Source organism: Pseudomonas sp. zfem001, from assembly GCF_032621725.1.
In the GTDB taxonomy this organism is placed as follows: domain Bacteria; phylum Pseudomonadota; class Gammaproteobacteria; order Pseudomonadales; family Pseudomonadaceae; genus Aquipseudomonas; species Aquipseudomonas sediminis.
The window spans coordinates 276915-332097 of the sequence record NZ_JAVYJI010000001.1 but is presented as its reverse complement, the minus strand read 5'-3'; the positions used below and the strand labels follow the sequence as shown (position 1 = coordinate 332097).

The following is a 55183-nucleotide window of genomic DNA, read 5'->3' as shown; positions in this document are numbered from 1 at the left end:
TGTCGGCGATCCAGGCGTTGGCGCGGTCGGCCAGCGCCATGATTTCGCGCATGGCACGGGAAAAATCACGCGCCTCGTAGGCATCGGCGATGCTCGGCGCGGCGGCCTGGAAGGCATCCCACAGTTCGGGTTCCGGGTTGGCGGCGACCAGCAGGCCGGCATTGCCCTTGTGGATGAAACCGGCGCAACGGCTGGCGATGTTGACCACCTTGCCGACCAGGTCCGAGTTGACCTTCTGCACGAAGTCCTCGAGGTTCAGGTCGAGGTCGTCCACGCCACGGCTCAGCTTGGAGGCGTAGTAGTAGCGCAGGTATTCCGGGTTCAGGTGGTCCAGGTAGGTGCGCGCCTTGATGAAGGTGCCGCGCGACTTGGACATTTTCTGGCCGTTGACCGTCAGGTAGCCGTGCACGTTGACCGCGGAGGGCTTACGGTAGCCGGCGCCTTCGAGCATGGCCGGCCAGAACAGGGCGTGGAAGTTGACGATGTCCTTGCCGATGAAGTGATACAGCTCGGCGCTCGAATCCTTGCCCCAGAACGCGTCGAAATCCAGCTCCGGGCGTTTGCTGCAGAGGTTCTTGAAGCTGGCCATGTAGCCGATCGGCGCGTCCAGCCAGACGTAGAAGTACTTGCCCGGCTCGTCCGGAATCTCGAAGCCGAAGTAGGGGGCGTCGCGGGATATGTCCCACTCCTGCAGACCGCCGTCGAGCCACTCGGCGATCTTGTTGGCCACCGCTTCCTGCAGCGCGCCGGAGCGCGTCCACTGCTTGAGCATGGCTTCGAAGTCCGGCAGCTTGAAGAAGAAGTGCTGCGACTCCTTGAGCACTGGCACCGCGCCGGAGATGGCCGAGCGCGGGTTCTTCAGCTCGGTTGGCGAGTAGGTCGCGCCGCATTTCTCGCAGTTGTCGCCGTACTGGTCCTCGGTGCCGCATTTCGGGCAGGTGCCCTTGATGAAGCGGTCGGCGAGGAACATGCCTTTCTCAGGGTCGAAATACTGGGTCACGGCGCGAGTGGCGATGTGCCCCTTGTCGCGCAGCGCCAGGTAGATGGCCGCCGACAGCTCGCGGTTCTCGTCGGAGTGGGTCGAGTGGTAATTGTCGAAGTCCACGCCGAAATCGGCGAAGTCGGCCATGTGCTCGGCACGTACACCATCGATCAACTGCTCGGGCGTGATGCCTTCCTTTTCGGCGCGCAGCATGATGGCCGAGCCGTGTGCGTCGTCCGCGCACACATAGATGGCCTGGTTGCCACGCAGCTTCTGGTAGCGCACCCACATGTCGGTCTGCACGTACTCGAGCATGTGGCCGAGGTGGATCGAACCGTTGGCGTAGGGGAGGGCGCTGGTAACGAGAATCTTGCGGGCTTCGGTCATGGTGATCGGCTGCACTGGTAAAACGAGGGAAGTCGGCAACTATAAAGCAGCGGCAGGCTGCAAGCCACCTGCTGCAGGCAAGCATGCTCGATGTGCCGCGCATGGTGCGGTGCTGCTGCTATGATGCCGGCCTGTTTTTCCGCTGCCTTCTGGAGTTCATGCATGAGTGCCGTCACCCGCGAAGCGGTCGAAGCCTGTCTGCGTCAGTTCACCGACCCCCATCTCGATCAGGACCCGGTCAGCGCCGGTTGCCTGCGTGAGATCGACATCCAGGGCGCGCGTGTTTCCGTACGTCTGGAGCTGGGCTATGCAGCTGGTTTGTTCAAGAACGGTTGGGCGCAGATGCTGCAGATGGCGCTGGAAAATCTCGATGCAGTCGAGAGCGCGCGGGTGCAGGTCGACTGCGTAATCGACTCGCACCAAGGCCAGGCGCAGGTGCCGGCCCTGGCCGGTGTGAAGAACGTGATCGCTGTGGCGTCGGGCAAGGGCGGGGTGGGCAAGTCCACCACCGCTGCCAACCTGGCGTTGGCGCTGGCGCGTGAAGGCGCGCGGGTCGGCATTCTCGATGCCGATATCTACGGCCCCAGCCAGGGCATCATGTTCGGCATCGCCGAAGGCACGCGCCCGCATGTCAAGGATCAGAAATGGTTCGTGCCGCTCGAGGCCCATGGCGTGCAGGTGATGTCCATGGCCTTTCTCACCGACGACAACACGCCGATGGTCTGGCGCGGGCCGATGGTCAGTGGCGCTTTGCTGCAGTTGATCACGCAGACCGCCTGGAACGATCTCGATTACCTGGTGGTGGACATGCCGCCGGGCACCGGCGATATCCAGTTGACCCTGGCGCAGAAGGTGCCAGTGGCTGGCAGCGTGATCGTCACCACGCCGCAGGACCTGGCGCTGCTCGATGCCAAGAAGGGCGTGGAAATGTTCCGCAAGGTGCACATCCCGGTGTTGGGCGTGGTGGAAAACATGGCCGTGCACATCTGCTCCAACTGCGGCCATGCCGAACACCTGTTTGGCGAGGGCGGCGGTGAGAAGCTGGCTGCGCAATATGGCGTCGAGCTGCTGGCCTCGCTGCCGCTATCGATGGCCATCCGCATGCAGGCCGATGACGGCAAACCGACCACGGTGGCCGATCCGGAAAGCCAGATCGCCATGATCTACCAGGACCTGGCGCGTAAGGTTGGCGCACGTATCGCCCTGGCTGGTAAGCCGGCCATGCCCAGCATCGAGATCAGTGAGGACTAGGAGCAGCCGTGCAGCGGCTTTCTGATGCCCCTCTCCCATTTATGGGAGACGACTGCATGGATGCAGGAGGTAGAGCGACGCAGGATGCCCAAGCCGAGGGTGCCCGAAGGGCGGGAGAGGGTAGGCAGGCGACTCGGTCCTGGCTTGGTGATTTCCCATTGTACTGATCCCGCTTCTGTAGGACCGGCTGGGCGGCATTCCGCTTCAGCCGCGAATCGCGGATAAATCCGCTCCTACAAGGCGTGCAACACCCATAAAAAAGCCCCGCACTAGGCGGGGCTCTTTTCAAGCAGGTCAGCTCAGGTTAGACAACCTGAACTTCCTCAGCTTGCATGCCTTTCTGACCACGGGTGGCCACGAAAGTCACTTGCTGGCCTTCTTTCAGGCTCTTGAAACCATCGCTCTGAATGGCTTTGAAGTGTACGAAGAGGTCGTCACCGGATTGCGGGGTGATGAAGCCGTAGCCTTTCTCATCGTTGAACCACTTAACGGTGCCAGTCTGACGATTGGACATGTGATGTCTCCTAACAAAAGTAATAGCAGCCCTGGAAAAGCCCAGGCCGGGACTGAGTGCAACGAGTACTAGGAGTCGGACGATGTTTGGATCGAGATCTAGGCATCAAGTAGCGATTCGCGGTGACACATGCAGCACAGTGGGGACACCATACGTGTTTTTATCGCCAAGTGCGAATAGTCGATGCAGCTTTTTTGCAAATAATCTCCGGCGCTGGAGGCTGCGCTCTTTGAAGCGTGGCGCCTGCATCGGTAAGATGCGCTCACTTTTCTTGCAATAGCCCACTCAGGACACCTCGCCATGAGCATCAAATCGGACAAGTGGATTCGCCGCATGGCCCAGGAACACGGCATGATCGAGCCCTACGTCGAGCGCCAGGTACGCGGTGCTGATGACCGCCGCGTTATCTCTTACGGCGTTTCCAGCTACGGCTACGACGTACGCTGCGCTGATGAATTCAAGGTGTTCACTAACATCCATTCGGCCATCGTCGATCCGAAGAATTTCGATGAGAAGAGCTTCGTTGACATCAAGAGCGACGTTTGCATCATTCCGCCTAACTCCTTTGCCCTGGCCCGTACCGTCGAGTACTTCCGTATTCCGCGCGACGTGCTGACCATCTGCCTGGGCAAAAGCACCTATGCGCGTTGCGGCATCATCGTCAACGTCACGCCGCTGGAGCCGGAGTGGGAGGGCCACGTGACCCTGGAGTTCTCCAATACCACCAACCTGCCGGCGAAGATCTACGCCAACGAAGGTGTGGCACAGATGCTGTTCCTGCAGTCCGACGAGGCCTGTGAGGTGTCGTACCGTGATCGCGGCGGCAAGTACCAGGGGCAGACCGGTGTGACCTTGCCCAAGGCCTGATCGCCGAAGCGTTGTCACAAAGCCGGGCTTAGCCCGGCTTTTTTGTGCGCACTAGCGTTTTGTCGGATAGCCTGAATTTCCCGCCCATGTGGCGCTCCACCTGTAACGGTCCACGTTCAGGAGAGCGGCCCATGTCTTTGTTCTATCTCAATGCGGGAGGCATTCCCGGCCAACCCGAACCCGATATTCCTGACCAGCCAGGAAGGCCTTTGCCGCCGCAGGAGCCTGGTGAGCCGACACTGCCCGATCAACCGCCGCCAGCACCAGTGGCCGAGTGCCGGCCTCGTCAGGTCTTCGCGCGCTCGCCGCGCCATTAGAGCGCATTGCCGGGTAGTGGCGTTAATTTGCAGTGCAGACAAAAAAGCCGGGCGATTGCCCGGCTTCTTTTTATGCCTGCGAATATCAGGGCACCAGCGGTAGCTCGCGCTTGTGCCGCGTGTTGTCGTAAGTGCGCACGATGGTGGCGTAGGCTTCGTCGCTGACTTTCTCGCCATGCAGGAAGGCATCGATTTCGGCGTAGGTGACGCCATGGGCTTCTTCATCCGGCTTGCCCGGGCGCAGCTCTTCCAAATCGGCGGTGGGCGTCTTCTGCACCAGGTGCTGCGGTGCGCCCAGGTGCTTGGCAATCGCGCGTACCTGGTTCTTCACCAGGCCCGATAGCGGGGCGAGGTCGCAGGCGCCGTCGCCGAATTTGGTGAAGAAGCCCATCACTGCTTCAGCGGCGTGGTCGGTGCCGATCACCAGGCCGTTGTTGGCATTGGCGATGGCGAACTGGGCGACCATGCGGATGCGTGCCTTGATATTGCCGATGACGAAATCGCGACGGGCATCGGTCAGTTTCTGCAGGTGGCTGACCTGCTCGCCGAGGCCGCTCACGCTGCTGGCGATGTTGACCGTGTCTTCTTCATCGGCACGGATGAATTTCAGCGAATCCTGGGCGTCATGCTCGTCGTGCTGGGCGTTGTGCGGCAGGCGCACGGCGATGAAGCGATAACCTGTATCGCCCGTTTCGGTGCGCAGCTCCTCGACCGACAGCTGGGCCAGGCGCCCGGCAGTCAGTGAGTCGACGCCACCGCTGATGCCCAGCACCAGTACCTTGAGGCCGGCGTTCTTCAGGGTGTGTTTGATGAAGCTCTTGCGGCGCTCGATCTCTGCGCTCAGCGCTGCCTCATCGGCGAACGGCGGCACTACATCGAGAGCGGCGGCGATTTCGGCTTGGCGGTTGCTCATGTCTGGGTCCTCACTGGGTCACGCGAAAGACGTGTTTCAGGTAACTGACGAAATTCTCGTCGCGGCATTGGGTCTTGCCAGGCGTATCGGAAATCTTCGCCACCGGCTGACCATTGCAGGCGGTCATCTTGATCACGATGTTCATCGGAGTGACGCCAGGGATGTCGCAGGTCAGGTTGGTGCCGATGCCGAAGCTTACGTGGATTCGCCCGGAAAGTGCACGGTAGAGCTGCAGCGACTTGGGTAGGTCGAGTCCGTCGGAGAACACCAGGGTCTTGCTTCTGGGGTCGATGCCGAGTTTCTCGTAGTGGGCGATGGCTTTTTCCGCCCATACCAGTGGGTCGCCGGAGTCATGGCGCAGGCCGTCGAAGAGCTTGGCGAAATACAGGTCGAAATCGGCGAGGAAGGCATCCATGGTGATGCAGTCGGTCAGGGCGATGCCGAGCAGGCCACGATACTCGCGCACCCAGCAGTCGAGTGCGGCGATCTGGCTGTCGATCAGGCGCGGGCCGAGTTGCTGGTGCGCCATCAACCATTCGTGGGCCATGGTGCCAATGGGCTTGAGGTCGAACTCGCGGGCCAGGTGCACGTTGCTGGTGCCGACGAAACGCCCGGGAAAATCGCGCTTGAGGATATGCACCGCCTGCTCCTGCACGCGGTAGGAGAAGCGCCGGCGAGTACCGAAATCAGCCAGCTGGAAACCGGCCAGTTCGCTCGGCGAGGCTTCGGCCTTGAGCCAGTCGAGCTTCTCGTACAGGCGCTCGGCGGCCTGTTCCAGCAGCACTTCGCGGTAGCGATAGCGGTTGCGCACTTCGCTGACGATGGCCAGCAGCGGTACTTCGAAGAGGATGACGTGCAGCCAGGGACCGCGCAGGCGGATGTTCAACTGGCCGTCTTCGATGCTGGTGTGCACGTAGCGCAGGTTGAAGCGGAACAAACTCAGAAAGCGGATGAAGTCGGGCTTGATGAAGGGAATGCTGTCGAGAAAGGCAAGCTGGTCGACGCTTAGGCTCAGCTCGCTGAGACGTTCGATCTGGTAGCGGATCTCGGCCAGGTAGGGCGTCAGATCCTCGCTGCTGCGGCAGCGGAACTCCCATTCCACTTCGGCGTTGGGGTAGTTGTGCAGCACCGCCTGCATCATGGTCAGCTTGTAGAAGTCTGTGTCCAGCAGATTCTGCACGGTGCGCTCGGCGAAGATGCTCTCGCTCATCGCAGGTTCTCCTTGGCGAGGGTGTCATCCAGCTGTTCCAGGCTGGTGGCAAGTGTGATGCCCTGTTCGCGCATGGCGATGCAGGCGGTTTCGGCCGTTTCGCTGGCAATGGCTCGGCAGGCCGGTAGATGCACGATCACCTCGAAGCCGGCGCGGCGTAGCTGCAGGGCGGTGGTCATGACGCAGTAGTCCAGGGCCAGGCCGCCGACCAGAACGAGGTCGACGTCATTTTGCCGGAGAAACTCGATCACGCCCGTGCTGCGCTTCTCGGCCAGGTCGTGATAGCAGGCACCGTAGGGGTGCAGGTCCGGTTCGACGCCTTTCCACACGAAGTAGTCGTAATCCAGCGGCGCGGGCAGGTCATCGAGCAGTTCGAAGCCGGGCGTACCAGGCACGCAGTGGCTGACCCAGGTCAGGTCTGCGTTGGCCAGCGGCAGGGGGCGCAACATCTCATCGTGTTTATCGACGACCCAGGCCGCTTGCGGGCTATGGGCATCCTTGCTGCCGATGCGCAGCTGGGCGCGTGCGGCCAGTTGGTTCAGCGCCGGAACGATGGTGTCGCCCTCGGGCACTGGTAGCTCGTTGGGGCACAGCGGGGTGAAGCCTTTCTGGGCGTCGACGTCGAAGCTGGCGATCTTCATGGTGCGCCTCCTTCTCTTGGGTGAGTGACTACATATTTCATCTGATGAAATATGTAGTCAAGTGTTTTCGCCAAATCCTGCGTGAAAAAATATGAGTTATTGGTCAAGATGAAATAAGTACATGAAGGAGCAAGCAACAGGATGAGTGCAGTTGAGGTGCTGGCCGGGGTGGATATCGTTGCCCTGCGTTTGAGCGAGGAGGGGACGCTACAGGTGCTTCTGTTGCGTCGCCAGCGTGAACCTTACGCTGGGCAATGGGCGCTGCCGGGCGTGCTGGTCAACGGCCGTTGTGCCGATGCCAGCCTGGACGCCGCCGCTGCCCGTGCACTGGCCGACAAGGCGCGCCTGCAACCGCAGTATCTGGAGCAGGTGGCGACAGTCGGTAATGGTGTGCGCGATCCACGCGGCTGGTCGCTGAGCACCTGCTACCTGGCGCTGTTGGCGTCTGATGCCGAGCCAGAGGATGAAAACCTGCGGTTCGTCGAGTTGGCGGGTGTCATTGCAGGGGAACAGGCATTGCCGTTCGACCACGCACAGCTGGTGCGTCTGGCGGCTGAGCGGCTGCGTGGCAAGTCGGTCTACAGCTCGCTGCCGCTGTACCTGCTGGCACCGCGATTCACCGTGACCGATGCGCTGACGGCATTTCAGGCGTGTCTGGGTGAGCCTGTGCAACACACCACCTTGCGCGGGAGGCTGGAGCGGATGAAGGCGCAAGGCTGGATCGGTGATACCGGCGAGAAGAATTACCCGAAGATGGGGCGGCCGCAGAATCTGCTGGCGCACAGCCCACACGCGGGTGAGGCCTTTATCTTCGACCGCAGCCTGCTGGCTTAGCAGGCGTGCTCTGAATTGCAGGCAAAAAAATAGGCGCCAGAGGCGCCAGGGGAGCATTTCAATCGATGCATGGTCTCTGAACCTGCTTTGTCCGAGAAGTTCCATCCGGTGATGGAAAAAAGCCATCTTTTTCTTCGGGGCAAAAGAAAAGGCGCCAAGGGCGCCTTAAAACGATGATCTATGGAGTAAGTCGATTATTCAGAGTGGGCGCTGAGGCAAAGGTTCAGCGCCGCCCGACGAACGGTCATTACTTGGCCGGCATCAGCAACAGGCGCTGGTTGCCATAGACCTTATCCAGATTCTCTGCCTTGAACGGGAAGCTCATGTAGCCGCCCTTGAGCCATGCCTCGATGCCGTCGGCGTAGTGCGGGCTGGCTGGGTTGCCCGACTGCCCTGAGCTGTTGACGCCGACCAACGGCTCGTCGGCGGCAAAATCCACCACGATACGCATGGCCGGGATGAGGAAGGTATTGAAGTCCTGGCCCCAGGCGTAGGCAGAGACGTTCAGCGTGCTGTGGTCGCCCCCGGCGGGATAGGGGCCGCGATCCAGATAACCTTTCAAGGCGTTGATGCTGCTGCGTTGACTGGCGCTCATGTAAGGCGCCATGCGCGTGGTATCGGTCACCCACTCATAGGTATGCAGCTTGCCCCATTGCCAGTTGCGACGCTCGGCGCCCAATCGACTTTCCAACAGCTCGATGCTGGCGGCCAGGCTGCGTGCGAGGATGATCGGCTTGTCTTCCTGCTCTGGCGTGCGGATGTCGTTCCAGAACGGGCTGTCGGCACGCCCAAGCAGGTGATCGGCCTGCGCCGAGTAGGAGGTGTTGGCGGTTTGCACCAGCGCCTGCCAGGCCGGGCTGTCTTCCGGGCCCAGTTCGTCGAGGAAGATATACCGCGCACTCTCATGCAGGAAGGCGCTGTAGATGGCGGCATCAGCAGAGCTGGCAGCGAGCTTGCCGTCGAACGCCAGCAGGCGTTGCAGCGCTTCTTCGGCACGTGCGCGTTGCCCAGCCGGCAGGGCGGCGATGGCTTGGCGCAATGAGTCGTGCATGGCCGGGTCGTTGAACATGGCCTGCAATTTGGCGACGAAGGGCGAGGTCTGGTCGTACTGCATGGCGATCATGCTGCGGCCATCGTGACGACCGTTGCCGGCCAGCTCGGCAATGCGCTCGGCGCGCTCCGGGTAGTACCAGGAGCTGGACAACTGCATGCCGTAACCGGGCGGCACGCTGCGCTCATTGGCGGTACCCAGCCAACCCTGTGGCGGGTCCTGATCGTAGGGGTGGAGCATCGGGTCAGCGAAACCATCCCAGGCGTAGCGTTCGTCCCAGCCAGGGGAGGGCAGCAGGCCGCGACCTTCGCGGCGATTCGGGTAGCGACCGGTGACCTGCCAGCCAATGTGCTGGGCGTCGGCGAAGACGATGTTCAGCGGCATGGCGCGGATTTCCCGCGTCGCATCGAAGGCCTGGTCCACCGACTGCGCGCGCGACAGGTCGAAGAAGGCGTCGAGGCTCTGGTCACGTTCGAACTGCGTGGTTTTCAGCGCCAGGCCGTAACCGCTCTGCAGAGTCAGGGGCTGCAGCATATGCTTGCGTTCGCCCAGCACCGAGTTGAGCAGTGGACCATTACGGGTCTCGTAAAGCGTTTCGCGAATCGGGCGTTGCCCCTTGATGAAGAAGGTCTCCTGGCGTTCGGCGACCGGCAGCCATTTGCCGTCCGCCTGGTACATCAGGCGGCTGCCTTCGCGTTTGATGCGCTCCAGATAAATGTCCTGGTTGTCGCCCATGACCATGGTCATGCCCCAGGCCAGCTTGCCGTTGTAGCCAGCAACTACTGCCGGTACGCCTGCCAGGGAGATGCCCGCGGCCTGGTACTTGGGCGAGCGGATCTGCACGAAGCTCCACAGCGAAGGCATGCTCAGCGGCAGGTGTGTGTCATTGGCCAGCAGGCTCTTGCCGCCACGGCTGCGCTGCGGGGCGATGGCCCAGTTGTTCGAGGCGGCGACGCCGAGCATGTGCTGTTCGGCGATCTGCGCTGCGGTGCGGGAAATTGCCTGCAGGCCCGGTAGCTGGCCCTTGAGGTCGAGACCGGCGAGTTTTTCTGCTTCGGCGAAGGGCAGCGGTTCGTCTGGGTAGATCGGCAGCAGCCAGGGCAGCTTGTCGGTGCCCACGCGCTGGGCCATGGTCAGCGCGGCGATCTCTTCCTGCATGTTCACCGCCAGACCGAAGTTGAGCAGGCAGAACAACAGCACGGAGTCCTCGGGCTTCCAGTACTCGGGACGGTAGCCGGATTCGGCCAGATCCATCGGTAGGCGATCGCGGTAGCGGAACAGGTAGGCGTTGACGCCGCGCGAATAGACTTCGAAGAAACGCTTCAGGCGTGGCGAGGCGTCGGCGTAGAGAATTTCCGCACTCTTTTTCAGGTTGACCGCGCGCATGAACCGGTCCATTTCCAGCACGCCCGGCCCTGCCATTTCGGCCAGGCGGCCCTGAGCCAGCAGGCGCATGCCGACCATCTGGCTGAGGCGATCACCCGCGTGCACGTAGCCCAGGGTAAACAGGGCGTCGTGGAAATTGCTCGATTCGATCAGTGGCATGCCGAGGGCATTGCGTCGCACCGATGCACTTTCTGCCACACCCTGAATGCGCTCGACGCCGCGGGTGGGTGGCACGCTGTCGGCATAACGGCTATTGAGCAGGGACTGGCAGCCGACGAGGCTGGTCAGTGAGGCGGCGAGAATCAGGCAGGCCAGCGTGCGCATGGCGAATTTCCTTGGTGTGCGGTCGGTCGAGGCCGGTCACGCAGGGACCGGCCACAAAGGCGCCAAGGTAATGAGGCTACCGCGACCTGGCAAGAGGCCTCAGGCGTTCGCCTGAGGCCTCTTTAACCCTTCATCCAGCAACCAGCGTGCAGCGACACGCGCAGCAGCCTTGTGTTGTAGCTCCAGTTCGGTGAAGCGTTTCTCGAAGCGGCGCCGTTCGGCCTTGTCCAACGCTTTCCAGCCCGCATGCGTGGGTACTTCGGCGGTCGCCTCGAAGAGCAGATGGAACACCTGGCAACGGCTGTCATTGCTCAAGGCGCTGTCATAGTTGTCGAGCAGCACCTTGATGCGGATGGCTCCTTCGATCAGCGGCAACTGCTCGTCGAGCAGGCTGCTGGCGAGAATGTGCAGATCGCCGCCGATACGTTGTTGGCGTTCTTGCTGTGCTTCGTCGCGCACGCGCTGGTTTGCCCATACGCGGCGCCACAGGTGCCAGGCATAGGTGGCCAGCGCCGCGATCAGCAGCAGGCCGGTCAGGAGTAGTGTGAGGCTCAGAGCATCCATGCGCGGTTCAGGCGCCGTGGCACTTCTTGAATTTCTTCTCGCTGCCGCACGGGCAAGGATCGTTACGGCCGACATCCTTCAACGCGTTGCGCACGGGCTCCTGATGGCCGTGGTTGCAGTGCGGGCCGTGCACATGGTCGTGATCGTGATGATCGTGGTCATGGTTGCAGTCAGGGCCGTGGACGTGGGGTTGGTTGCTCATGGTGTTACTCATGCAGGTTATTCGGGGATGAAATCGCCGGGAATTATCTCTCCATTGCGCGCCATGTGCACGCTGCGGCCGAATAACATACCGGTTTTTACCTGGCCCTTGAGGCTATAGCGAATTGGCTCGTTCGGTTTTTCCAGCGCTTTGACGATCTGTCGCACATGACGCCAGAGGTTGGTGCGCACCGGTACTTCGAAAGTGTGATGACCGTGAGCGGGCACGGTGAACCACTCGTTGGAGTAGCCCTCGGCCAGTTGGATGCCGTTTAGATGGACGTTGTAGTCCAGCCCACGCACCGGCAGGCTGACGCCGTTGGGATTGTCGATTCGAAAGCGCAGGCGGAACTCCTGTTCGAGCAGCCTGGCCTTGACCACATCAACTTTGATGAGTTGGACGTCCGGGTCCTTGAAGCCACCTGTCATCCAGGTGGAGCATCCTGTCAGGCCTGAAAGCAGGCCAAAAAACATCAATAGGCTGATAATTCTTATCATTTGCGCCTGAGAAAACATTTCATACCCCCATTGCGGCTCAGTGTAACAAGCAAGCGCTTGGCTGCAACGGGGAAGCACTCATTATTTTCAATGAGATAGTGGGGTGGTCTGGTGCTGTCGAGGTTCGGGAGAGCATGAATGAGAAGCCTGCAGTGTCGGGGCAAAGGAACCTGCGCCATACTGAGCGGCGAATAGGACAGGAGTGTGACCATGAGTCGCTACGAGATCGCCTTCTCCGGGCAACTGGTGCCGGGCGCCCAGCCGGAGCTGGTCAAAGCCAATATGGCCAAGTTGTTCCAGGCCGATGCTCAGCGCATTGCCCAGTTATTCTCTGGGCGTCGCATCGTGATCAAGAACAACCTCGATGCCGCTGCCGCGGAGAAATACCGTGCGACCCTGGAACGGGCCGGCGCTCGGGTCGAGGTCGTCGACATGGACGTGGTGATCGAGGAGGTCGAGTTGGCTCCGCCACCGCCCGTACAGTCGGAACCTGCGCCGGTAGCCAGCCCCGCTGCGGCCAGGCCGGGTCGCCTGCAGGTCGCTCCACGAGATGAGTACATGGCCGCGTTCAGTGATGTGGATGCGCCGGATTTCGATATCGCTCCGGTGGGCAGCAATCTGCAAGACGCCAGACCCGACGCTGCGCCACCACAGGTCGATCTTTCGCAGTTCAGTCTGGCTCCCGTCGGTAGCGATATGGGCCAAGCCAAGCCTGTAGCTCCCGCTCCTGCGCCGGACACCTCGCACCTGAAACTGCAGGATTGATTGTCCTGCAGGCAATGAAACGCCGTGAGCTGCCCCAGGCAGCCACGGCGTTTTTGCGTTCAGGGCCGCTAACCCGCCTTGCACTTGGCAGTGGCCTCCTCAGGTTTGAGGTTGCGCACGCTGGTGTAGAACAGCTCGCAGGTTTGCAGTTTCTCCGTCACCTGCCATTTCTCTGTGCAGGTATTGAGCGTCTGCTGCGGATCAACTGCCGGTTGCCGGCCCATGTTGGCCTGCCAGCAGGCGGCGCTCAGATCCTGCCCCATGACCTTGATTCCTGCTGCGTTGGCGGCGGCCTCGCTGCCCTTGTTGTTGGCAGGGTCGGCTGCATACCAGATATAGCTGGGATGGTTGGCGCCGAGCACGGGGACCTGCTGTCCAGGCCGCGCCTCGATCTGGCCGAGGCCCAGCACCGGCAGATTCACTCCGTATTGCTGTGTGATCCAACTGCGCACCGGCGCGCCAAAGGCGACCATCGGCAGGCTGGCATTCCCCGGGCCGACGCTGAGCTCGCTGACCATGCGCCGTTGATAGCTGGTGAAGTAGCCATAGACGCCTTCCAGAGCACTGCCGGCACTGGCTGGGGCGGCAATCGGAGCGATGTCGACGATGGTCTGATAAGCGGGTGTGTGTTCTGGTTGTACACCATTGAAACTGAGCAGAGAGGCCCAGCGGTCTGTGGTGCTGGAGCGCAGGTAGTCCTGAGCCTGGGTCAGTGAGTAGTCCGGCGGGAAGTGCAGCAACTCGACGCTCTTGCGGTTCTCCAGGGCCATGCCCAGGGGCAGGAAGAAGTACCAGTTGTACTGCCATTTGCCGTCACGATTCAGCTGGCTGGCGCCCTGATAGGCCAGGTCACCGGTGTCGAGCAGTTGCAGAAGCGGCTTGCCGTAATCCGTTGGCGCGCCGTCGAAGATGGCATGAATGCGTTCCCCGTTACGGGTTACGCGCACGTTGGCCTGGGGGTAACCATCGCGCGTCAGGCTCTGTTGCAGGTAGTGCTCGACCGTCTGTTCCAGCGTCCAGTCGCGGTAGCAGATCACGCTGCAGTTGTTCGGGTAGGCGAACAGGCGACTGACGCGCTGGCTGTCACCCAGATCCAGCGTTTCCCCTTGCAGCCCGCCGGGCTGGTTGGCGCAGCCTGCCAGCAGGCCGGCCAGGATAAGAGCGATACCACTTTTCTTGTGCATGGCTTTCTCCTTGTTGAGTGTCCTCGCGGGACGTTTCAACTGAAGCAGAAAGCAGGATTAACGCCAATCAGGCACTCAGGTAGGGCGCACAGCACTTCTTGAACTTCTGCCCGCCTTGGCAGGGACACGGGTCATTGCGTCCGGCTTTCAGTGGCGCCGTGGGGTCGAGAAAGAACCAGCGTCCGTCCACCTGAACGAAAGCGGAGCATTCGCGGTGACGATGTTCGCCGTTGTCATCGTGCCAGCGGGCAACGAAGGTGACCTGGGCGTGCTCCGGTTTGCCGCCGAATATCTCGCTGCCCTCGACTTCCAGTCCCAGCCACGTGCTCTGCGCACTCCAGGCAGCCATGGCGTCGTGGTCGAGCGCCTGTTGCTGGGCAGGCAAAGTGGTGGCGACCAGATAGTCCACCAGGCCCAGTACATAAGCGGTGTAGCGCGAGCGCATCAAAAGTTCCGCGCTGGGAGCGTTGGCCCCCGCATGATAGCGACCGCAGCACTGGCTCAGCAGGTTGCCGCTGCCGCAGGGGCAATTGGGATCGAGTGGGTTCATCGCTCTACCACCAGTATTTGCCGAAGTTTTGTGGATTAGCCCAGAATTTTGCGTTCAACCAGTCGGGAACTTGCTTGTAATCAAGCAGATCATAGGTGAACAGATGCAGGGTCTGTCCCTCGCGCTGGAACTGTTCACTGGCTTGCAAAGCCAGGGCGAAAAGATCGGTTTCCTGCCAACCACATGCCTTCAGGTCGAGCAATACGGCGACCCGACTGGCATTGAGATTGCGGATGCCGCCCAGTAGTTGCAGTCCATCGCGTTTGGGTAAGTGCTCCAGACAATCGACCAGAATTGCCAGGTCGAAGCGCTGTGCGGCCAGTTCAGGCGCCAGGGGGGCAGCAGGTGCGGTGGTGACCTGACACTGCGGGTGGGCGCTGTGAAAGGCGCTGACTGCGGGTAGTTCGCTTGCCCCGAGCAACAGCAGTTTCTCGGGGGTATAGCGGGCAAGCAGTGCCGCAATGGCTTGCTGTGGAGTACGGGTGCTAAGGCTGGCGGTCATCGAACTTCCTCGAAAAGTCTGCAAAGACTAACTTGGTGTCGGTATCAGGCCTAGAGTGAGAGAAAATTATCCGCAGAAGCTGCTATAGCTGGCGGATTGTACAACTCCTGTCTTTACTACTATTGAGTCGGTTATGGGCCGATGAACATTGGAGACCTAAAGTATGAGTATCACAAGGAACGCAGTACCCCTGATTCTGGCTAGTACCCTGCTGACCGGCTGTGCCGGCTTGCAGAAAACCGACTGGCCCACCTGCGCAGCTGTAGGCGGTGTGGGTGGTGCGGCGTTAGGGGCAATCGAAAGTTCTACCTGGGCAGGTGGTGGTGCGCTGGTGGGTGCCGGTATGGCCGCAGCCTATTGCTGGGTACACGGTGCCGAAGCGCAGCAGGTTGCCGTTGTCGAAGAAGTCGTTGTCGAGGAGGTTGCCGTTGCCGAGCCGGCCGAAGCCGTTCGTGTCGAGCTTGACGTCAAGTTCGACTTCGACAAGGCCCAGGTCAAGCAGGAAAGCTACGGCGATATCAAAGCCCTGGCCGACTTCATGAAACAGTATCCGCAGACCAGCACTGTGGTTGAAGGTCACACCGACTCCGTGGGCAGCGATGCTTACAACCAGGGTCTGTCCGAGCGCCGTGCCAGTGCCGTTCGCGACGTTCTGGTCAACCAGTACGGTGTCGAGTCCGGTCGTGTGCAGGCGGTGGGCTATGGCGAGAGCCGCCCGGTTGCCGACAACGCCACTGCTGATGGCCGTGCCATCAACCGTCGCGTAGAAGCCGAGGTCGAAGCTCAGCCGTAAGGCGCTTCGCTCAACCGGATAAGGCGTCACCCGAAAAGGCCCGACCGATTTTCATCGGTCGGGCCTTTTCTTGTGTGGAATCTGCCGCTGACCGCGGCTTGCGCGCAATCTTCCTTGTACCTGCACCTCCTCGCTGATAGTGGGCCGCGCCCATGACGGATGCAGCGGGGCACTCTGGCGTTCGCGGGTGATAAACAAAGTCGTTAAAAAATATTCGTCGCTCTGGTGGTCATTGTTGCGAGGGGGTAACGTGCAGCGCTAATTAGAAAATAGCTGCGCAAGAGGGCGGGGATGAAAACATTGTTGACGATGGGCAAGGTACTGGCCTTGGCCTTCTGGCTGGTATTCGGGGCGGCGCTGGCCAAGCGTTTCGGTACCCCGTTCGAACAACTCGTCTATGTGCTCGCGGCCTTTCTTGCGTTGCTGCATGGCGTGCAACTGTGGCTGTTTTCAGACCTCCTGTCCGGTCGCGCTAGCCCCTGGCTGGATCGTCTACAGGTCCTGCTGTTCGGCGTTTTCCACCTCTACCCGCTGAAGGTAGAGCACAAGTCCGAATGCATGGCAGCAGCGTTTGAGGAGGCTACTCATGCGTAGTTTCACGCTGTTGCTCTGCCTGTTTGCGGGTACTTCACTTGCTGCTACGCAGGTCAAGGTACCTTCCAATACCTTGATGCGCTTACCGGTCGCCAGCAGCAGTCTGCAGCTTGAGCGACTGGAAGTGGCGGATCAGGCGACCCTGATGATTCCGGCAACGGTGACCGAGTTGCATATCGGTGAGCTGCTGATGGGCCGCGACGCGCGTATTGGCGTTGCGCCCAGCGATCAGCCACTGCGACTGGTGGTAGAGGACGCCGATATCGGCCCGGGCGCCTGGATCAGCGCCAAAGGTGCCGCTGGCACCTATACCCGGCCAGCCACGCCTGGGCGGGAGATCAAGCTCAAGCTGCACAAGCTGACATTCGAATCCTTGACCCTCGATGTGCGCGGTGGTCAGGGCAGACCGGGTTATGCCGGGCTCGATGGTGCGCATGGGCAGCCGGGTGGTTGCACCTGGGGTCAGGCCAGTGCTGGCCACGATGGTCAGGACGGCACCGATGGGCATGAAGGTGCTGCAGGCGGCAGCGTGGTGCTGGAGGTACCTCACCACGTCGAGGTCGAGCGCATGCAGGTGTTGCTCGATGGCGGCGCGGGTGGTGCAGCTGGTTCGGCGGGGCGCCCCGGCCGTGGGGGCGCTGCCAAGGGCTGCCTGCTCTACGGTGTAGATGGTGCGGCCGATGGCAAACCTGGCCAGCCTGGGCGCGAAGGTGCGGCGGGCCGCAGTGGTGCCGTGCAGGTGTTTCGGTTCTGAATAATTGCTGCTGCCTTGGTTCGCAAGGCAGCAGCGCCAGTCAGAATACCGGGCGCATGGCCGCCAGCGTCATCAGTGCCAGGCCGATCAGCAGGTTGCTGCCGACCACCTTGCGAATCCGCCCCAGCGCCTCGCCGCCTGCAGGCCAGTTCTCGCTCTCCACGGCGCGCCGCAGCTGCGGCAGCTGCAGCGCCTGAATACGCAGGAACAGGGCGAGCATCACCAGATACAGCCCCATCATGATATGCACGTAGCGCGGCGCGGCGTCGAAACCGCTGTAGCTCATGTGCAGCATGCCGACTCCAGTCAAGGGCAGGACTGCTACCGCTATCCAGACCCAGACGAAGAAGCGTTTGAACACACTCAGCCACAGGCGCAGGCGTGCTGGCGGCTCCAGTATGTCCACCGCCGCCGGGCGCAGGATCATCCAGGCGAAGAACATCCCGCCGACCCATACGACGGCGGCCAGCAGGTGTAGCGCATAGAGTGGTGCGTAAGGTGTCATGCGGTATCTCCAGAGGGGCCGTTTGGCAGGTCGGTTCATTCGATTGGCACGCGAGTCAGCGCCAGATCGATTGCCGCGCTATGATAGCGACCGCTCCGCGAATACTGAAAATTTATCCAGCCTTTTTCGTTTCAGAATCCATGCTCAGTACCGAACTCAAGTCCCAGATCCAGGGCGCCTATTCGCGCTTTCTCGAGGCCAAGTCGCTCAAGCCGCGCTATGGCCAGCGCTTGATGATCGCCGAGATCGCCAAGGTGCTCGGCACCATCAAGACCGATGACGAGGGCAAGCGTCTGGGTGATCCTGCCGTGGTGGCGGTCGAGGCGGGCACCGGTACCGGCAAGACGGTGGCCTACAGTCTGGCCACCATCCCCACCGCCAAGGCTGCTGGCAAGCGCCTGGTGATCGCCACCGCCACCGTGGCCCTGCAGGAACAGATCGTGCACAAGGATCTGCCTGATCTGTTGCGCAACAGCGGCCTGAACTTCAGCTTCGCCCTGGCCAAGGGGCGTGGCCGCTACCTGTGCCTGTCCAAGCTCGACCACCTGCTGCAGGACGGCGCCGCGCAGAGCGCTACCGCGCAGTTGTTCGAGGAAGAAGGCTTTCGCATCGACGTCGACGAGCAGGGTCAGAAGCTGTTCACCGCGATGATCGAGAAGCTCGCCGGCAACAAATGGGATGGCGACCGCGACAGCTGGCCGGAGGAGCTGGAAGACGTGCGCTGGGCGCAACTGACCACCGACCACAGCCAGTGCACCAATCGTCACTGCCCGAATTTCCAGCAGTGCGCTTTCTATAAAGCGCGCGAGGGCATGGGCAAGGTCGACGTGATCGTCACCAACCACGATATGGTGCTAGCCGACCTGGCGCTTGGCGGTGGCGCGGTACTGCCCGACCCGCGCGAAACCATCTATGTGTTCGACGAGGGCCATCACCTGCCGGACAAGGCCATCGGCCACTTCGCCCACTTTACCCGCCTGCGCTCGACTGCCGACTGGCTTACGCAGATCGACAAGAACCTGACCAAGCTGCTGGCGCAGAACCCGTTGCCGGGCGATCTCGGCCGTCTGATCGAACAGGTGCCGGAGCTGGCGCGTGAGCTGAAGACTCAGCAGCAGTTCATGTTCGCTGCCTGCGAGCAGATCGCCGACTTCAAGGCCGGCGAGGACATGGAAGGACGCGAGCGCCCGCGTCATCGCTTCGTCGGCGGCGTGGTGCCGGAGCATCTGACCGAGTTGGGTCTGGAACTGAAGAAGGGCTTCTCCAAGCTCAATGACCTGTTCACCGGCGTTACCGAGCTGCTCAAGGAGGCCATGGACGGCGAGGGCGCCGTGGGCATCGCCAGCCACCAGGCCGAGGAGTGGTATCCGCTGTTCGGCAGCCTGATGGCGCGCGCCAAGGGCAACTGGGAATTGTGGCTGGCCTTCACCGCTGAAGACCCCGAGGAAAGCCCACCCATGGCGCGCTGGCTGACCCTGGCCGAGAGCGGTGCGCTGTTCGATATCGAGGTCAACGCCAGCCCGATCCTCGCCGCCGAGACCTTGCGCCGCAACCTGTGGAACGTTGCCCATGGCTGCTTGGTGACGTCTGCGACCCTGACCGCGCTGGGCACCTTCGACCGCTATCGCATGCGTGCCGGCCTGCCCAAGGCGGCGGTCGCGGCGATAGTGCCAAGCCCCTTCCATCATGCCGATGCCGGCCTGCTGCGCGTGCCGGATCTCAAGGCCGACCCGCGTGAGGCTGCTGCGCATACGGCGGCTATCACCCGCGAGCTGCCGGGCCTGGTGGCAGGCAGTCGCGGGACGCTGGTGTTGTTCTCCTCGCGCAAGCAGATGCAGGACGTGTTCGACGGCCTGGATCGCGACTGGCGCAAACGCGTGTTCATTCAGGGCAACCTGTCCAAGCAGGAGACCCTGAACAAGCACAAGGCGCGTGTCGATTCAGGCGAGGAAAGCGTGCTGTTCGGCCTGGCCAGTTTCGCCGAGGGCGTCGACCTTCCTGGCGCCTACTGCGAGCATGTGGTGATCGCCAAGATTCCCTTCGCCGTGCCGGATGACCCGGTGGAGGCGGCGCTGGCCGAGTGGATCGAGGCGCGTGGCGGCAATCCCTTCATGGAAATCGCCGTGCCGGACGCTTCGCTGCGTCTGGTGCAGGCTTGCGGTCGCCTGCTGCGTACCGAGGCTGATCGCGGCACTATCACCCTGCTGGATCGGCGTGTGGTTACCCAGCGCTACGGCAAGGCCATTCTCAATGCCTTGCCGCCGTTTCGTCGGCAGATCGACTGAGAGGGTGTCTACAAAATGGCTGCACTTGGCAATACTGCGTTGAAAACGATCTCGAAATGCTCATTTACAGCACGTAAACTCCGCTTTCTCGATCGTTTTCGCCTTGTCTTGCCTTCGTTCGCCTATCTTGTAAACACCCTCTGACAGGCTGTTGAAAAACTACCTCGGCTGCTCCACCTGCAGTCGTCGCCTAGGTTTTTCAACGGCCTGCTGACGTTATTCACCACCCCTGTTGCGCTGTTCCAGCTCATCACCCAAGCGCCCCAGCGTCGGTCGAATGCCGGCGCGGTGCGCGGCGCGGGCGATGGCGTGAGCGGCCAGCGGTGCGCTGGCCAGCAGAATCAGCAGGCCGATAAAGGCCTCCAGTGCCAGCTCGCCACTGCTGGCCAAGGCCACTGCGCCAAGTAACAGGACCGCGCCGAGAACCCCGGCCTTGCTCGCCGCATGCATGCGGCTGTAGCTATCGGGCAGGCGCAGCACTCCAATCGCGCCAAGCAGAGAGATCACTGCGCCGCTCAGTACCAGCAGCGAGGCCAGCCAGGCTTGTACTTCGTTCATGGGCGTTCCTCGCTCTTCTCCGGCATCTGGCTGTGGGCGTCATCGAACAGGAAGGCAAAAGCCGCCGTGCCGAGAAACGACACCAGTGCCAGCAGCACGGCAACATCGATGAACAGCGCCTCGCCGCGCATCAGACACAGCAGGGCCATGGCGGCGACCGCCAGCAGGGTGAGGGCGTCGATGGCCACCGCACGATCCGGGCGGCTTGGGCCGCGCAACAGGCGATAGAGGCTGATCAAACCGCTCAGCGCGAGCAAGGCTGCAGCCAGGGGCAATACCCAGGCAGCACCGGCCAGGTGCAGGGTCATGGCGTTACTCCTTCGGCTTTGCCGGCATCGAGCCAGGCCAGCAGGCGGCGTTCCAACTCGATGAGAATGTCGGTCACGTCCTCGCGGCGCCGCGCATCGAGGGCGTGGATATAGAGCAGGCCTTGCTCCTCGTCATAGTCCAGGGCCAGGGTGCCGGGGGTCAGGGTCAGCAGGGTGCCGAGCAGGGTGACCTTGTCCACCTCGCGGCGAGTCACCGGGTAGGCCAGCACGGCCGGTTCCACATCGACCCGACGCGCCAGCACCAGCGTGGCGACTTGGTAAGTCGCGAGGAACACCTGGGCGATGAACCACAGGCAGAAGCTCACACCATGCTCCAGGCTGCGGGCGTAACGACGCAGGCGCCCGATTGCCAGGCCCAGCAGGCGAGCGATCAGGTAGAGCAGGGCGAAGGCCAGCAGGCCTCCACCGAGATGGCCGGCGCCGAGGCCCCAGGCCAGGCCGGCGCTGGCCAGCAAATGGATGACAAACAGCATCAGGTACCTCCTGCGCCAGTGAAGGGTTGCAGATAGGCTTGCGGGGCGGCGAGTTGCGCGGCTGCCGCCACGGCATAGTCGATCAGCGGGCCGGCGCCCAGGCCGATCAACACGGTCAGTAGCGCCAGGGCGCTCATGCCCAACCAGGCCGCGCGTATACCGGTAACCGTTTGCAGCGCTTCTTCACCTGCCGGATGGGGCTTGAGAAATGCTTCGTTCCAGATCTTGTTCATCGATAGCAGGGTGAACACGCCGGTCAGCAGGGCGATGCCCGCCGCCCACCACGCAGCGGCATCCAGGCTGGCCTTGACCAGCAGGAACTTGGCCCAGAAACCGGACAGCGGCGGAATGCCTGCCAGCGACAGCGCCGGAATGGCGAACAGCAGCGCCAGCCAGGGCATGCGCTTGTACAGTCCACCCATGTCGGCCAGGCGCTCGGAGCCGCAGATGCGCGCCGCCAGGCCGCCGATGAAGAACAGGTTGGCCTTCACCACGATATGGTGGATCAGGTAGAACACTGCGCCGGCCAGCGCCAGCGGGGTGGCCAGGGCGAGGCCGAGGATCATGTAGCCAACCTGGCTGACGATGTGGAACGACAGGATACGGCGCACCTCGGTCTGCGCCGCCGCACCCAGCACGCCCACCAGCATGGTGGCGCAGGCGACCCACAGCAGCAGTTGATGCGGCAGGCCATGCTCCGGCCAGAGCAGGGTCACCAGGCGAATCAGCGCGTATACGCCGACCTTGGTCAGCAGGCCTGCGAACATCGCCGAAACCGCCGTCAGGGCGACGTGATAGGTGGCCGGCAGCCAGCCGAATACCGGGAACAGCGCAGCCTTGATGGCAAACGACAGCAGCATCAGCAACAGCGCCGGCGTCACGCCAGGTGGTGCCTCACCGCTGCGCATGATCACCGCCAGCTCGCCCATGTTCAGCGTGCCGCTGGCGCCGTAGACCAGGCCGGCGGAGAGCAGGAAGATCAGCGTGGCGAACAGGTTAAGGGCCACGTAGGTCATGCTGCCGGCCAGCCGGCGGCTGCCGCCGCCAAGCGCCATCAGGGCGAAGGAGGCGATCAGCAGCACCTCGAACCAGACATAGAGGTTGAAGATGTCGGCGGTGATGAAGGCGCCGCAGATGCCGGTCAGCAGACCCTGGATGAACAGGTGAAAGTCGCGACCGATCTTGCTGTCGTTGTCCTTGGCCACGCCATAGAGCAGGGTGACCAGCGCGACCAGGGCACTGATGGCGATCATTACCGCCGACAGGCGATCGATCACCAGGCTGATGCCGAACGGCGCCTGCCAGTTGCCCACCTGACCACTGAGCACCACGCCTTGTGCGGCCTGCCAGACCAGCACCAGGCCGACGGCCAGCAGCAGTGCGGTGCCAGTCAGGCTGAGCACGCGTACGGCCAGCAGGTGGCGGCGCAGGATGATCGCCAGCAGCAGGCTGCACAGGGGAACGAGGATTGGCGCAACGAGTAACGCGTGATTCATCGGCGAGCCTCCGCACCATTGGCGTCATGTTCATGCTCGCTGTCGTGCCAGTCCGGTGCCGGTTGCTCGGTGATCGAGCTGACTGAGTCGGTGGTCTTGTCGCCATGCAGTTCGCGGGTGCGCTTGAGCAGCGCCAGGGCGAAGATGAACAGGCTGAAACCGATGACGATGGCGGTCAGTACCAGCGCCTGCGGCAACGGGTTGGCCGTGCTGGCAGCGTTGCCAGCCTCGACGAAGGCCGGGCGTTCGCCGAAGAAGCGCCCGGCGGTGAGAACCCCCAGGTTGATTGCGTTACCCAGGAGCACGACGCCCAGCACGACGCGCTTGAGGTTGCGATCCAGGAGCATCCACAGGCCCAGACCTGCCAGGCCTCCGGTAGTGATTGTGGCTAGCCATTCCATTACTGGCGAACTCCCGTCAGCTTGTCGATCATGTGCAGGGCAGAGCCGAACACGGTGAGGAAAACGCCGATATCGAAGAGCAAGGGCGTACCCAGCGGCAGCCCGCCAGGGAAGATCCAGAGACCGGTAAGAAAGGCACTGCCCGCGATCAGGCCAAGAATGCCGGCACCCGCAGCACAACCCAGGCCGATACCGATCAGCTGCGCAGGCGCAACGGGTAGCACCCGGCGAATCTGCCCGTGGCCGTAGGTCAGCACCAGCAGGATCAGGCCGCAGGCCGCCACCAAGCCGCCAATGAAACCGCCGCCGGGCAGGTTGTGACCGCGCCACAGCACCAGCAGCGAGGCGGCCATCATCAACCAGGCCAGCGGGCGCAGGCCTTGGCGCAGCAGCGGCGAGGTGAAGGCATCTTCCCCGCTATGCTCGTTGCCGAAGCGCCGGCCGGTGCTCAGCAGGCTGGCCGCCGCCAGGGCAGAGAGAGCGACCACGAGGATCTCGCCCAGGGTATCGAAGGCGCGGAAGTCCACCAGGATCACGTTGACCACGTTGTGCCCGTGGCCACCCGGCAAGCTGTTGGCCTGATACCACTGGGCGATTTCGCCCGGCAGTGGCAGGCTCACCGCCAGCAGCAGGGCACCGGTCACGCTGAGGCCGAAGAGGATCGCTACGCTGGCGTGCAGGCGTCGCTTCCACGGCGCGCGTGCACCGCTGGTGGGAACCGTGGGCATCTTGCGAAACACCAGGGCGAGGAAGATCAGACTGAGGGTTTCCACCATCAGCTGGGTCATCGCCACGTCCGGGGCATTGACCGAGACGAACACCAGTGCCAGGCCCAGGCCGCAGGCGCCCAGTGCCGCCAGCAAGGTCAGGCGGCCAGGCAGGAACGCCGCTGCCACACCGCCGGCCAGTGCCAACAGGCAGCCGGCCAGGCCCAGCGGCGAGATCGGGCTGTAGCTGCCCTGCAGCAGTTGCGGCAGCGCCGGCAATAAGCCGACCGCCAAGAGGCCACCGACCGCCAGGGCCAGCAGCACCAGATGCTGACGCAAGGAGCCGTGCTGGAAACGGGCGGCAAGCAGACCGGCGAAGTGGAAAACGCGTTTGAGCAAACGATCCCAGAGCAGGTCGCCACTGACGTTCCAGGCCGTGTTGGCACGATCAAGCGCCTGCCGTACGCGGTCGCGCATCACGTAGAACAGCACGCCCAGCGATACGGTCAGCAAGCTGGCCACAAGCGCTGGGGTGATGCCGCCCCACAGATACAGGTGCACATCCACCGGGCCGCGCGCCACAGCTTGCACCGCGTTGTTCACCAGCCAGGTCTCCGGCCAGGCATTCCAGGCGCCGAGCAGGAAACCGCCGATGGCCAGCAGCATCGGCCCCAGCCACATCGGCAAGCCGACTTCGTGCGGGGTGCGCGGATAGTCGCCGCGCTTGCCGAGGAAGGTCTGCAGGAATACCAGGCCGGCAGCGGCGAACAGCAGGGCGTTGGTAAGGATCATCACCAGCGTTACCGCCCAACCGATATGACCCATCTCGATCAGGCCGGTGTACTTGAACTCCTTGGCGATGAAGCCGAAAAACGGCGGCAGGCCGGCATTGGAGAATGCCGCCAGGGCTACTGCCGCGCCAGTCAACGGCATGAAGCGGATCAAACCGCCCAGGCGTGCCAGCTCGCGGGTGCCTGTGGCGTGGTCGATGGCGCCGACTGCCATGAACAGCGCACCTTTATAGAGAGAATGCGCCACCAGATAGAGCACGAACGCCTGCAGGCCATAGCTGGTGTTGGTGCCGATCAGCATGGTCAGCTGGCCCAGCACGGTCACCGTGGTGTACGCCAGCAGGCGCTTGAGGTCGGTCTGGCGGAAGGCGAGGAAGGCGCCGAGCACCGCAGTGGCTGCGCCGAAGGTAATCAGCAGGGTGCCCCAGCCGACGGAGCCGCCAAGCACCGGGTTGAGACGGGCCAGCAGGTAGATACCGGCTTTTACCATGGTCGCCGAATGCAGATAGGCCGACACCGGAGTCGGTGCGTTCATCGCATTGGGCAGCCACAGATGGAAAGGCACCTGCGCCGATTTGGTGAAGCAGCCCAGCAGCACCAGGGCAATGATCGCCGGCAGCAGCACATGGCCTTCGATCTGCTCGGCGCTGAGATCGGAGAACTGCCAGTTGCCCGTCGCGCCACCGAGCAGGATCAGTCCCGCCAGCAGCGCCAGGCCACCGCCGCCGGTGATCAGCAGCGCCTGCAGCGCCGCACGGCGCGATACCGCTTTGTCGTGTTGAAAACTGATCAGCAGGAAGGAGGCGATACTGGTCAGCTCCCAGAACACGAACATCGCTACCAGGTCGTCGGCCAGCACCAGGCCGAGCATCGCCAACATGAACACCAGCAAGTAAGCGTGAAAGCGACCCAGGTGGGCGTGGCTGGACAGATAACTGCCGGCGTACAGCACGATCAGGCTGCCGATGCCGCTGATCAGCAGGGCAAAAACCAGCGAGAGACCGTCCAGGCGCAGGCTCAGGTTGATACCCAGTGCCGGAATCCAGCTCAGGCTTTGCATCACGGCGCCGCCGCCGGCGATCAGCGGAATCTGTTGGACGAACCAGACGAAGGCCGCCAGCGGCGCCAACATCAGCAGCCAACCTGTGCGAGCACCCAACAGGCGCGTCAGGCCGGGTGCCATGATGGCAGCCAGGGCGATCAGGGACAGTAGGTAGAGCACTCGTTTCTCCTGTGCCGAGCGTCGAATCCAAGGCGGCCTGACGACTGCGTACGCACCGCAGCTGCGCTGTTCAGGGCGTATTGGTCATATCAGGCCGCATTTGTTTCATCATAGGAAAAACCAATCGAAGATCGCTATTTTATGAAGTTTCAGAACATTGCATGATAGGCGGCTGCCATCATCGGCAGTATTGAGATAAGCAGTGAAACGGGAGAACAGTGTGCAGATTCAGGGCTATTTCGACTTGCGCTTCGAAGCGGTGAGGGACGCATTCGCCGCACAGTTCGATGATGCGCAGGAGCGGGGCGCGGCCCTGTGCGTGAAGGTGGGTGGGGAAACCGTGGTCGACCTGTGGGCCGGTGTGATGGACAAGGACGGCCAGCAGGCCTGGCACAGCGACACCATCGCCAACCTGTTCTCCTGTACCAAACCTTTCGCCGCTGTGGTGGCCCTGCAACTGGTGGGCGAGGGCAAGCTCTACCTGGATGCGCCGGTTGCGCGCTACTGGCCTGAGTTCGCCGCCGCTGGCAAACAACGTATCAGTGTGCGTCACCTGCTCTGCCATCAGGCCGGCTTGCCGGCGTTGCGTCAGGCGCTGCCCGCCGAGGCGCTGTATGACTGGCAGACCATGACCAACGCGTTGGCAGCTGAAGAGCCCTGGTGGCCGCTGGGTGAAGGTCATGGCTACGCGCCCATTACCTATGGTTGGCTGATTGGCGAGCTGATTCGCCGTGTCGAAGGTCGTGGTCCCGGCGAGAGCATCGCTGCGCGCATCGCCAAGCCGTTGGGCCTGGATTTCCACGTCGGCCTGGCTGACAGCGAGTTCGATCGCGTCGCCCATATCGCTCGCGGCAAGGGCAATCTTGGCGACGCTGCCGCGCAACGCCTGCTCAAGGTGATGATGAGTGACGCCCAAGCCATGAGCACGCGCTCGTTCACCAACCCGCCGTCGATCATGACCAGTACCAACAAGCCTGAGTGGCGGCGCATGCAGCAGCCGGCCGCCAATGGCCACGGCAACGCGCGCAGCCTGGCGGGTTTCTATGCCGGTCTTCTCGACGGCAGCCTGCTCGATGCCGAGCTGCTGGGTGAAATGACCCGTGAGCACAGTGTCGGTGACGACAAGACCTTGCTGACCCGCACGCGTTTCGGCCTGGGTTGCATGCTCGATCAGGCCGATGTGGCCAACGCCACTTATGGCATGGGGGCAAAAGCCTTCGGCCATCCCGGCGCCGGTGGCTCCAGCGGTTTTGCCGACCCGGAACGAGACCTGGCATTCGGTTTCGTTACCAACAATCTAGGACCGTTCGTCTTGATGGACCCCCGCGCGCAGAAACTTGCGCGACAGATTGCGGACTGTATCTGATTGAAACGGCTAAACTTGCGCCAACCGTTCAGTACCAACCATAGCAGGCCGTTGAAAACGTAGGCGAGGCAGCCAGTGCAAGGCAAAAACAGGCGAAAAAGCGCAGTTTACGAGCTGTAAATGAGCATTTTGATCGGACTCGCGCACGAGCCTGTTTTTAACGCAGCAATGGCAACGCAGGTAGTTTTTCAACAGCCTGACAACGAATCGACCATTAGATCTGTTTGACCCCGGGGGCTACATGCGTGCCAACAAGATTTTTGCCTTTACCTGCTGCCTGCTGATCGCGGGCTGCGCCGGCTCGGAAAAGAAGGAAGTCGCCAAGCCGGCAGTGATGCCACCGCCTCAAGTTACCCGCGCTTGGCTCGACGAGTACGAGCCGAAACTGCGTGAAGCGGTCAAGGGCAGCCACTTCGAGTTCGAGCGCCGCGAAAACCTGCTGGTGGTCACCGCCCCGGTGCAGGGCTCGTTCAATCCGGATCGCCCGCAGATGCTGCTGCCGGTCAGCTTGGGCCCGATCACTCGCGTGGCCAAACTGTTGGAAGCCGACGACGATGTCGCCGTGGTCGTGCTCGGCCATGCCGACACCAGCGGTGACGACGCGAAGAACCGCGAACTCAGTCAGCAGCGCGCGCGTGCCGTTACTTCGATTTTTCGTCTCAGCGGCCTCAAGCAGAACCGCCTGCAGGTCATGGGCCTGGGCTCCGACGCACCCCGTGCGGCAAACGACAGCGCGGCCGGCCGTGCGCTCAACCGCCGCGTGGAAATCCTCCTGACCTCGCGTGACACCATGCAGGGCCTGATCGCCAAGTACAGCCAACCGGCCAAGGCAGAGCTCAAGGATGCACCCAAGGTAGCTGCTGCAGATCAAGGAAAAGTGGGCAAGTCGGAGTAAGCTTGCGGGCATTTCCACCCTGAGCGGGCAGGCACTCGAATCCAGCGGATTGGTTTCTGGCCCTGCCCTGAGGAATTGCCATGACCCAAACCCTGGCCGATATGCGCCGCGACTATACCCGCGATGGCCTGAGCGAAGCCCAGGCCCCGTTGGAGCCCTTTGCCCTGTTTCGTCAGTGGTTCGATGACGCGGTCAAGACCGAGCAATTGCCGGTCGAACCCAACGCCATGACCCTGGCCACCGTCGACGAAGATGGCCGTCCGCACTGCCGGGTGCTACTGCTCAAGGGGCTCGACGAACGCGGCTTCACCTTCTTCAGCAACTACGACAGCGCCAAGGGCCGCCAGCTCGCGGCACGCCCGTTCGCCGCCATGACCTTCTTCTGGCCCAGCCTGGAGCGCCAGGTGCGCATCGAAGGTCGCGTCGAGCAGGTCACCCCGGCCGAATCCGACGGCTACTTCCAGGTACGCCCGCTGGGCAGCCGCATCGGCGCCTGGGCCTCGCCGCAGAGCAAAGTGATTCGCGATCGCGCCGAGCTGGAAAACCTGCTGGCGGAAACCGAAAGACGCTTCCTCAACCAGACGCCACACTGCCCACCGCACTGGGGCGGCTACCGTCTGCTGCCCGAGCGCATCGAATTCTGGCAGGGCAGGCCAAGTCGGCTGCATGACCGCCTCAACTATCGGTTCAAGGGTGAAGCCTGGATTCGTGAGCGGCTGGCGCCCTGACCATCAGCTACCGCCGAGCATGCTGTTCGCCAATAAGGCTGTACGAAACGAGCACATAAGATACCCTTGCGCCACGAACCAACCAGGACGCTGCGAACCGAACGATGGGTTTTGAACAATTAGCCGAGCTACGTGACCGCCTGCGCGCCGAGAAGCAGCAGGTACAGCAGGTAAAGACCGAAAGCGCGAAGCCGCAAAAACGCAAGCAGCCGCCTAAAGGCAAGCCGCGTGAGCAGGATCCTACCGTCGAGGCGATCTGGCGCTTGCAGAAGCACTTCCCATTGGCCTTCCCGGTCAACCCGGCGCCTAAGGTGCCGTTGAAGGAAGGCATTCTCAAGGACGCCGAGCAACATCTGCAGTTGCTCGGTATCACCGTTGAGCAGCTCAAAGCGGGTATTGCCGCCTGGTGCCGCGGTGGTCGTTACTGGGCTGCAATGACCGAAAATGCACCGCGTCTGGATCTGCAAGGCCAGCCCGTTGGTATGGTGACGGCGGCGCAGGCGCTGCATGCCAAGCAGCAGGCCAGACGGCACCGGGCCGAAGCTCGGCGCAATCAGGCCAAGGCTAAAGCGCCAGCGGACGGCAAGGTCGTGGAGAACGCTGCAGCACCTGCTGCGGAGTAAATCCTGGCTAGCTGAAGGTTTTGCCGGCGCTGCGAGGGATACCTCGTGAAGCGTCGCTGGCGCGCCTACAATGACGGCCTCATTCGCGAGGCCGTTTTTCATGCTCGAACTCGACTCTACCCTGGCGCAGCACATTGTTGACCGCGCCATGGCCATCCTGCCGCACAACATCAATGTGATGGATGCCCAGGGCATGATCATCGGCAGCGGTGACCCCAGCCGACTGCACACCCGTCATGAAGGTGCGCAATTGGTGCTGGCCAATTGTCGCGTGGTGGAGATCGACGCTCAGGCGGCGGCGTGCCTGCGAGGCGTCAAGCCCGGTGTCAACCTGCCGTTGCTGCATGCCGAGCGTCTGATTGGCGTGCTCGGTATCACGGGCGACCCCGAGACCGTGCGGCCCTATGCCGAACTGGTGCGCATGGCAGCGGAAATGTTGGTCGAGCATCGTGTGCTACAGGCCGAGCGACACTGGCAGCGACATCAGCAGGAGGCCTGGTTGCGACAGCTGCTCGATCCCATGCTGCGTCTGTCCAGTCTTGAGGTCGATGCCGAACGCCTGGGCCTGCAACTGACCTGGCCACGACAGATGTGTCTGCTGCAACTCGATGGTGAGGGCGATCCGCTGCCGCGTCAGGCGCGTCTGCTCGCCGCATTGGGGGGCAAGAGTGAGCATCTGGTGGCGCCGCTCGGGCGCCATGAACTGCTGTGGTGCCGGCCCTACAGCGCCACGCGTGATGATCGCGCCTGGCTCCAGCAGGCCGACGAGCGCGAGTGGGGCGTAGGGTCGCTGGCGCTCAGCGATCCGCTGCATGATCTGACCGAGCTGCGTCAGGCCAGCCTGGTCTTGCGCGACCTTCAGGCCTATGGCCAGGCGCGCTTTCCTGATCGTCGCCTGCTGCGTCTGGACGAATTGCGCCTGCCGACGCTGCTCTATGCCCAGCGCCACAGCTGGTTACTGCAGGGCTGGCTGGCGCCGTTGCGGCAGGTACTGATGCAGGACCCGCAAGGCACGCTAAGGGCTACGCTGGAAGCCTGGTGCGCGCATGACGGCCAGGTGCAAACCTGTGCGCAGGAATTGGGCATTCATCGCAATACGTTGCGCTATCGCCTGGAGCGCATTGCCGAACTCAGTGGCCTGGATCTCAATCGGCTGGATCAGCGCCTGCAGCTATCTTTGGGGCTGGGCTTGCTGGAACCCGCCGCGGTAGCGCCGGTGAGCGTTAGGTAATTCACCTCGGTTGGTGAACACGGGGTGCTGGCTTTGTGCGATTGCACAGCCAATTGCACTCAGCTCTTGTTGTTTTGGTGCTGGCGCACAGGGCGATGCTGGTGCAGGCTGAGCCACAATGTGGCGCCTGTCGGCATTCCCATCCGGGCCCTGCGCCCGCCATAACAACAATGAGGAGACTGGTCATGGGCCTGGTCCTGATCCTGGTGGCACTGATTGCATTCATCGTGCTGTCCACTACCCGTTTGAAATTGCACCCCTTCCTGGCACTGCTGGCTGCTGCGCTGATCGCCGGCTTTGCCTACCAGCTGCCTAGCGGCGAAATCATCAAGACCATGACTGCCGGCTTCGGCGGCATTCTCGGTTACATCGGTATCGTGATCGTTCTCGGTACCATCATTGGCGTGATCCTTGAGCGTAGCGGCGCCGCCATTACCATGGCCGAGACGGTGATTCGTCTGCTGGGCCAGCGTTTCCCCACCCTGACCATGTCGATCATCGGTTACCTGGTATCGATTCCGGTGTTCTGCGACTCCGGCTACGTCATTCTCAACTCGCTGAAGAATGCCCTGGCTGCACGCATGAAGGTGTCCGTGGTGGCCATGAGCGTGGCCCTTGCTACCGGCCTGTATGCCACCCATACCTTCGTGCCGCCAACCCCCGGTCCGATCGCTGCGGCCGGCAACTTGGGCCTGGAAACCTCACTGGGTCTGGTGATCCTGGTCGGTCTATTGGTCGCTGCGGTCACCGCCGTGGCCGGCATGCTGTGGGCCAACCGTTTCCTCAAGCAGAACGACCACGACTTGCTGGAAGAAGCGCCAAGCGAGCTGCTCGCCGATAACGTCGATTTCGATGCACTGCGCGCTCGCTACGGCAAGCTGCCCAGTGCCTGGCAGGCGTTCTCGCCGATCTTCGTGCCGATCATCCTGATCTGCCTGGGCTCGGTGGCTGCTTTCCCGAGCAAGCCCTTCGGCACTGGCGCTTTCTTCGATGTGCTGAGCTTCCTCGGTCAGCCGGTTGCTGCGCTGCTGGTCGGTCTGGTGTTGGCGTGCTCGCTGCTCAAGGGCGAAGGCAAGCGTCAGCAGTTCCATGACTACGTCGCTCATGGCCTGAAAGAGGCGGCGCCGATTCTGCTGATCACCGGTGCCGGTGGCGCCTTCGGTGCCATCCTCAAGGCCACCGCGCTGACCGGTTATCTGGGCGACACCCTGTCGGCGCTGGGCATCGGTCTGTTCATGCCGTTCCTGGTGGCTGCTGCGCTGAAGAGTGCCCAAGGCTCCTCCACCGTCGCGCTGGTTACCACTTCGGCCATGGTTGCGCCTCTGCTGGGCAACCTGGGCCTCGACAGCGAGATGGGCCGCGTGCTGACGGTGATGGCAATTGGTGCAGGTGCGATGACCGTTTCCCACGCCAACGACAGCTTCTTCTGGGTCGTGACCCAGTTCAGCCGCATGAAAGTGGCGACCGCTTACCGTGCTCAGACCATGGCGACCCTGATCCAGGGTATTGCCGGTATGGCCGCTGTCTGGCTGCTGAGTCTGGTTCTGCTGTAATCCGCTATACCGGCAGGCGACCAGAAGGTCGCCTGCCTCCTTTCGAGGTACCTATCATGAAAATCGTCATTGCTCCTGACTCCTTCAAGGAGAGCCTCAGCGCGCCCGACGTGGCCGCCGCCATCGCCCGCGGTTGGCAGCAGGTGTTTCCCGAGGCCGAATGTTTGCTGAGGCCAATGGCCGATGGCGGCGAAGGCACGGTCGATGCGCTGCTCGCTGCCGTCGGCGGCGAGCGCCGCGAGTGTGAGGTGCGTGGCCCGCTGGGTGAGCCGGTCAAGGCGCATTGGGGTTGGCTGGGGCAGGGCACGGCGGTCATCGAGATGGCCGCTGCCAGTGGCTTGCACTGGGTGCCACGTGAACAGCGTGATGCTCGTCTGGCCTGCAGCTTCGGCACTGGCGAGCTGATCCGCGAGGCGCTGGATGCCGGTGCTACGCGCATCATCCTGGGGCTGGGCGGCAGTGCCACCAATGACGCCGGTGCTGGCCTGTTACAGGCGCTGGGGATGCGCTTTCTCGATGTCCATGGGCGCGAGCTGGCGCCGGGCGGCGCGGCTTTGGCTGGTCTCGACCAGCTTGATTTGAGTGGGCTCGACGCGCGCCTGCTCAAGGTGCAGATCGAGGTCGCTGCTGATGTCGACAATCCCTTGTGCGGGCCACGCGGCGCATCTGCGGTGTTCGGTCCGCAGAAGGGGGCGACGCCGGAGCATGTCGCGGAGCTGGATACGGCACTCGGCCTCTTCGCCCGTATCGTGGCGGCGACGCTGGGCGAGGACCACGCCGAGTTCCCTGGTGTGGGTGCGGCAGGCGGTCTCGGCTTCGCTGTGCGTGCATTCCTCAAGGCAAGCTTCCGCCCCGGTATCGCTTTGGTGGCCGAGCTGTCCGGTCTCGCTGCAGCAGTAGAGAACGCGGATCTGGTGATTACCGGGGAAGGGCGTATGGATGCCCAGACCCTGCATGGCAAAACCCCGGTCGGGGTAGCGCGCGTGGCGCGTGCGGCCGGGGTACCGGTCATCGCCTTGTCCGGTAGTCTGGGCGATAACTATCAGGCGCTGTACGACGCTGGTATCGAAGCTGCATTCAGCCTGGCGCCGGGGCCATTGTCCCTGGAGCAGGCGATGGCCGGTGCGGCGGCTGAGTTGCAGGCTCGCACCACGGATATCGCCCGTCTCTGGCGCCTCGCTCGATCCTGATAGGGCGAACCTCGCTGAACCTGATCTGTCTGAAATAACTATTGTTCAGGCTCCGTCGTGACAGTTACGCTCGCCCGGCGTCTAATGGATTGAGATACCTCTGGAGGAATTGCTATGCGTAAACCCACTCTGCTCATTACCTCGCTGGCCGCGGTGTTGGCCCTCGGGGGCTGTCAGTCCAGCCTGACTGGCGATACCTACAGCCGCGATGAGGCCCGAGCGGTGCAAACAGTACGCATGGGAACCATCGAATCGCTGCGCCCGGTCAAGATCGAAGGGACCAAGACGCCGATCGGTGCTGGTGCCGGTGCTGTGGTTGGCGGTATCGGTGGTAGTGGCCTCGGTGGTGGGCGCGGCAGCGCGGTTCTGGCTGTGGTCGGTGCCGTCGCTGGCGGTCTGTTGGGCGCCGCCGCTGAAGAAGGCATAACCCGTACTCAGGGTGTTGAGATCACCGTGCGTGAGGACGATGGCACCATGCGCGCCTACGTTCAGGAAGTCGAGCCGAACCAGGTGTTCCGTGTCGGCGAGCGTGTGCGCATCATGACGGTCAACGGTACCAGCCGCGTCACCCACTGATCGTGACAAGCAAGCCGGAGCAACTTTGGTTGCTCCGGCTTTTTGTTGTCTGCCATCTCGGGCGACAACTCCTCAAGCTCGGACAAAAACGCTCGCGGCAATTTTTTGTGGCCTCGCTATAGTGGTGGTCGGCTGCCATCTGCGGTTGCAGCAGCCTGCATGTTACCAAGTGTGTTTAACGATAATTCAATGCATGACGTTGCGTTGATAGTTATGGATAATCGGCCGTTATGCTTGTGCCGACAACAACTTAGCTGAGCCGTTGTGGTGCATGAACTATCACCGTCAGGGAGTTGCGACTCCAATTCTCGGCGTTGGGTCAGCTGACCTGGCGTGCCTGTTTAAGGGGTTTTCCGATGGCGCTTGCGCTGATTGTCGCCTTGCCATTTCTTGGGTTGTTTCTGCCGGTGCTGGCCGACCGGCTCGGACGCTCGGCCTGCGCCGCAGCTGCGGCTTTGGCACCCATCGTGGCGCTGGTGCTGCTGTTCAACTATCAGTCGGCGGTCTTCGCCGGTGAGGTGCTGCGGGTCAAGCTGGAGTGGCTGCCGCACCTGGGCCTGAACCTCAGCCTGCGGCTCGATGGCCTGGGCTTTCTGTTCGCCCTGCTGATTCTCGGCATCGGCCTGCTGGTCATCCTCTACGCGCGCTATTACCTGGCCAAGACCGAGCCCATGGGGCGCTTCTTCGCCTTCCTGCTGCTGTTCATGGGCGCCATGCTCGGTGTGGTGCTATCGGAAAACCTGCTGCTGATGTTGATGTTCTGGGAGTTGACCAGCCTGTCGTCGTTCCTGCTGATTGGTTTCTGGGGCTCGCGCTCCGATGCCCGCAAGGGCGCGCGCATGGCGTTGGCAATCACCGGTGGCGGTGGTCTGGCGCTGCTCGCCGGTATCTTGCTGATCGGTCACATCGCCGGCAGTTTCGAGCTGTCTCAGGTGCTGGCCGCCGGCTACGCGATCCGTGCGCACGAGCTGTATCCGCTGGCGCTGGTACTGGTACTGCTGGGCGTGTTCACCAAGTCGGCGCAATTCCCTTTCCACTTCTGGCTGCCGCATGCGATGGCGGCGCCTACGCCGGTATCGGCGTATCTGCACTCGGCGACCATGGTCAAGGCCGGGGTGTTCCTGCTGGCACGCCTGTACCCGGCGCTGGCTGGCTCCGAGTGGTGGTTCTACATGGTCAGCCTGACCGGCCTGGCCACGTTGCTGGTGGGAGCGCTCATGGCGCTGTTCCAGCATGACCTCAAAGGCCTGCTGGCTTATTCGACCATCAGCCACCTGGGCCTGATCACGCTGTTGTTCGGCCTGGATACCCAACTGGCGGCCGTGGCGGCGGTGTTCCACATCATCAACCATGCGACCTTCAAGGCCTCGCTGTTCATGGCCGCCGGCATCATTGACCACGAGACCGGCAGCCGCGATATGCGGCGAATAAACGGTTTGTGGAAGTACATGCCGCATACGGCGGTGCTGGCGATGGTGGCGGCCTCGGCCATGGCTGGCGTGCCGCTGCTCAATGGCTTTTTGAGCAAGGAAATGTTCTTCACCGAAACCCTGCACCAGCACCTGCTGGGCGGTTTCAACTGGGTGATTCCGGCAGCTGCGACCCTGGCCGGGGTGTTCTCGGTGGCCTACTCGCTGCGTTTCATTCACGACGTGTTCTTCAACGGCGAGCCGATCGACCTGCCCAAATACCCGCCGCACGAGCCGCCGCGCTATATGAAGGTGCCGGTCGAGGTGCTGGTGTTCCTCTGCCTGCTGGTGGGTATCGTGCCGGCCTATACGGTCGCGCCGCTGCTGGCCGCCGCCGCGTCCTCTACCCTGGGTGGCACGCTGCCTGAGTACAGCCTGGCGGTCTGGCACGGCCTCAATCTGCCGCTGCTGATGAGCTTCGTCGCGCTGTTCGGCGGGATCATCGTCTACACCTGTCGCAAGCCGCTGTTCCGCTGGTATGAAGGCCTGCCTAGCCTCGATGCCAAGGACGCCTTCGACCAGGTGGTGCGCTACATGACACGTCTGTCCGTCCGTATCACCGCGTTGCTGGAAAGCGGTTCGCTGCAGCGCTACCTGGCCTGGATGCTGGGCAGTGCCCTGACCCTGGTGGTAATCGCGCTGTCGCCGCTCGAGCAGTTGACCGGTAGCGTGCCAATGACGCCAATCGATCCGCTGACTACCATTGGCATGCTGATTCTGATGGTGACTGCGGTGCTCACCGTGTTTTTCCACCGCCGCCGCCTCGTGGCACTGATGATCCTCAGCGCTGCTGGTCTGATGGTGGCGCTGGCCTTCGCCCGCTTCTCCGCCCCGGATCTGGCGTTGACCCAGTTGTCGGTGGAGGTGGTGACCATCATCCTGCTGATGCTCACCCTGTACTTCATGACCGACCGCACACCTGCCGAGTCCAGCAGCCTGCGTGGCCTGCGTGATCTAGTCCTGGCGCTGGGCAGCGGCACCATGGTGGCGATGCTGACCTACGCCGTGCTGACCCGTCCTTACCAGAGCATTTCTTCGTTCTTCCTCGAGAACAGCGTCTCCGGGGGCGGCGGTACCAACGTGGTCAACGTGATCCTGGTGGACTTCCGCGGCTTCGATACCCTGGGTGAGATCACCGTGCTGGCGATTGCTGCCATCGGTATCTACGCGCTGCTGCATGGCCTACACCTGCCGCATCCGACTCACGACAAGAACGGTCGTCCGTGGTCGACCGATGCGCACCCGATGATCCTCGACAACCTGGCGCGGGCGATGCTGCCGATGGCGCTGCTGATTTCGGCGTTCATCTTCCTGCGCGGGCACAACCTGCCGGGCGGCGGCTTCATCGCCGGCCTGATCACCTCGGTGGCGTTGATTCTGCAGTACATCTCCCATGGTGTGACCTGGACTCAGGAGCGCCTGAAATTCAGCTATCACGCTACCGCCGGCTGGGGTGTGCTGATCGCCGGGTTGACTGGTCTGGGTAGTTGGCTCTTCGGCTCGCCGTTCCTGACTTCTGCATTTGGCCATTTCCATATTCCGCTGATTGGCGAAATCGAACTGGCCACCGCGATCCTCTTCGATCTTGGGGTGTATCTGGCCGTTGTCGGCGCCACCCTGCTGATCCTTTCCAATATCGGCCATGTCAGTCAGGACGAGTCGTGCAAGGAGGTCATCTGATATGGAGGCAGTATTCGCAATTACTCTCGGGGTGTTGGCTGCCAGCGGCGTCTACCTGCTGCTGCGGGCGCGCATTTTTCCGGTGGTGATGGGGCTGACTCTGATCTCTTATGCGGTCAACCTGTTCATCTTCGCCATGGGCCGGCTCGGCACGGGCGTGCCGGCGGTGATCGGCAAGAGCGCCGAGTATGGTGATCCGTTGCCACAGGCGCTGGTACTGACCGCCATCGTCATTGGCTTCGCCATGACTGCGTTCGTCGTGGTGCTGGCCCTGCGTGGCATGGGTGAGCTGAAAACCGATCACGTCGATGGCGAGGAGCCGCGCGCATGAGTCACGCCATCATCCTCCCCATTCTGCTGCCGATGTTCATCGGTGCGTTGTTGTTGGTTGGCCACGGCTGGTCGCGCGAGGTAAAACGCGGTATTTCCCTGTTTGGCTGCCTGGCGTTGCTGCCGCTGTGCGCCTACCTGGTGGTGCTGGCCGGGGCAGGGCAGTTGCAGGTGTATGCGCTGGGTAACTGGGCTGCGCCGTTCGGCATCATGCTGCTGCTCGACCGCTTCAACGCTGCGCTGCTGTTGCTTACCTCACTGCTCGCCTGCTTCGCCATGATCTACGCCTGCCGTGGCGATGATGAGCGTGGGCCGAACTTCCATGCGCTGTTCCAGTTCCAGTTGCTGGGCATCAATGGTGCGTTCCTGACCGCCGACCTGTTCAACCTGTTCGTGTTCTTCGAGATTCTGCTGATCTCGTCTTATGCACTGTTGCTGCATGGCAACCGTGCCAATCAGGTCAAGGCTGGCGTGCATTACGTGGTGCTCAACCTGCTGGGCTCGTCGTTCTTCCTGATCGGCGTCAGCCTGTTGTACGGCCTGACCGGCACCCTGAACATGCCGGACCTGGCAGCGCGCGTAGCCAGCGCCGATGTCGCCGATGCACCGTTGATCAAGGCCGCGGCCTACCTGCTGCTGATCGTCTTCGGCCTCAAGGCTGCCGTGCTGCCGCTGTGTTTCTGGTTGCCACGCGCCTATGCCGCGGCGCCCGCTTCAGTGGCGGCGTTGTTCGCGATCATGACCAAGGTTGGCTTCTACGCCATCGTTCGCGTGTTCACCCTGGTGTTCGGCGAAGAGGCTGGGCCGCTGGCTAACCTCGGCCATGAGCTGCTCTGGTGGATGGCGCTGCCGACCATTGCCTTCGGTGTGATTGGTGCTTTGGGCGCGCGACAATTGCAGGCGCTACTGGCGTATCTGGTGGTGGTCTCGGTGGGCACGCTGATGGCTGGCTTCGCCATGGGTAATGTAGCGGCATTGAGTGCTGCGCTTTATTACATGGTGCATAGCACGCTGATCAGCGGTGCGTTGTTCCTGCTGGCCGGCCTGGTGGTCGCCCAGCGTGATAGCGCTGGTGGCGATCTGCAGCAGGAGCGTGTGCTGCGTCAGCCGTTGGTGCTGGGCTGCATGTTCTTCTTCGCCTCCATCTCCGTGGCCGGGTTGCCGCCGTTCTCTGGTTTCCTCGGCAAGATGCTGCTGCTGCGCGCGGCAGAGCCAGGCTGGCAGGCCTGGAGCCTGTGGCCGGTGATTCTGATTGGCGGTCTGTTGACCCTGGTGGCGCTGAGCCGCGCCGGTACCAGCCTGTTCTGGCTGGGCCATGGCGCGGACGCGCCGGCGTCGAAAGCCGAGCCGGCGGATCGCATCAGCCTGGCGGCTGCGCTGGGCCTGTTATTGGCCAGCCCGCTACTGCTGATCGCTGCTGCCCCGATAATGGCGTATCTGGAGGCTGCCGCCGCGCAGTTGCTCGATCTGCAACCCTACCTGTCGATCATCGCTGGAGGTGCGGCATGAGGCGTTTGTTCCCCCATCCGCGCATGATGCTGGTGCTGGCAGTGCTCTGGCTGTTGCTGGTCAATACCCTCAACCTGGGGCATATCCTGCTCGGGCTGTTTCTGGGCTGGTCGATCGTGCACCTGTGCGGCGACTTCCTACTGACCGTGCCGAGGGTGCGCAAGCCCCTGGGCCTGCTGCTGTTCATTGGCAAGGTGTTCTACGACATCGTGGTGGCCAACCTGCAGGTGGTTAAGCTGGTGCTGGGCCCGAAGTCGCGTCTTGAACCGGCATTCGTCGAGGTGCCGGTGGAGATAGAGGACGAGTTCGTCCTTTCGACCCTGGCCTGCATCATCTCGCTGACGCCTGGCACCGTCTCTGCCGGTCTCAGCTCTGACCACAAGACACTGCTGCTGCACGGGCTCAACGTGCCGGATCGCGACGAACTGATCGCCGAGGTCAAGAGTCGCTACGAAAAGCCGCTGCTGGAGATTTTCGAATGCTCGAGAACGTAGTCTTTCTGTGCATGGGCATCCTCACGCTGGCCATGCTGCTCAATGTCGCGCGTCTGGTCGAAGGGCCGAGCGTGGTCGACCGCGTTCTGGCCCTGGATACCCTGTATATCAACGCGCTGGCGCTGATCGTGCTGTTCGGCATCTGGTTGGCGTCGGACCTGTTCTTCGAAGCCGCACTGCTGATCGCAGTGATGGGCTTCGTCGGTACGGTTGCGGTGGGCAAACACCTGCTGCACGGCGACATCATCGATTAAGGGAGAATGACCATGCCGTTCTGGCTGGAACTGTTGATTTGCGCTTGCCTGATCCTGGGCAGCCTGTTCGCCCTGGTCGGTGCTATCGGGCTGTATCGCCTGCCGGATTTCTTTACCCGTCTGCATGGTCCGACCAAGGCCACCACGCTGGGGGTCGGCGGTACGCTGATCGCCTCGATGCTGTTCTTCGCTCACCACACCGGCAGCCTCAGCATGCATGAGTTGCTGATCACGCTGTTCCTGTTCCTCACTGCGCCGGTTAGTGCGCACATCCTGTCCAAGGCGGCTATGCAGCAGAAGGTCGAGCTGTCCGAGCAGACCCGTGGTCAGCCGTGGGACGATGATCACTGATTCACTGTCAGGCACTTCTCGTGCCTGGCTGTCACTGTCGCCAGGCAATTCCCCGGCCTAGACTGCGCCCTGAAATCAAGTTCAGGGGGCGTTGGGAGCATGAGCGAGCTGATCATTCGTCAGGCCGTTGCCGAGGATATCGAAGCGCTCTGCGCGCTGATTCTCGAGCACGGGCCCAATCCCTGGAATCATTTACCTGAAGTCGAAGTTCGCCAACATCTGCAGGATATTGAGACGAACGCGACGCTGGCGGTGTTGGCCGAGGAGCAGGGGCAACTGCTGGGTTTCGTCAGCTATCGTCTGACGCAGGATTTCGCGGCTCATCAACCTGCGGCGCGTGCCGGGCAGTTGCATGGCTATATCTGTGAGGCGGTGGTGCACCGCGACTGCGCGGGTCGTGGACTTGGTGCTCATCTGCTAACGGAGGCGGTGCAGGACTTGTGGCGTCGGGACGTGTGCGACGTCTATATCGATCGCCACGAAGAGAATGTCGCATCGGCGGGAATGATGCGCAAGGCCGGTTTCAGTGAGCTGCTTACCTATGCTGACCCAGCCCGGCGCCCCAATGGTTCGCAGCGTTCGACCCTGTGCTGCCAGCGTCGCGGGGACCTTTGACGCTTCTGCGGCTGCGCGCTATCGCGACTGACGGATATCCGTAGGGTGGGTTAGGCGCCTGTCACCTATCTTGATGAGCCTGCAAAGTCCGTTGCGCCATAACCCACCATTGGCGCAGCGCAGGACCATCGCTTGGTGGGTTACGCGGCGCACTACGATGGCGGTGATCAGACATTCGCAGGCTTGGCGCCGCTAACCCACCCTACGTGGTGTGTGACACGAAGTGGCTTAGCGATTCAACCCAAGCATGCTCTTGGCCACGGCCTCGGCCACACGGATGCCGTCGACCCCGGCCGAAAGAATGCCGCCGGCATAACCGGCGCCTTCACCAGCTGGGTACAGACCCTTGAGATTCAGGCTCTGCAGATTCTCGCCACGGGTGATGCGCACCGGCGATGAAGTGCGCGTTTCGATGCCGGTGAGCACCGCGTCAGCCAGGTCGAAGCCCTTGATCTGCTTGCCGAAGGCCGGCAGCGCCTCACGGATGGCTTCGATGGCGAAGTCTGGTAGCGAGGGTGCCAGGTCACCCAGTTTCACGCCCGGCTTGTAGGACGGCTGCACCTCGCCGAGTGCGGTGGACGGCGTGCCCTTGATGAAGTCGCCGACCAGTTGCCCCGGTGCTTCGTAATTGCGCCCGCCGAGTACATAGGCGTGCGACTCCAGGCGCTCCTGCAGTTCCACACCGGCCAGAGGGCCGTCCGGGTAGTCCTGCTCGGGGGTGATGCCGACGACGATGCCGGCGTTGGCGTTGCGCTCGTTGCGCGAGTATTGGCTCATGCCGTTGGTGACCACGCGCTCCGGCTCGGAGGTGGCGGCGACCACAGTACCGCCCGGGCACATGCAGAAGCTGTAGACCGAGCGACCGTTGCTGGCGTGGTGCACCAGCTTGTAATCGGCAGCGCCAAGTTTCGGGTGGCCGGCGTACTTGCCCAGGCGAGCGCGGTCGATCAGCGACTGCGGGTGTTCGATGCGGAAGCCGACCGAGAAGGGCTTGGCTTCCAGGTACACGCCGCGGGCATGCAGCATGCGGAAGGTGTCGCGCGAGCTGTGACCGAGGGCGAGTACCACATGGCGGCTGAGCAACTGCTCGCCACTTTCCAGCACCACACCGGTAAGCTGGTCGTCTTCGATGAGCAGGTCGCTGACACGCTCCTGGAAGCGCACTTCGCCGCCGAGAGCCTTGATCTCTTCACGCATGGTGGCGACCACGCCGGTCAGGCGGAAGGTGCCGATATGCGGTTTGCTGACGTAAAGGATCTCGTCCGGCGCGCCAGCCTTGACGAACTCTTGCAGCACCTTGCGCCCGTGGTGATGCGGGTCCTTGATCTGGCTGTACAGCTTGCCGTCGGAGAAGGTGCCGGCGCCGCCTTCGCCGAACTGCACGTTGGATTCCGGGTTGAGCTGGTTCTTGCGCCACAGGCCCCAGGTGTCCTTGGTGCGTTGGCGTACTTCCTTGCCGCGCTCGAGCACGATCGGGCGCAGGCCGGCCTGGGCCAGGATCAGCGCGGCGAAGATACCGCAGGGGCCGAAACCGACCACGATCGGGCGTTCGTCCAGCGGTGTTTCAGCTTTGCCCACAGGCTTGTAGGTGATGTCCGGTGCCGGACCGACATGCTTGTCACCACTCAGGCGAGCGAGCAGGTCGGCTTCGTCTTTCACTTCGCAGTCGATGGTGTAGATGAACGGCATGTCGCCGTACTTCTTGCGCGCATCGTAGCTGCGCTTGAACACGCTGAAGCCCAGCAGGTCATTGTCGGCGATACCCAGGCGCTGGACGATGGCCGGGCGCAGGGCATCATCGGCATGGTCGAGGGGTAGTTTCAGTTCGGTCAGGCGAAGCATGGGCGGTGTCCTGGTTGGCCGGTGGTGATCCGGCAAGGTGAAGAAGGGGCGCGATTGTACGGGATTCGCTGCCCGGATGGAGGAGGCCGGCAATCTCGAACGACTGACGGCTTTGCTCCGTTGAGCGTAGGTGAATGATGTTTTGAACGCTGCGCCAGTACGGGCTCAGCTACGCTGGCGTTCGATCGCGCGCCCCCGAATGAACATCAGGGCTGCGCCCGCGAAGGCTGCTGTCGCGGCATAGACGATCACGGCTTGCGAGTCGAGGCTGTCGATGATCAGCCCTCCTAGAACCGCACCTGCGGCAATGGCGACCTGGAAGGTCGATGACAGCAGGGCGCCAGCGCTTTCCGCGTGATCGGCGGCGGCGCGCGCGTTCCAGATCGAGATCGATACCGGAAAGGCGCCGAAGGCGAAGCCCCACAGCGCAATCGCGACGAAGGCAACGTCGGCCTGTGTGCCGAACAGGATCAGCGTGAGTGCAACGGCAGCGATCAGGAACGAGCAACTGCTGACAGCCCAGGCCGGACTGCGCGCGGCGACGGCGCCGCCGGCAAGGTTGCCGAAAAAGCCGCTGACACCGAAGGCCAGCAAGGCAAGCGAAACGGTCGCGACATCCAGGCGGGGAACCTCCTCGAGGAAGGGGCGGATGAAGGTCAGCGCGGCGAAGTGCCCGGAAATGACCAGCAGCCCGGTGCCGATGCCGACGACGACCGCACGCCGCGTCAGCGCTGCCTTGAAGGACGCCAGGCCCGGAGCTGCCGCGGCCGGCAGTTTGGGCAGGGTCAGCATCTGAATCACCAGCGCCACCACGCCAATACCGGACGCGGCCAGGAAGGTTGCCTGCCAGCCCCACAATTCTCCCAGGTAGGCACCCAGCGGGGCAGCGAAGATGGTGGCGAGCGAGATGCCCATCATGATGATCGAGATGGCACGCGGCACCTTGTCCGGGGGCACCAGACGTAGGGCAAGCGCAGCCATCATGGCCCAGAAACTGCCGAGGGCGAAGCCCAGCAGCCCACGCGCGATCAACAGCACCGTGATATTCGAGGCATAGGCCGAAAGGATGCAGGAGAACACCAGCATGCCCATCAGCCCCCAGACGATCTTTTGTCGATCCAGGCGGCCCGAGAACAGCACCACCAGTGGTCCGGCGAATGCGGCGACCACGGCGGTGGCGGTGATGGCCTGGCCCACCGCACCGTTGGATACGCCCAGGTCCGCGGCCATCGGCGTCAGCAGGCTGATCGGCAGGAATTCCGCCGTGACCAGGCCGAAGGCGCCCAGGGCAAGAGAAATGACGGCCCACCACGCAGCAGACATGGATCGGGTGTCAGCAGCAGATGAATCGGTATGGGGCATGATGGAATCCTTCATTTTCGTCTCCCGGTAGCTCAGCCGAACTGCACCAGTTCGAGCGAGGGCAACGGCCCACCGGGGAATTGCGTCAGGCGCCCACGTTCGGCTAGCTCGCCAAGGTCGATAGCGGCGAAGCCCAGCTCATCGATCAGTGCGATGACCTGGGTTTTTGCGTGATTGTCGTCACCGGCCAGGAACAGCACACGCCGGCCGCCGCGCTCGGCGGGATCGGCGATGAGCAGTCTGGGGTTCAAGTGGTTGAACGCCTTCACTACATGGGCGCCCGGCACCAGGTCGGCAAACACCTCGCTTGAGGTGCGGCCATGCAGATCGATGGGATTGAACAGCGGCGCTTCGATCGGGTTGTTGCTGTCGATGACGACACGCCCGGCGAAGTCGGCAAGCCCGGACAGTGCGGCTGGCAGCTTCGACCAGTTCACCGCGACCAGCACGATGGACTGTGCTGCCGCCTGCTCACGGGTGCCGGCACGGATGCTCGGGCCGATGGATTGTACCAGGCCTTGCAAGCTCTCTGGCCCACGGCTGTTGGCGAGGATTGCCGGGATGTTCCGACGCGCCAGGGCGCGAGCGAAGGCCGCGCCGATACGACCGGCACCGATGATGCCGATGGATGGGGACGTGCTCATGAGCAGGTTCCTTATTGAAATTGGTCGTGGCGTCTGCGGGGCAGGCCTGTGGCCGGCCCCACAGCGCTTCAGGAGGTAAAGCCACCGTCGGCGTGAATGTCTGCGCCAGTGATGAGCGAAGCCTGCGGACTGGCGAGGAAGGCCACGAGGCTGGCGATCTCGGTCGACTCTCCGTAACGACCCAATGCGATGCGCGGGGTGAGCAGCTTGGCGATCTCACCATCGGCCGGATTCATGTCGGTGCTCACCGGGCCGGGGTGGACGCTGTTGACCGTGATCCCGCGTGGCCCCAGGTCATGCGCCAGGCTGCGGTTGAAACCGGCTACGGCGCCTTTGGTCAGGCCGTATGCAGCGAGCCCGGGAACGCCCGCGTATTTGGTTACGGAGCTGCCGATATGAATGATGCGGCCGCCCTCCTGCATGTGCCGTACGGCTTCCTGAGTGGCGACGAAAACGCCGGTGACGTTGATGTCCAGCATTGCCTGGTAGTCTTCGAAGCGGGTGTCTTCGATGGCACTGGCCGAGGCGATACCGGCGTTATTCACCAGAATGTCGAGGCTACCGAACGCTTCTACCGTCTTCGCGACGGCGGCGCGCACGGCCTCGGGGTCGGCTGCGTTAGCCTGGATCGCCAGCGCTCGACCGCCCGCCGATTCGATTTCGACCGCGACTTCTTCAGCCAGTTTGGGCGAACCATTGTAGGTGAATGCAACCTGGGCACCGTCAGCGGCCAGGCGTTTGGCGATAGCTGCGCCGATAGAGCGAGAGCCGCCTGTTACGAGAGCCGTCTTGCCGGCCAGCGGAAGGGGTTGGGAAGAAATTACGTTGCTCATGGTTCACTCCGTTTGATTGCCGAGACATTCGGTGGAGTGACTATCGCGTTTTCATTCATCTTTGATTAGTAGCTAATCATTTGGATTATCTTCAAGTATCTGTTTAAGATCGGTCTATGGAGACATTAGCCAACCTGGAATCATTCGTACGCAGTGCCGAGAGCGGTAGCTTCTCGGCGGCTGCACGTCGTCTTGCTCTGACGCCTGCAGCGGTGAGCCGCAATGTCGCCATGCTGGAGCGCAACCTGGGTGTACGGTTGTTCCAGCGCTCGACACGCAAGCTGACGCTGACCGAGGCGGGCGAGTCGTTCTTGGCCGCGGTTAGCGGCAATCTGGAGTCCTTGCAGAACGCCATTGCAGCGGTATCAGCCGATGATGGTCAGCCGGCCGGTGTGCTCAAGATCAGCGTGGCGCCATCCTTCGGGATCGGTTACCTGTTGCCGTTGTTACCCGAATTCCTGCAGCGCTATCCCCGCGTTCGCCCTGAATGGCATTTCGAGAACCGTACGGTCGACCTGATTTCCGAGGGCTACGACGCCGCCATTGGCGGTGGCTTCGAGCTGGCCAGCGGCGTGGTCGCCCGCACACTGGCGCCGCTGCACGTCGTTGCCTTTGCCTCTCCCGCTTACCTGGCTCGGCACAGGTTGCCAGCCGATCCATCAGGCCTGATCGAACTGGACTGCATCGTCATGCGCTCGTTGTCGTCGGGTCGTATTCGGACCTGGAACATGCGCAACGCACAGGGCGATGAAGTGATCGCGACGATGCGTGAGACTGTGGTGGTCAACGATCCAACTGCTGTGCGCGAGGCTGCGCGGTTGGGCCTGGGGGTAGCGATGCTTGCTGTCCCCGATGTGTTGCCCTGGCTGGAGTCGGGCGAGCTGGTGCGGGTGCTGCCGCGCTGGTGGGCGGATGCCGGCGCGTTGTCGCTGTATTACCCCAGCCGTCAGTTGCTGCCGGGCAAGACACGTAGCTTCATCGACTTCGTGGTCGAGGTCTTCGAGCGGGAAGATTACGCGCGGCGTTTCGCCGGAAGTTTGGGCTAGCACCCCGTTGAGCGATCCATGCCGGTGACGCTTGGCGGGGGCACCGGCATTGGCGCGGCTCAGTTACGCATGGCGCCGAAATGTGCGCAGCCACGCAGCACCTGGCCGTCGAGGCGCAGTTCGGCGCGGAGGTGGTTGACCGCGCCGCTCATGCCGTCGACGCAGCGCTGCGGTGCAACCCACAGATCCAGACGCTGACCGTTGGCTTCGCTGCTGAAACTCAGACGACCGTCCGGCAGCTGTTCCTCCAGATAAGGCAGGGCCAACGGCTCTTGATCAGGGCGGTTCAGCACCAGGCCCTTGCTGCCGACTTCCACTTGCCAGAGCGGCTCGTTACCGCTGGCGCGCAGGGCCAGGCGCTTGAAGTTGAGGTCGTCGCAGCCGTGTCCTTCACCTTGCAGGCGATAGATCTGGCTGACTTCGAAGCGACCATCGCTGCCCTTGCCCTGGCTGCCGCCCAGGCGCCCGGCCAGATCGGCGAACAGGCTGGCCTGGCTATCACTGCCAAGTTGCATGACTTCGCGCTCGATACCGGTGGTGTCGCCATCGACCAGCACGAAGCGACGCTGTTCCTGGCAGGGAGTGAACACCAGTTGACCATTTTCGACCTGGACTTGACCTTGCAAGCGAGTCGCCGGCGGTGGGCCTTCCGGCTTGCCGGTGTAGACCTGGCAGGCGGCCAGGAGCGGGAGAAGGGCGACGCTGGTAAGTAGGGAGCGGGTGATGGACATGAGTCTCTCCAGATACGAGCGGCCACCATAGCCACAGCGCGACCCTGGCTCAAGCCGTTTGCTTTGACTGAGCCGCACGAGTACGGCCTAATTCGCCCCTTCATAAGCCGTCGAGCAGCTTCTGCAATGCCCAACCCCGCCATGCGCCCCAGCACGCTTCATTTGCCCCAGGGCCACTGGGCGACGGTGCTCGATTGCCTGTGCGATCACTTTCCCGCCATCGACCGCGCCACCTGGCTGCAACGTATGGCGCGCGGTCGGGTGCTGGATGCGGCCGGTGCGCCTATCGATGCCACGCACCCTTATCGCGTCGGGCTCAAGGTGCGCTATTTCCGTGAGGTGCCGAACGAGACGCCGATTCCCTTCGACGAGCAGGTGCTGTGGCAGGACGAGCACCTGCTGGTCGCCGACAAACCGCATTTTCTGCCGGTGATGCCGGCCGGTGAATACGTCGAGCAGACCCTGCTGGCACGTCTGATCAAGCGCACCGGCAACCCAGATCTGGTGCCGATCCACCGCATCGACCGACTGACGGCCGGCCTGGTGCTGTTCTCGGTCAACCCGGCCAGCCGCGGCCAGTACCAGGCGCTGTTTCGCCAGCGCGCGGTGGAGAAGTGTTACGAGGCCATCGCCCCTGCATTACCGCAGCTGCAGTTTCCCTACCTGCACCGTTCACGGATGGTTGATGGCGAGCCGTTCTTTCGTATGCAGGAAGTCGCTGGCGAGGCCAACAGCGAAACGCGAATCGAGGTGCTGGAACGACGCGGCGAACTGTGGCGTTATGGCTTGTCGCCGGTAACCGGGCGTAAGCATCAACTGCGCGTGCATCTGGCCGGGCTCAGTGCGCCCATCGTCGGCGACGATTTCTATCCGCATTTGTTGGAGTCACGTAATCAGCCGGATGACTACAGCAAACCACTCAAACTGCTGGCGCGCGGTCTGCGCTTCGTCGACCCGGTCAATGGTCAAGTGCGTGAGTTCCAGAGCGAATTGCAGCTGCAGTGGTAGCTTCCGCTCGTGGGAGGGGCTTCAGCCGCGAGCTTTTCGCCGCTACGACTGCATGGATGCAGGAGGTAGAGCGAAGCAGGATGCCAGAGCCGAAAGCGTCTTCCACCGTGTGTTGCCGGAGGCATAAAAAAAGCCCGCACAAGGCGGGCTAAACGTGGCTCTTGCACCAGAGCTTGAATAAGGGTTCGGCGAGGAACATCACCAGAAACAGCCGTAGCACCTGCAGAGCAGTGACCAGCGCTACCGATAGCTGCAAGGCTTCGGCGGTCAGACACAGCTCCGTGATACCGCCCGGCATCATGCCCAGCATCAACGACAGATGGTCTTCGCCGGCCAGCCAGCCAAGGGCTTCGCCGAGTGCGGCAGCGGCGAGCATCGCCAGCAGGGTGAAGGCCAGCACGCGGGCGAGAAAACCTGGCGCGCTGCGGAAGAAGGCGCGGTCGAAGTGACAGCCCAGGGCGCAACCGATCAGCCATTGGCCAAGCTGGCCCATGCCTTGCGGCAGGCCCAGATGCAGGTCGAAACTGGCACTGGCCACGGCGCAGGCGACCAGTGGACCAAGCATCCAGGGGTTGGGTTGTTTCAGACGTCCCCAGAGCACTGCCAGCACAGCACCAGCGGCGAGCAGACCGGCTAACCAGGTCCAGTCCACCAGTGCGCGAGGTGGCGCGCTGACATCGGGCAGGCCCCAGGTGAACAGCGCCGGAATCAGCAGCACCACCAGCAGCAGGCGCAGACTATGCGCCGCAGCGACACGTGCGGGTTGCGCGTCGTGACGCAGGGCCAGATTGACCATCTCGCTGGCGCCGCCAGGCATGCTGGCGAAGAAGGCGGTAGCACGGTCTACGCCGGCACGGCGAAGGATGGCGATGCCGATCAGGCTGAGCAGAAGCGTGCCGAAAGCACCCATGACGATGACCGGCAGATGGCTGAGCACCTGTTCCAGCACGTCGCTGGTGAAATGCAGGCCGATACCGCTGGCCACCAACCATTGGCCGGCCTTGCGCCCGCCCGGCAGTTCACTGAAGGGGCGGTCGGCCAGGCAGCGCACGGCGATGACCGCCAGCAAGGAACCGACCATCCACGGCAAAGGCCAGCCGGCGAGGCTGGCCAGATAACCGCCGACCACTCCGGCCAGCGGCGTTACCCAAAGATCACGAGGCAGTGGCATCAGCCCCAGCCTTGATCTGCTTGCGTCGACGCATCCAGCGGATGCCCGGCAGGGCCAGCATCAGCGCTACCAGCGCCCACAGTACCAGAGTGATCGGGCTGCCCCAGAGGATGCCCAGATCACCAGCGGAGATCGACAGCGCGCGACGCAGGTTGTCCTCCATCATCTCACCCAGTACGAAGCCGAGAATCACGGCCGAGAGTGGGAAATCCAGCTTGCGCAGGATGTAGCCAAACACGCCAAGCGCGATCATCAATACCAGGTCGAAGGTGGTGCTGTGTACTGCGTAGACACCGACCATGCTGATCACGGTGATGGCGGGCACCAGCACCCAGTTCGGCACGCTGAGCATGCGCGAGAACAGGCCGACCAGCGGAATGTTCATCACCAGCAGGATGATGTTGCCGATGAACAGCGAGGCGATCAGACCCCAGACCACGTCGGGCTGCTGTTCGAACAGCAGCGGGCCGGGTGTGATGTTGTACAGGGTCAGCGCACCGATCATCACTGCGGTGGTGCCCGAACCCGGCACGCCAAGGGTCAGCATCGGGATCAGCGAGCCGCAGGCCGAAGCGTTGTTGGCCGACTCAGGCGCCGCAACGCCGCGCAGGTCACCGTCGCCGAACTTGCCGCTGTCACCCGCCAGGCGCTTCTCGGTCATGTAGGTCATGGCGCTGGCGATGGTCGCACCGGCGCCCGGCAGTACGCCAATGACGAAGCCGGCGACCGAGCTGCGAATCATGGTCCAGAAGGTGAAGCAGTATTCCTTGAAGTTGAACAGCACGCGGCCGCTGGCTTTCACGGCCTTCTGGCCGTTGTGGGTGTTTTCCAGCATCAGCAGAATTTCGCTGACACTGAAGAAGCCGATCACCACGATGACGAACTGGATACCGTCGGACAGGCTGACGCTGTCGAAGGTGAAGCGGTAGACCCCGGTAGTGGAGTCGACCCCGACCGTGGCCAGTGCCAGGCCGATCAGGGCCGAGAGCAAGGTCTTGACCGGCTTGTCGCCGACCATGCCGCCGAGGCAGGCAATCGCGAAGATCATCAGTACGAAGTACTCGGCCGGGCCGAAGGCCACTGCCCATTTCGCCAGGATCGGTGCGAACAGCACCACACCGCAAGTGGCGATCATGCTGCCGGTGAAGGAGCTCACTGCCGACAGCGACAGGGCGATACCTGCCTTGCCCTGACGTGCCAGCGGGTAGCCGTCGAGGGTGGTCATCACCGCGGCAGCATCGCCGGGTACGTTGAGCAGAATGGCGGAAATACGGCCGCCATACTCGCAGCCCAGATAGACGGCGGCGAGCAGAATCAGTGCGGTTTCCGGCGGCAGGCCAAGGGCGAAGGCCAAGGGCAGCAGCAGGGCGACACCGTTGATCGGGCCCAGGCCCGGCAGCAGACCGACGATGGTGCCAACGAAGGCACCGAACAGGGCAACCAGCAGGTTGGTCGGCCGGGTGGCGACGTCAAAGCCCTGCATCAGAAAATGTAATGTTTCCATCTCAGCTCTCCACCAACGCTTCGAACACGCCCAGTGGCAGCGGAACGTCTAGCGCATAATCGAACAATGCATACAGCAGCACACCCATCAGGGCGCCGCTAATCAGGCACGGCAGCACACGACCCGTGAACAGCAAGCCCAGAACGAAGGTTGCCAGTGCGGTACTCAGGACGAAGCCCAGGGGCTCGAAGAGCAGGGCGTAGGCCAGCAGGGTCAGGATGCACAGGCCTGCACGCTGCAGCGCCTGGCGGCTGAGCGCCTCGGTCTGCGGACCCGGCTTGAATATCAGCCAGGCGGCACCAGCAGCCATCAATGCCAGCAGCAGCAGCGGATAGGCCCTCGGGCCGACAGGGTCGTAGGCGAAGGGTGCCTGGAAACCCCAGGCGATGACTGCGAGAAAGGCGCACAACAGCAGCCAGATCGCAGCGAACAGGCGAACGTACATAGCAGTGGTCTCTTGCGTTGGGACAGGATCGAGCGGCGAGGCGCTCAACTACAGGTTCGGCGTCGGGCGACGCCGAACCTGTCGATGCACTTATTCCTGCATCAGGCCGAATTCACTGGCCAGGGTCTTGTACTCGGCAACCTGCTTGTGCACCAGGGTATCGAGGTCATCACCGGTAACCGACAATGGCAGCAGGTCGCGTTGTTCACGCAGCTTGGCGAACTCTTCGCTGGCCAGCAGGGTGTCGAACTGCTGTTTCCACCAGTTGAACTGCTCGTCGCTGACTTCCGGGCCCATGTAAAAACCGCGGATCACCGGCCAGGTGATGTCGTAGCCCTGCTCCTTGGCTGTCGGGATCTCGGCCAGCTTGCCCGGCAGGCGCTCATCGGAGAGCACGGCGAGGATGCGTACTTTCTTCGCTTCCAGTTGCGGGGTGACTTCACCCAGGCCGCTGCTGGTGACCTGTACATGGCCACCGAGCATGGCGGTGAGGGTTTCACCGCCGCCTTCGAAGGCAACATAGCGCAGGTTCTTCGGTTCGATCCCGGCCAGGCGGGCGATCAGCGCGGTCTGCATCCAGTCCTGGCCGCCGATGGTGGCGCCGGCGCCGAAGACGATGCTGGACGGATCTTTCTTCAGGGCCTGAACCAGGTCGTCGAGGTTCTTGTACGGAGAGTCGGCGCGCACGGTGATTGCGCCGTAGTCGGTACCGACTGCGGCCAGCCAGCGTACGGCGTTCTCGTCATAACGACCGAACTTGCCCTGTGCCAGGTTCAGCAGCGAGCCCGAGGAGAAGGCGGTAATGGTGCCTGGGTCCTTGGCGCGCTGGGCGACCACGGCGTTGTAGGCCACGGCACCGACACCGCCCGGCATGTAGGTGACGCGCATTGGCGCCTTGAGCAGGCCTTCGTCTTTCAGGCCACTTTGGGCCAGTTTGCAGGTCAGGTCGAAACCACCACCGGGCTTGGCCGGGGCGATGCATTCGGGGCGCTTTGGTTCGGCGGCCAGCAGTTGGCTGGCGAAGGCCAGGCAGGCAGTCGCCAGTGCGGCGCGGGTCAGTACGGATTTCATGATGAATGATTCCTCGTGAGTCTTGTTGTTGTTTACCAAATCGGCAGGGTGTAGCCGACGATGACACGGTTCTCGTCCGCGTCGCGGGCGAAGTCGGAGCGGAAGCTGGCGTTGCGCACGCGTACGTAGAGGTCCTTGAGCGGGCCGGTTTGCACTACGTACTTGAACTCGATATCGCGTTCCCATTCGCCCCCACGGTCGTCGGAGCCGGCGATGCGGGCATCGTCACCACGGATGTAGCGGGTCATAAACGTCAGGCCGGGAACCCCGATGCTGGCGAAGTTGTAATCGTAGCGGGCCTGCCAGGAACGCTCGTCGGCGTTGGCGAAGTCGTTGATCTGCACGAAGTTGACCAGAAACGGATCGCTGCCATCGATGTAGGCAAAGCCGGTATCGCCGCTCATGTCCTGGAAGCCCAGGCCAAATTTGTGTGCGCCCAGGCCGTAGCTGACCATGCCGTTGATGGCGCGGTTATCGACCTTGCCGGCCTTGGCCGCGCCGCTGTCGCTGCTGTAGATCAGGCGCAGATCGCTGCTCAGGGTGCCAGGACCGATCTTGTGGCTGGTGAGCAAGCCGAGGAAGTGCTGGCGATAGATGTCGTCCAGATCGGCGAAGTAGTAGCGGCCGGTGACGCCCGGGGTGAATTTGTAGTCGACGCCGGCCAGGTCCAGATGGTCTGCGCTGATGCCACCAGCAAAGCGACGGTTCTTGCTGTTGAGCACCATGTCCTCTTCGTCGGTGGATGCGCGGTCGATGACCTTGTCCAGGCGACCACCGGTGAAGGTCAGGCCCTCGAGTTCTGAAGAGGTCAGCAAGCCACCTTCGAATACCTGCGGCAGCAGACGGCTGTCGCTGGCCTTGACCACGGGCAGCTCCGGAACGTGCGAGCCATAACGGAATTCGGTAGCAGAGACCTTGACCTTGGCAGTCAGCCCCAGGCGGCTGAATTCGTCAGCGGAGCGGCCATCGTCGTGAACGGGCAGCAGGTCGGTGCCGGTGCGGCCTCGACCGGAGTCGAGCTTGAGGCCGAGCAGGCCCATGGCGTCGACACCGAAACCGACGGTGCCTTCGGTGAAGCCGGACTGCAGGTCGAGACGAAAGCCCTGACCCCATTCTTCACGTTTGTTCTGGCCGGAACCTTCGCGGAAATCGCGATTGAAATAGATGTTGGTAGCGGTGAGGCTGGCACTGCTGTCTTCGATGAAGGCGGCGTTGGCGAGGGGGGCAGCGCCGGTAGCGGCGATGGCCAGGCAGAGCAGGCGGACAGGCGGCAGTGCCTGGCGTGAGGCTGCGAGCATCATGTGGTCTCCGTTATTGTTCTTGTCGCCACCTGGCACCACTGCCAGGTCGCTTGAGCAGGTGGATCGAGCCACCTTGTAACGATGCTATGAGGGCAAGCTTTCACTAGGCTTTCATGAAAGAAAGATTTTTATGGCGTTGCGATGGTGCGTTCCGGCAGGTCACGTGAGCGGGCAAACAGATGCTGCTTTGGCATTTGAGCAATTCACAGCAGCCGTGGCGGCGCTACACTGCGCGCCTTTAACGATGCTGCAGTTGGAGGTGGCGGTGCGGATTCTGCTGGTCGAAGACCATCCGCAATTGGCGGAAAGCGTGGCTCAGGCGCTCAAGGGCGCCGGCTGGACTGTGGATGTTCTGCATGATGGCGTTGCCGCTGACCTTGCGCTGTGCAGCGAAGAGTACGCCTTGGCAATCCTCGATATCGGCCTGCCACGCCTGGACGGATTCGCGGTGCTGGCGCGCCTGCGTGACCGCGGCCAGACCCTGCCGGTACTGATGCTGACTGCACGTGGCGAAGTGAAAGACCGCGTGCATGGCCTCAATCTAGGTGCCGATGACTACCTGGCCAAACCCTTCGAGCTGACCGAGCTGGAGGCTCGGGTCAAAGCCCTGCTGCGGCGCAGTGTGCTGGGCGGCGAGCAGTTGCAGCGCTGCGGCGACCTGGTCTACGACCTTGGCGCACGTCGTTTCAGTCTCAAAGGCGAAGCGCTCAGCCTGACTGCCCGTGAACAGGCAGTGCTGGAGGCGATGATCGCCAGACCGGGCAGGGTGATGAGCAAGGAGCAACTGGCGGCGCAGGTGTTCGGTCTGGACGAGGATGCCAGTCCGGATGCCATCGAAATCTACATTCACCGCTTGCGCAAGAAGCTCGAGGGCAGTGCCGTGCGCATCGTCACCTTCCGTGGTCTCGGCTACCTGTTGGAAGCGGTCGAGGCATGAGTCGTGGTGTCAGTCTGCGTGGGCGTCTGCTGCGGCGTCTGGCGGTGCTGTTGTCGCTGATCCTGCTGCTGAGCAGCTTCAGTGCCTATTGGAGTGCGCGCCGCGCAGCTGACACCGCCTATGACCGAACGCTATTGGCATCGGCGCGTGCGGTGGCCGATGGTCTCTATGCCGACGACGGTCGGCTGCTCGCCAATATTCCTTATGTGGCACTGGATACCTTTGCCTACGACAGCGCCGGACGCATCTACTACCAAGTGCTCGACCTGCAGGGCAATCAGGTTTCCGGCTATGAGGACCTGCCGCCAGCGCCAGCGGGCACGCCACGTACTGACGATTATCCGGCGCTGGCCCACTTCTACGACGCCGAATACCGCAATCAGGGCGTACGCGTGGTCAGCTTTCTGCAACCAGTCAGCGAGCCGCAGCTAAACGGTATCGCCGAAATCCGCGTGGCGGAAACCCAGGGTGCACGCGAGCGCATGGCCCGCGAACTGTTGATCGGTACCTTGTGGCGCATGGGGTTGTTGTCGGTCAGCGCGCTGCTGCTGGTTTGGTTGGCGGTGAATCTGGCC

At 62.7% G+C, this 55183-nt stretch carries 55 protein-coding genes and 1 pseudogene (2 of these 56 only partly in view); 27 read left to right on the top strand and 29 right to left on the bottom strand.

Annotated features, from left to right (window positions below; genetic code table 11):
• On the bottom strand, positions 1 to 1369 hold the 5' portion of the coding sequence (metG, locus tag RTH74_RS01665) for a methionine--tRNA ligase (RefSeq protein ID WP_316913549.1). Its footprint begins 668 nt before the window's first position; the window shows 1369 of its 2037 coding nt (coding positions 1-1369); its start codon is at positions 1367 to 1369; its stop codon lies off the left edge, out of view.
• Positions 1370 to 1531: 162 nt separating this feature from the next.
• Here metG and apbC point away from each other — a divergent pair, with 162 nt between their 5' ends.
• Positions 1532 to 2620 carry an iron-sulfur cluster carrier protein ApbC gene (gene apbC, locus RTH74_RS01660; protein ID WP_316913548.1) on the top strand — a complete coding sequence of 363 codons (1089 nt, stop codon included), beginning with the start codon at positions 1532 to 1534 and terminating at the stop codon, positions 2618 to 2620.
• A gap of 304 nt (positions 2621 to 2924) precedes the next feature.
• Here apbC and RTH74_RS01655 read toward each other — a convergent pair whose 3' ends face one another.
• Positions 2925 to 3134 carry a cold-shock protein gene (locus tag RTH74_RS01655; RefSeq protein WP_004423761.1) on the bottom strand — a complete coding sequence of 70 codons (210 nt, stop codon included), beginning with the start codon at positions 3132 to 3134 and terminating at the stop codon, positions 2925 to 2927.
• Between the two features lie 300 nt (positions 3135 to 3434).
• On the opposite strand from RTH74_RS01655, the gene dcd reads away from it, so the two are divergent.
• Positions 3435 to 4001 (top strand): dCTP deaminase, encoded by a 567-nt coding sequence (dcd, locus tag RTH74_RS01650; protein ID WP_316913547.1) that lies wholly within the window; start codon positions 3435 to 3437, stop codon positions 3999 to 4001.
• Between the two features lie 402 nt (positions 4002 to 4403).
• Here the strand turns inward: dcd and nadE are convergent, their stop codons facing one another.
• Genes nadE through RTH74_RS01635 form a run of 3 tightly spaced genes read right to left on the bottom strand, consistent with a single transcriptional unit; the run spans position 4404 to position 7082 of the window.
• Positions 4404 to 5231: an ammonia-dependent NAD(+) synthetase gene (gene nadE / locus RTH74_RS01645; RefSeq protein WP_316913546.1), complete on the bottom strand. Its 828-nt coding sequence runs from the start codon at positions 5229 to 5231 to the stop codon at positions 4404 to 4406.
• A 10-nt stretch (positions 5232 to 5241) separates the two neighbouring features.
• Positions 5242 to 6441 carry a nicotinate phosphoribosyltransferase gene (gene pncB / locus RTH74_RS01640; protein ID WP_128579694.1) on the bottom strand — a complete coding sequence of 400 codons (1200 nt, stop codon included), beginning with the start codon at positions 6439 to 6441 and terminating at the stop codon, positions 5242 to 5244.
• A complete protein-coding gene (locus RTH74_RS01635; RefSeq protein ID WP_179545426.1) occupies positions 6438 to 7082 on the bottom strand; it encodes a nicotinamidase in 645 nt (214 codons plus the stop codon). Before RTH74_RS01635 ends, pncB begins: the two co-directional genes overlap by 4 nt.
• A gap of 141 nt (positions 7083 to 7223) precedes the next feature.
• Here RTH74_RS01635 and RTH74_RS01630 point away from each other — a divergent pair, with 141 nt between their 5' ends.
• Entirely contained in the window at positions 7224 to 7916 is a 693-nt protein-coding gene (locus RTH74_RS01630) for an NUDIX domain-containing protein (RefSeq protein WP_316913545.1), read from the top strand.
• A gap of 247 nt (positions 7917 to 8163) precedes the next feature.
• Here RTH74_RS01630 and RTH74_RS01625 read toward each other — a convergent pair whose 3' ends face one another.
• The 4 genes from RTH74_RS01625 to RTH74_RS01610 all read right to left on the bottom strand — a co-directional run bounded on the left by RTH74_RS01625 (position 8164) and on the right by RTH74_RS01610 (position 11958).
• On the bottom strand, positions 8164 to 10677 hold the full coding sequence (locus RTH74_RS01625; RefSeq protein WP_316913544.1) for a penicillin acylase family protein: 2514 nt from the start codon (positions 10675 to 10677) through the stop codon (positions 8164 to 8166).
• Between the two features lie 99 nt (positions 10678 to 10776).
• Entirely contained in the window at positions 10777 to 11241 is a 465-nt protein-coding gene (locus tag RTH74_RS01620; protein WP_316913543.1) for a DUF2489 domain-containing protein, read from the bottom strand.
• 7 nt (positions 11242 to 11248) lie between these two features.
• Entirely contained in the window at positions 11249 to 11443 is a 195-nt protein-coding gene (locus RTH74_RS01615) for an SEC-C metal-binding domain-containing protein (protein ID WP_039964455.1), read from the bottom strand.
• Between the two features lie 17 nt (positions 11444 to 11460).
• A complete protein-coding gene (locus tag RTH74_RS01610) occupies positions 11461 to 11958 on the bottom strand; it encodes an LEA type 2 family protein (protein WP_099522091.1) in 498 nt (165 codons plus the stop codon).
• Between the two features lie 192 nt (positions 11959 to 12150).
• Between RTH74_RS01610 and RTH74_RS01605 the strand changes: the two genes are divergently transcribed.
• Complete coding sequence (locus tag RTH74_RS01605) at positions 12151 to 12705, top strand: hypothetical protein (RefSeq protein ID WP_316913542.1); 555 nt, start codon at positions 12151 to 12153, stop codon at positions 12703 to 12705.
• A gap of 68 nt (positions 12706 to 12773) precedes the next feature.
• On the opposite strand, the gene RTH74_RS01600 is transcribed toward RTH74_RS01605, so the two are convergent.
• The 3 genes from RTH74_RS01600 to RTH74_RS01590 all read right to left on the bottom strand — a co-directional run bounded on the left by RTH74_RS01600 (position 12774) and on the right by RTH74_RS01590 (position 14941).
• The gene (locus RTH74_RS01600) at positions 12774 to 13889 is read right to left on the bottom strand and encodes a hypothetical protein (protein WP_316913541.1); all 1116 of its coding nucleotides are present in this window, start codon (positions 13887 to 13889) and stop codon (positions 12774 to 12776) included.
• Between the two features lie 67 nt (positions 13890 to 13956).
• Positions 13957 to 14439 (bottom strand): YchJ family protein, encoded by a 483-nt coding sequence (locus tag RTH74_RS01595; RefSeq protein ID WP_316913540.1) that lies wholly within the window; start codon positions 14437 to 14439, stop codon positions 13957 to 13959.
• Positions 14440 to 14443: 4 nt separating this feature from the next.
• Positions 14444 to 14941, bottom strand: coding sequence for a DUF6231 family protein (locus RTH74_RS01590; protein WP_125835619.1), 498 nt, complete (start codon positions 14939 to 14941; stop codon positions 14444 to 14446).
• A gap of 439 nt (positions 14942 to 15380) precedes the next feature.
• Here RTH74_RS01590 and RTH74_RS01585 point away from each other — a divergent pair.
• The 3 genes and pseudogenes from RTH74_RS01585 to RTH74_RS01575 all read left to right on the top strand — a co-directional run.
• Positions 15381 to 15734, top strand: a pseudogene (locus tag RTH74_RS01585) (OmpA family protein); the annotation flags it as partial.
• A 291-nt stretch (positions 15735 to 16025) separates the two neighbouring features.
• Positions 16026 to 16328, top strand: a complete 303-nt coding sequence (locus tag RTH74_RS01580; RefSeq protein ID WP_316913539.1) for a DUF1145 domain-containing protein — start codon at positions 16026 to 16028, stop codon at positions 16326 to 16328.
• Positions 16321 to 17082 carry a collagen-like protein gene (locus RTH74_RS01575; protein WP_316913538.1) on the top strand — a complete coding sequence of 254 codons (762 nt, stop codon included), beginning with the start codon at positions 16321 to 16323 and terminating at the stop codon, positions 17080 to 17082. The genes RTH74_RS01580 and RTH74_RS01575 overlap by 8 nt, the downstream gene beginning before the upstream one ends.
• Before the next feature lie 40 nt (positions 17083 to 17122).
• Here the strand turns inward: RTH74_RS01575 and RTH74_RS01570 are convergent, their stop codons facing one another.
• The gene (locus RTH74_RS01570) at positions 17123 to 17587 is read right to left on the bottom strand and encodes a CopD family protein (protein WP_004423810.1); all 465 of its coding nucleotides are present in this window, start codon (positions 17585 to 17587) and stop codon (positions 17123 to 17125) included.
• A 140-nt stretch (positions 17588 to 17727) separates the two neighbouring features.
• Here RTH74_RS01570 and dinG point away from each other — a divergent pair, with 140 nt between their 5' ends.
• On the top strand, positions 17728 to 19872 hold the full coding sequence (gene dinG, locus RTH74_RS01565) for an ATP-dependent DNA helicase DinG (RefSeq protein WP_017677812.1): 2145 nt from the start codon (positions 17728 to 17730) through the stop codon (positions 19870 to 19872).
• 216 nt (positions 19873 to 20088) lie between these two features.
• On the opposite strand, the gene mnhG is transcribed toward dinG, so the two are convergent.
• The 6 genes from mnhG to mbhE are packed head-to-tail and all read right to left on the bottom strand — an operon-like array spanning position 20089 to position 25849.
• Positions 20089 to 20430, bottom strand: coding sequence for a monovalent cation/H(+) antiporter subunit G (mnhG, locus tag RTH74_RS01560; protein WP_004423812.1), 342 nt, complete (start codon positions 20428 to 20430; stop codon positions 20089 to 20091).
• The gene (locus RTH74_RS01555; protein WP_045734460.1) at positions 20427 to 20738 is read right to left on the bottom strand and encodes a monovalent cation/H+ antiporter complex subunit F; all 312 of its coding nucleotides are present in this window, start codon (positions 20736 to 20738) and stop codon (positions 20427 to 20429) included. The genes mnhG and RTH74_RS01555 overlap by 4 nt, the downstream gene beginning before the upstream one ends.
• Positions 20735 to 21232, bottom strand: a complete 498-nt coding sequence (locus tag RTH74_RS01550) for a Na+/H+ antiporter subunit E (RefSeq protein WP_196447016.1) — start codon at positions 21230 to 21232, stop codon at positions 20735 to 20737. The genes RTH74_RS01555 and RTH74_RS01550 overlap by 4 nt, the downstream gene beginning before the upstream one ends.
• Positions 21232 to 22728 (bottom strand): proton-conducting transporter membrane subunit, encoded by a 1497-nt coding sequence (locus tag RTH74_RS01545; RefSeq protein ID WP_316913537.1) that lies wholly within the window; start codon positions 22726 to 22728, stop codon positions 21232 to 21234. Before RTH74_RS01545 ends, RTH74_RS01550 begins: the two co-directional genes overlap by 1 nt.
• Complete coding sequence (locus tag RTH74_RS01540) at positions 22725 to 23129, bottom strand: NADH-quinone oxidoreductase subunit K (RefSeq protein WP_316913536.1); 405 nt, start codon at positions 23127 to 23129, stop codon at positions 22725 to 22727. The genes RTH74_RS01545 and RTH74_RS01540 overlap by 4 nt, the downstream gene beginning before the upstream one ends.
• Positions 23129 to 25849: a hydrogen gas-evolving membrane-bound hydrogenase subunit E gene (gene mbhE, locus RTH74_RS01535; RefSeq protein ID WP_316913535.1), complete on the bottom strand. Its 2721-nt coding sequence runs from the start codon at positions 25847 to 25849 to the stop codon at positions 23129 to 23131. The genes RTH74_RS01540 and mbhE overlap by 1 nt, the downstream gene beginning before the upstream one ends.
• A gap of 220 nt (positions 25850 to 26069) precedes the next feature.
• Between mbhE and RTH74_RS01530 the strand changes: the two genes are divergently transcribed.
• The 15 genes from RTH74_RS01530 to RTH74_RS01460 all read left to right on the top strand — a co-directional run bounded on the left by RTH74_RS01530 (position 26070) and on the right by RTH74_RS01460 (position 40713).
• Positions 26070 to 27215 (top strand): serine hydrolase domain-containing protein, encoded by a 1146-nt coding sequence (locus RTH74_RS01530; protein WP_316914303.1) that lies wholly within the window; start codon positions 26070 to 26072, stop codon positions 27213 to 27215.
• Positions 27216 to 27456: 241 nt separating this feature from the next.
• Positions 27457 to 28110, top strand: a complete 654-nt coding sequence (locus tag RTH74_RS01525) for an OmpA family protein (RefSeq protein ID WP_143506740.1) — start codon at positions 27457 to 27459, stop codon at positions 28108 to 28110.
• 80 nt (positions 28111 to 28190) lie between these two features.
• Positions 28191 to 28838, top strand: coding sequence for a pyridoxamine 5'-phosphate oxidase (gene pdxH / locus RTH74_RS01520; protein WP_099522075.1), 648 nt, complete (start codon positions 28191 to 28193; stop codon positions 28836 to 28838).
• 104 nt (positions 28839 to 28942) lie between these two features.
• Entirely contained in the window at positions 28943 to 29461 is a 519-nt protein-coding gene (locus tag RTH74_RS01515) for a ProQ/FINO family protein (RefSeq protein ID WP_316913534.1), read from the top strand.
• Positions 29462 to 29561: 100 nt separating this feature from the next.
• The gene (locus RTH74_RS01510) at positions 29562 to 30692 is read left to right on the top strand and encodes a sugar diacid recognition domain-containing protein (protein ID WP_099522073.1); all 1131 of its coding nucleotides are present in this window, start codon (positions 29562 to 29564) and stop codon (positions 30690 to 30692) included.
• Between the two features lie 185 nt (positions 30693 to 30877).
• Complete coding sequence (locus tag RTH74_RS01505; protein ID WP_316913533.1) at positions 30878 to 32245, top strand: GntP family permease; 1368 nt, start codon at positions 30878 to 30880, stop codon at positions 32243 to 32245.
• 56 nt (positions 32246 to 32301) lie between these two features.
• On the top strand, positions 32302 to 33435 hold the full coding sequence (locus RTH74_RS01500; protein WP_316913532.1) for a glycerate kinase: 1134 nt from the start codon (positions 32302 to 32304) through the stop codon (positions 33433 to 33435).
• A gap of 114 nt (positions 33436 to 33549) precedes the next feature.
• Positions 33550 to 34011, top strand: a complete 462-nt coding sequence (locus RTH74_RS01495; RefSeq protein WP_099522070.1) for a hypothetical protein — start codon at positions 33550 to 33552, stop codon at positions 34009 to 34011.
• Positions 34012 to 34367: 356 nt separating this feature from the next.
• Positions 34368 to 37160, top strand: coding sequence for a monovalent cation/H+ antiporter subunit A (locus RTH74_RS01490; protein ID WP_316913531.1), 2793 nt, complete (start codon positions 34368 to 34370; stop codon positions 37158 to 37160).
• A 1-nt stretch (position 37161) separates the two neighbouring features.
• The gene (locus RTH74_RS01485; RefSeq protein WP_099522068.1) at positions 37162 to 37491 is read left to right on the top strand and encodes a Na+/H+ antiporter subunit C; all 330 of its coding nucleotides are present in this window, start codon (positions 37162 to 37164) and stop codon (positions 37489 to 37491) included.
• Entirely contained in the window at positions 37488 to 38999 is a 1512-nt protein-coding gene (locus RTH74_RS01480) for a monovalent cation/H+ antiporter subunit D (protein ID WP_316913530.1), read from the top strand. Before RTH74_RS01485 ends, RTH74_RS01480 begins: the two co-directional genes overlap by 4 nt.
• Entirely contained in the window at positions 38996 to 39493 is a 498-nt protein-coding gene (locus RTH74_RS01475) for a Na+/H+ antiporter subunit E (RefSeq protein WP_316913529.1), read from the top strand. The genes RTH74_RS01480 and RTH74_RS01475 overlap by 4 nt, the downstream gene beginning before the upstream one ends.
• On the top strand, positions 39478 to 39747 hold the full coding sequence (locus RTH74_RS01470) for a K+/H+ antiporter subunit F (RefSeq protein WP_013714638.1): 270 nt from the start codon (positions 39478 to 39480) through the stop codon (positions 39745 to 39747). Before RTH74_RS01475 ends, RTH74_RS01470 begins: the two co-directional genes overlap by 16 nt.
• Positions 39748 to 39759: 12 nt before the next feature.
• Entirely contained in the window at positions 39760 to 40098 is a 339-nt protein-coding gene (locus tag RTH74_RS01465) for a Na+/H+ antiporter subunit G (protein WP_316913528.1), read from the top strand.
• A gap of 99 nt (positions 40099 to 40197) precedes the next feature.
• Positions 40198 to 40713, top strand: a complete 516-nt coding sequence (locus RTH74_RS01460) for a GNAT family N-acetyltransferase (protein WP_316913527.1) — start codon at positions 40198 to 40200, stop codon at positions 40711 to 40713.
• 228 nt (positions 40714 to 40941) lie between these two features.
• On the opposite strand, the gene RTH74_RS01455 is transcribed toward RTH74_RS01460, so the two are convergent.
• The 4 genes from RTH74_RS01455 to RTH74_RS01440 form a co-directional block, all read right to left on the bottom strand.
• Positions 40942 to 42555: an NAD(P)/FAD-dependent oxidoreductase gene (locus RTH74_RS01455; protein WP_316913526.1), complete on the bottom strand. Its 1614-nt coding sequence runs from the start codon at positions 42553 to 42555 to the stop codon at positions 40942 to 40944.
• A 165-nt stretch (positions 42556 to 42720) separates the two neighbouring features.
• Complete coding sequence (locus RTH74_RS01450) at positions 42721 to 43932, bottom strand: MFS transporter (RefSeq protein WP_316913525.1); 1212 nt, start codon at positions 43930 to 43932, stop codon at positions 42721 to 42723.
• Between the two features lie 17 nt (positions 43933 to 43949).
• Positions 43950 to 44561, bottom strand: a complete 612-nt coding sequence (locus RTH74_RS01445) for an NAD(P)-binding domain-containing protein (protein ID WP_316913524.1) — start codon at positions 44559 to 44561, stop codon at positions 43950 to 43952.
• A gap of 68 nt (positions 44562 to 44629) precedes the next feature.
• Entirely contained in the window at positions 44630 to 45394 is a 765-nt protein-coding gene (locus RTH74_RS01440; protein WP_420713103.1) for a 3-oxoacyl-ACP reductase family protein, read from the bottom strand.
• A gap of 116 nt (positions 45395 to 45510) precedes the next feature.
• Between RTH74_RS01440 and RTH74_RS01435 the strand changes: the two genes are divergently transcribed.
• The gene (locus tag RTH74_RS01435) at positions 45511 to 46440 is read left to right on the top strand and encodes a LysR family transcriptional regulator (protein WP_099522060.1); all 930 of its coding nucleotides are present in this window, start codon (positions 45511 to 45513) and stop codon (positions 46438 to 46440) included.
• A 59-nt stretch (positions 46441 to 46499) separates the two neighbouring features.
• Here the strand turns inward: RTH74_RS01435 and RTH74_RS01430 are convergent, their stop codons facing one another.
• Entirely contained in the window at positions 46500 to 47171 is a 672-nt protein-coding gene (locus RTH74_RS01430; protein ID WP_316913523.1) for a hypothetical protein, read from the bottom strand.
• 126 nt (positions 47172 to 47297) lie between these two features.
• On the opposite strand from RTH74_RS01430, the gene RTH74_RS01425 reads away from it, so the two are divergent.
• A complete protein-coding gene (locus tag RTH74_RS01425; RefSeq protein ID WP_316913522.1) occupies positions 47298 to 48179 on the top strand; it encodes an RluA family pseudouridine synthase in 882 nt (293 codons plus the stop codon).
• A gap of 148 nt (positions 48180 to 48327) precedes the next feature.
• Here RTH74_RS01425 and RTH74_RS01420 read toward each other — a convergent pair whose 3' ends face one another.
• The 5 genes from RTH74_RS01420 to RTH74_RS01400 form a co-directional block, all read right to left on the bottom strand.
• The gene (locus RTH74_RS01420; RefSeq protein ID WP_316913521.1) at positions 48328 to 49350 is read right to left on the bottom strand and encodes an AbrB family transcriptional regulator; all 1023 of its coding nucleotides are present in this window, start codon (positions 49348 to 49350) and stop codon (positions 48328 to 48330) included.
• Positions 49334 to 50854, bottom strand: a complete 1521-nt coding sequence (locus tag RTH74_RS01415) for a tripartite tricarboxylate transporter permease (RefSeq protein ID WP_316913520.1) — start codon at positions 50852 to 50854, stop codon at positions 49334 to 49336. Before RTH74_RS01415 ends, RTH74_RS01420 begins: the two co-directional genes overlap by 17 nt.
• A gap of 1 nt (position 50855) precedes the next feature.
• Positions 50856 to 51299 (bottom strand): tripartite tricarboxylate transporter TctB family protein, encoded by a 444-nt coding sequence (locus RTH74_RS01410; RefSeq protein ID WP_106732948.1) that lies wholly within the window; start codon positions 51297 to 51299, stop codon positions 50856 to 50858.
• Between the two features lie 90 nt (positions 51300 to 51389).
• On the bottom strand, positions 51390 to 52370 hold the full coding sequence (locus RTH74_RS01405; RefSeq protein WP_316913519.1) for a tripartite tricarboxylate transporter substrate binding protein: 981 nt from the start codon (positions 52368 to 52370) through the stop codon (positions 51390 to 51392).
• A 32-nt stretch (positions 52371 to 52402) separates the two neighbouring features.
• Positions 52403 to 53668, bottom strand: coding sequence for an OprD family porin (locus tag RTH74_RS01400; protein WP_316914301.1), 1266 nt, complete (start codon positions 53666 to 53668; stop codon positions 52403 to 52405).
• Between the two features lie 268 nt (positions 53669 to 53936).
• Here RTH74_RS01400 and RTH74_RS01395 point away from each other — a divergent pair, with 268 nt between their 5' ends.
• Positions 53937 to 54608: a response regulator gene (locus RTH74_RS01395; protein ID WP_106733155.1), complete on the top strand. Its 672-nt coding sequence runs from the start codon at positions 53937 to 53939 to the stop codon at positions 54606 to 54608.
• Positions 54605 to 55183: the beginning of a sensor histidine kinase gene (locus RTH74_RS01390; RefSeq protein ID WP_316913518.1), read on the top strand. It continues 819 nt past the right edge of the window; 579 of the gene's 1398 nt are visible here — the first part of the coding sequence; it begins with the start codon at positions 54605 to 54607; the stop codon falls past the right edge of the window. Before RTH74_RS01395 ends, RTH74_RS01390 begins: the two co-directional genes overlap by 4 nt.

Coding starts and splice junctions, on each gene's coding strand:
- RTH74_RS01505 (WP_316913533.1), top strand. CDS start 30,878: ATGGGCCTGGTCCTGATCCTGGTGGCACTGATTGCATTCATCGTGCTG.
- RTH74_RS01600 (WP_316913541.1), bottom strand. CDS start 13,889: ATGCACAAGAAAAGTGGTATCGCTCTTATCCTGGCCGGCCTGCTGGCA.
- RTH74_RS01555 (WP_045734460.1), bottom strand. CDS start 20,738: ATGACCCTGCACCTGGCCGGTGCTGCCTGGGTATTGCCCCTGGCTGCA.
- RTH74_RS01540 (WP_316913536.1), bottom strand. CDS start 23,129: ATGGAATGGCTAGCCACAATCACTACCGGAGGCCTGGCAGGTCTGGGC.
- RTH74_RS01460 (WP_316913527.1), top strand. CDS start 40,198: ATGAGCGAGCTGATCATTCGTCAGGCCGTTGCCGAGGATATCGAAGCG.
- mnhG (WP_004423812.1), bottom strand. CDS start 20,430: ATGAACGAAGTACAAGCCTGGCTGGCCTCGCTGCTGGTACTGAGCGGC.
- RTH74_RS01470 (WP_013714638.1), top strand. CDS start 39,478: ATGCTCGAGAACGTAGTCTTTCTGTGCATGGGCATCCTCACGCTGGCC.
- RTH74_RS01420 (WP_316913521.1), bottom strand. CDS start 49,350: ATGCCACTGCCTCGTGATCTTTGGGTAACGCCGCTGGCCGGAGTGGTC.
- RTH74_RS01480 (WP_316913530.1), top strand. CDS start 37,488: ATGAGTCACGCCATCATCCTCCCCATTCTGCTGCCGATGTTCATCGGT.
- RTH74_RS01415 (WP_316913520.1), bottom strand. CDS start 50,854: ATGGAAACATTACATTTTCTGATGCAGGGCTTTGACGTCGCCACCCGG.
- dcd (WP_316913547.1), top strand. CDS start 3,435: ATGAGCATCAAATCGGACAAGTGGATTCGCCGCATGGCCCAGGAACAC.
- RTH74_RS01425 (WP_316913522.1), top strand. CDS start 47,298: ATGCCCAACCCCGCCATGCGCCCCAGCACGCTTCATTTGCCCCAGGGC.
- RTH74_RS01550 (WP_196447016.1), bottom strand. CDS start 21,232: ATGCTGTTTGTCATCCATTTGCTGGCCAGCGCCGGCCTGGCCTGGGGC.
- RTH74_RS01525 (WP_143506740.1), top strand. CDS start 27,457: ATGCGTGCCAACAAGATTTTTGCCTTTACCTGCTGCCTGCTGATCGCG.
- RTH74_RS01580 (WP_316913539.1), top strand. CDS start 16,026: ATGAAAACATTGTTGACGATGGGCAAGGTACTGGCCTTGGCCTTCTGG.
- RTH74_RS01400 (WP_316914301.1), bottom strand. CDS start 53,668: ATGCTCGCAGCCTCACGCCAGGCACTGCCGCCTGTCCGCCTGCTCTGC.
- RTH74_RS01545 (WP_316913537.1), bottom strand. CDS start 22,728: ATGAATCACGCGTTACTCGTTGCGCCAATCCTCGTTCCCCTGTGCAGC.
- RTH74_RS01510 (WP_099522073.1), top strand. CDS start 29,562: ATGCTCGAACTCGACTCTACCCTGGCGCAGCACATTGTTGACCGCGCC.
- RTH74_RS01485 (WP_099522068.1), top strand. CDS start 37,162: ATGGAGGCAGTATTCGCAATTACTCTCGGGGTGTTGGCTGCCAGCGGC.
- RTH74_RS01625 (WP_316913544.1), bottom strand. CDS start 10,677: ATGCGCACGCTGGCCTGCCTGATTCTCGCCGCCTCACTGACCAGCCTC.
- RTH74_RS01410 (WP_106732948.1), bottom strand. CDS start 51,299: ATGTACGTTCGCCTGTTCGCTGCGATCTGGCTGCTGTTGTGCGCCTTT.
- RTH74_RS01515 (WP_316913534.1), top strand. CDS start 28,943: ATGGGTTTTGAACAATTAGCCGAGCTACGTGACCGCCTGCGCGCCGAG.
- RTH74_RS01405 (WP_316913519.1), bottom strand. CDS start 52,370: ATGAAATCCGTACTGACCCGCGCCGCACTGGCGACTGCCTGCCTGGCC.
- RTH74_RS01635 (WP_179545426.1), bottom strand. CDS start 7,082: ATGAAGATCGCCAGCTTCGACGTCGACGCCCAGAAAGGCTTCACCCCG.
- RTH74_RS01590 (WP_125835619.1), bottom strand. CDS start 14,941: ATGACCGCCAGCCTTAGCACCCGTACTCCACAGCAAGCCATTGCGGCA.
- RTH74_RS01475 (WP_316913529.1), top strand. CDS start 38,996: ATGAGGCGTTTGTTCCCCCATCCGCGCATGATGCTGGTGCTGGCAGTG.
- RTH74_RS01465 (WP_316913528.1), top strand. CDS start 39,760: ATGCCGTTCTGGCTGGAACTGTTGATTTGCGCTTGCCTGATCCTGGGC.
- nadE (WP_316913546.1), bottom strand. CDS start 5,231: ATGAGCAACCGCCAAGCCGAAATCGCCGCCGCTCTCGATGTAGTGCCG.
- RTH74_RS01620 (WP_316913543.1), bottom strand. CDS start 11,241: ATGGATGCTCTGAGCCTCACACTACTCCTGACCGGCCTGCTGCTGATC.
- RTH74_RS01605 (WP_316913542.1), top strand. CDS start 12,151: ATGAGTCGCTACGAGATCGCCTTCTCCGGGCAACTGGTGCCGGGCGCC.
- RTH74_RS01440 (WP_420713103.1), bottom strand. CDS start 45,394: ATGAGCAACGTAATTTCTTCCCAACCCCTTCCGCTGGCCGGCAAGACG.
- RTH74_RS01500 (WP_316913532.1), top strand. CDS start 32,302: ATGAAAATCGTCATTGCTCCTGACTCCTTCAAGGAGAGCCTCAGCGCG.
- RTH74_RS01595 (WP_316913540.1), bottom strand. CDS start 14,439: ATGAACCCACTCGATCCCAATTGCCCCTGCGGCAGCGGCAACCTGCTG.
- RTH74_RS01430 (WP_316913523.1), bottom strand. CDS start 47,171: ATGTCCATCACCCGCTCCCTACTTACCAGCGTCGCCCTTCTCCCGCTC.
- RTH74_RS01450 (WP_316913525.1), bottom strand. CDS start 43,932: ATGAAGGATTCCATCATGCCCCATACCGATTCATCTGCTGCTGACACC.
- RTH74_RS01490 (WP_316913531.1), top strand. CDS start 34,368: ATGGCGCTTGCGCTGATTGTCGCCTTGCCATTTCTTGGGTTGTTTCTG.
- RTH74_RS01615 (WP_039964455.1), bottom strand. CDS start 11,443: ATGAGCAACCAACCCCACGTCCACGGCCCTGACTGCAACCATGACCAC.
- RTH74_RS01495 (WP_099522070.1), top strand. CDS start 33,550: ATGCGTAAACCCACTCTGCTCATTACCTCGCTGGCCGCGGTGTTGGCC.
- apbC (WP_316913548.1), top strand. CDS start 1,532: ATGAGTGCCGTCACCCGCGAAGCGGTCGAAGCCTGTCTGCGTCAGTTC.
- dinG (WP_017677812.1), top strand. CDS start 17,728: ATGCTCAGTACCGAACTCAAGTCCCAGATCCAGGGCGCCTATTCGCGC.
- RTH74_RS01575 (WP_316913538.1), top strand. CDS start 16,321: ATGCGTAGTTTCACGCTGTTGCTCTGCCTGTTTGCGGGTACTTCACTT.
- pdxH (WP_099522075.1), top strand. CDS start 28,191: ATGACCCAAACCCTGGCCGATATGCGCCGCGACTATACCCGCGATGGC.
- pncB (WP_128579694.1), bottom strand. CDS start 6,441: ATGAGCGAGAGCATCTTCGCCGAGCGCACCGTGCAGAATCTGCTGGAC.
- RTH74_RS01455 (WP_316913526.1), bottom strand. CDS start 42,555: ATGCTTCGCCTGACCGAACTGAAACTACCCCTCGACCATGCCGATGAT.
- RTH74_RS01610 (WP_099522091.1), bottom strand. CDS start 11,958: ATGTTTTCTCAGGCGCAAATGATAAGAATTATCAGCCTATTGATGTTT.
- RTH74_RS01655 (WP_004423761.1), bottom strand. CDS start 3,134: ATGTCCAATCGTCAGACTGGCACCGTTAAGTGGTTCAACGATGAGAAA.
- RTH74_RS01630 (WP_316913545.1), top strand. CDS start 7,224: ATGAGTGCAGTTGAGGTGCTGGCCGGGGTGGATATCGTTGCCCTGCGT.
- RTH74_RS01445 (WP_316913524.1), bottom strand. CDS start 44,561: ATGAGCACGTCCCCATCCATCGGCATCATCGGTGCCGGTCGTATCGGC.
- RTH74_RS01435 (WP_099522060.1), top strand. CDS start 45,511: ATGGAGACATTAGCCAACCTGGAATCATTCGTACGCAGTGCCGAGAGC.
- RTH74_RS01570 (WP_004423810.1), bottom strand. CDS start 17,587: ATGACACCTTACGCACCACTCTATGCGCTACACCTGCTGGCCGCCGTC.